General features: G+C 62.3%; 60 protein-coding genes, 1 tRNA gene and 1 pseudogene (1 of these 62 cut by a window edge). 50 read left to right on the top strand and 12 right to left on the bottom strand.

What is annotated here, in order from left to right:
* The 21 genes from AC0L15_RS18075 to glpK form a co-directional block, all read left to right on the top strand.
* Positions 1-303, top strand: the 3' portion of a protein-coding gene (locus AC0L15_RS18075; RefSeq protein ID WP_023801170.1) for a peptidylprolyl isomerase. 288 nt of this gene lie to the left of the window's left edge; only the last 303 of its 591 coding nucleotides appear in the window; its start codon lies off the left edge, out of view; it ends in the stop codon at positions 301-303.
* A 28-nt stretch (positions 304-331) separates the two neighbouring features.
* Entirely contained in the window at positions 332-844 is a 513-nt protein-coding gene (locus AC0L15_RS18070; RefSeq protein ID WP_473496678.1) for a peptidylprolyl isomerase, read from the top strand.
* A complete protein-coding gene (locus AC0L15_RS18065; RefSeq protein WP_287247776.1) occupies positions 841-1,239 on the top strand; it encodes a hypothetical protein in 399 nt (132 codons plus the stop codon). The genes AC0L15_RS18070 and AC0L15_RS18065 overlap by 4 nt, the downstream gene beginning before the upstream one ends.
* Positions 1,240-1,251: 12 nt before the next feature.
* Entirely contained in the window at positions 1,252-2,367 is a 1,116-nt protein-coding gene (gene queA / locus AC0L15_RS18060) for a tRNA preQ1(34) S-adenosylmethionine ribosyltransferase-isomerase QueA (RefSeq protein WP_473496677.1), read from the top strand.
* Positions 2,360-3,490, top strand: coding sequence for a tRNA guanosine(34) transglycosylase Tgt (tgt, locus tag AC0L15_RS18055; RefSeq protein ID WP_287247947.1), 1,131 nt, complete (start codon positions 2,360-2,362; stop codon positions 3,488-3,490). Before queA ends, tgt begins: the two co-directional genes overlap by 8 nt.
* A gap of 218 nt (positions 3,491-3,708) precedes the next feature.
* Entirely contained in the window at positions 3,709-3,945 is a 237-nt protein-coding gene (locus AC0L15_RS18050) for an Lrp/AsnC ligand binding domain-containing protein (RefSeq protein ID WP_027151945.1), read from the top strand.
* A gap of 171 nt (positions 3,946-4,116) precedes the next feature.
* Entirely contained in the window at positions 4,117-5,529 is a 1,413-nt protein-coding gene (locus tag AC0L15_RS18045; RefSeq protein ID WP_287247772.1) for a circularly permuted type 2 ATP-grasp protein, read from the top strand.
* 56 nt (positions 5,530-5,585) lie between these two features.
* Positions 5,586-5,945, top strand: coding sequence for a four helix bundle protein (locus AC0L15_RS18040; RefSeq protein ID WP_473496687.1), 360 nt, complete (start codon positions 5,586-5,588; stop codon positions 5,943-5,945).
* Between the two features lie 63 nt (positions 5,946-6,008).
* Positions 6,009-6,950, top strand: a complete 942-nt coding sequence (locus tag AC0L15_RS18035) for an alpha-E domain-containing protein (RefSeq protein ID WP_236392442.1) — start codon at positions 6,009-6,011, stop codon at positions 6,948-6,950.
* A gap of 117 nt (positions 6,951-7,067) precedes the next feature.
* Positions 7,068-7,862, top strand: coding sequence for a transglutaminase family protein (locus AC0L15_RS18030; RefSeq protein WP_473496676.1), 795 nt, complete (start codon positions 7,068-7,070; stop codon positions 7,860-7,862).
* 32 nt (positions 7,863-7,894) lie between these two features.
* Entirely contained in the window at positions 7,895-8,626 is a 732-nt protein-coding gene (locus AC0L15_RS18025; RefSeq protein WP_473496675.1) for a proteasome-type protease, read from the top strand.
* A 55-nt stretch (positions 8,627-8,681) separates the two neighbouring features.
* Positions 8,682-10,091, top strand: coding sequence for a pyridoxal phosphate-dependent decarboxylase family protein (locus tag AC0L15_RS18020; protein ID WP_473496674.1), 1,410 nt, complete (start codon positions 8,682-8,684; stop codon positions 10,089-10,091).
* Positions 10,092-10,217: 126 nt separating this feature from the next.
* Positions 10,218-10,985, top strand: a complete 768-nt coding sequence (locus AC0L15_RS18015; protein ID WP_128172387.1) for a DeoR/GlpR family DNA-binding transcription regulator — start codon at positions 10,218-10,220, stop codon at positions 10,983-10,985.
* 139 nt (positions 10,986-11,124) lie between these two features.
* Entirely contained in the window at positions 11,125-12,651 is a 1,527-nt protein-coding gene (gene glpD / locus AC0L15_RS18010) for a glycerol-3-phosphate dehydrogenase (RefSeq protein ID WP_287247767.1), read from the top strand.
* Between the two features lie 28 nt (positions 12,652-12,679).
* Entirely contained in the window at positions 12,680-13,762 is a 1,083-nt protein-coding gene (locus tag AC0L15_RS18005) for an ABC transporter ATP-binding protein (protein ID WP_128244873.1), read from the top strand.
* A gap of 12 nt (positions 13,763-13,774) precedes the next feature.
* Positions 13,775-14,845 (top strand): ABC transporter ATP-binding protein, encoded by a 1,071-nt coding sequence (locus tag AC0L15_RS18000; protein WP_023801184.1) that lies wholly within the window; start codon positions 13,775-13,777, stop codon positions 14,843-14,845.
* Between the two features lie 5 nt (positions 14,846-14,850).
* Positions 14,851-15,717, top strand: a complete 867-nt coding sequence (locus tag AC0L15_RS17995) for a carbohydrate ABC transporter permease (protein WP_027151935.1) — start codon at positions 14,851-14,853, stop codon at positions 15,715-15,717.
* A 112-nt stretch (positions 15,718-15,829) separates the two neighbouring features.
* The gene (locus tag AC0L15_RS17990) at positions 15,830-16,648 is read left to right on the top strand and encodes a carbohydrate ABC transporter permease (protein ID WP_065007668.1); all 819 of its coding nucleotides are present in this window, start codon (positions 15,830-15,832) and stop codon (positions 16,646-16,648) included.
* Positions 16,649-16,675: 27 nt separating this feature from the next.
* Positions 16,676-16,957: a DUF2160 domain-containing protein gene (locus tag AC0L15_RS17985; protein WP_027151937.1), complete on the top strand. Its 282-nt coding sequence runs from the start codon at positions 16,676-16,678 to the stop codon at positions 16,955-16,957.
* Between the two features lie 72 nt (positions 16,958-17,029).
* On the top strand, positions 17,030-18,772 hold the full coding sequence (locus AC0L15_RS17980; protein WP_128244875.1) for an ABC transporter substrate-binding protein: 1,743 nt from the start codon (positions 17,030-17,032) through the stop codon (positions 18,770-18,772).
* A gap of 85 nt (positions 18,773-18,857) precedes the next feature.
* Complete coding sequence (gene glpK, locus AC0L15_RS17975) at positions 18,858-20,351, top strand: glycerol kinase GlpK (RefSeq protein WP_287247763.1); 1,494 nt, start codon at positions 18,858-18,860, stop codon at positions 20,349-20,351.
* An 82-nt stretch (positions 20,352-20,433) separates the two neighbouring features.
* Here glpK and AC0L15_RS17970 read toward each other — a convergent pair whose 3' ends face one another.
* Positions 20,434-20,916 (bottom strand): BA14K family protein, encoded by a 483-nt coding sequence (locus tag AC0L15_RS17970; RefSeq protein WP_287247762.1) that lies wholly within the window; start codon positions 20,914-20,916, stop codon positions 20,434-20,436.
* 263 nt (positions 20,917-21,179) lie between these two features.
* Here AC0L15_RS17970 and AC0L15_RS17965 point away from each other — a divergent pair.
* A tRNA-Lys gene (locus AC0L15_RS17965) sits at positions 21,180-21,255 on the top strand.
* 117 nt (positions 21,256-21,372) lie between these two features.
* Here AC0L15_RS17965 and dprA read toward each other — a convergent pair.
* The 4 genes from dprA to AC0L15_RS17945 form a co-directional block, all read right to left on the bottom strand.
* Positions 21,373-22,497 carry a DNA-processing protein DprA gene (gene dprA / locus AC0L15_RS17960; RefSeq protein WP_287247760.1) on the bottom strand — a complete coding sequence of 375 codons (1,125 nt, stop codon included), beginning with the start codon at positions 22,495-22,497 and terminating at the stop codon, positions 21,373-21,375.
* Complete coding sequence (gene plsY, locus AC0L15_RS17955) at positions 22,494-23,081, bottom strand: glycerol-3-phosphate 1-O-acyltransferase PlsY (RefSeq protein WP_128172394.1); 588 nt, start codon at positions 23,079-23,081, stop codon at positions 22,494-22,496. Before plsY ends, dprA begins: the two co-directional genes overlap by 4 nt.
* Before the next feature lie 146 nt (positions 23,082-23,227).
* Complete coding sequence (locus AC0L15_RS17950) at positions 23,228-24,514, bottom strand: dihydroorotase (RefSeq protein WP_287247758.1); 1,287 nt, start codon at positions 24,512-24,514, stop codon at positions 23,228-23,230.
* Positions 24,511-25,491 carry an aspartate carbamoyltransferase catalytic subunit gene (locus AC0L15_RS17945; RefSeq protein WP_023801193.1) on the bottom strand — a complete coding sequence of 327 codons (981 nt, stop codon included), beginning with the start codon at positions 25,489-25,491 and terminating at the stop codon, positions 24,511-24,513. The genes AC0L15_RS17950 and AC0L15_RS17945 overlap by 4 nt, the downstream gene beginning before the upstream one ends.
* Before the next feature lie 158 nt (positions 25,492-25,649).
* Here AC0L15_RS17945 and AC0L15_RS17940 point away from each other — a divergent pair, with 158 nt between their 5' ends.
* The 3 genes from AC0L15_RS17940 (at position 25,650) to AC0L15_RS17930 (ending at position 28,295) form a co-directional block, all read left to right on the top strand.
* Positions 25,650-27,278 (top strand): DNA alkylation response protein, encoded by a 1,629-nt coding sequence (locus AC0L15_RS17940; RefSeq protein ID WP_287247757.1) that lies wholly within the window; start codon positions 25,650-25,652, stop codon positions 27,276-27,278.
* A gap of 127 nt (positions 27,279-27,405) precedes the next feature.
* Complete coding sequence (locus tag AC0L15_RS17935) at positions 27,406-27,984, top strand: hypothetical protein (RefSeq protein WP_473496673.1); 579 nt, start codon at positions 27,406-27,408, stop codon at positions 27,982-27,984.
* Complete coding sequence (locus AC0L15_RS17930) at positions 27,984-28,295, top strand: DUF6105 family protein (protein ID WP_287247755.1); 312 nt, start codon at positions 27,984-27,986, stop codon at positions 28,293-28,295. The genes AC0L15_RS17935 and AC0L15_RS17930 overlap by 1 nt, the downstream gene beginning before the upstream one ends.
* Here the strand turns inward: AC0L15_RS17930 and ruvX are convergent.
* The gene (gene ruvX, locus AC0L15_RS17925; RefSeq protein ID WP_023801197.1) at positions 28,262-28,747 is read right to left on the bottom strand and encodes a Holliday junction resolvase RuvX; all 486 of its coding nucleotides are present in this window, start codon (positions 28,745-28,747) and stop codon (positions 28,262-28,264) included. The two genes, AC0L15_RS17930 and ruvX, sit on opposite strands and share 34 nt — an antisense overlap.
* A gap of 100 nt (positions 28,748-28,847) precedes the next feature.
* Here ruvX and AC0L15_RS17920 point away from each other — a divergent pair, with 100 nt between their 5' ends.
* From AC0L15_RS17920 to AC0L15_RS17905, 4 genes are all read left to right on the top strand, one after another.
* Positions 28,848-29,555 carry a metal-dependent hydrolase gene (locus AC0L15_RS17920; protein WP_287247754.1) on the top strand — a complete coding sequence of 236 codons (708 nt, stop codon included), beginning with the start codon at positions 28,848-28,850 and terminating at the stop codon, positions 29,553-29,555.
* Positions 29,556-29,718: 163 nt separating this feature from the next.
* Entirely contained in the window at positions 29,719-30,006 is a 288-nt protein-coding gene (gatC, locus tag AC0L15_RS17915; protein ID WP_023801200.1) for an Asp-tRNA(Asn)/Glu-tRNA(Gln) amidotransferase subunit GatC, read from the top strand.
* 7 nt (positions 30,007-30,013) lie between these two features.
* Positions 30,014-30,472 carry a GNAT family N-acetyltransferase gene (locus AC0L15_RS17910; protein WP_287247753.1) on the top strand — a complete coding sequence of 153 codons (459 nt, stop codon included), beginning with the start codon at positions 30,014-30,016 and terminating at the stop codon, positions 30,470-30,472.
* Positions 30,472-32,037 carry an amidase gene (locus tag AC0L15_RS17905; RefSeq protein ID WP_287247751.1) on the top strand — a complete coding sequence of 522 codons (1,566 nt, stop codon included), beginning with the start codon at positions 30,472-30,474 and terminating at the stop codon, positions 32,035-32,037. The genes AC0L15_RS17910 and AC0L15_RS17905 overlap by 1 nt, the downstream gene beginning before the upstream one ends.
* Positions 32,038-32,072: 35 nt before the next feature.
* Here AC0L15_RS17905 and AC0L15_RS17900 read toward each other — a convergent pair whose 3' ends face one another.
* Complete coding sequence (locus tag AC0L15_RS17900) at positions 32,073-32,828, bottom strand: DUF599 domain-containing protein (RefSeq protein WP_287247749.1); 756 nt, start codon at positions 32,826-32,828, stop codon at positions 32,073-32,075.
* A gap of 161 nt (positions 32,829-32,989) precedes the next feature.
* Here AC0L15_RS17900 and AC0L15_RS17895 point away from each other — a divergent pair, with 161 nt between their 5' ends.
* The 4 genes from AC0L15_RS17895 (at position 32,990) to AC0L15_RS17880 (ending at position 36,472) form a co-directional block, all read left to right on the top strand.
* Complete coding sequence (locus tag AC0L15_RS17895; protein ID WP_287247747.1) at positions 32,990-34,393, top strand: L-serine ammonia-lyase; 1,404 nt, start codon at positions 32,990-32,992, stop codon at positions 34,391-34,393.
* Between the two features lie 113 nt (positions 34,394-34,506).
* Positions 34,507-34,944: a DUF1489 family protein gene (locus AC0L15_RS17890; protein ID WP_287247746.1), complete on the top strand. Its 438-nt coding sequence runs from the start codon at positions 34,507-34,509 to the stop codon at positions 34,942-34,944.
* A gap of 98 nt (positions 34,945-35,042) precedes the next feature.
* Positions 35,043-35,774: a vWA domain-containing protein gene (locus AC0L15_RS17885; RefSeq protein WP_287247745.1), complete on the top strand. Its 732-nt coding sequence runs from the start codon at positions 35,043-35,045 to the stop codon at positions 35,772-35,774.
* Entirely contained in the window at positions 35,771-36,472 is a 702-nt protein-coding gene (locus AC0L15_RS17880) for a DnaJ domain-containing protein (RefSeq protein ID WP_287247742.1), read from the top strand. The genes AC0L15_RS17885 and AC0L15_RS17880 overlap by 4 nt, the downstream gene beginning before the upstream one ends.
* Before the next feature lie 44 nt (positions 36,473-36,516).
* Here the strand turns inward: AC0L15_RS17880 and AC0L15_RS17875 are convergent, their stop codons facing one another.
* Positions 36,517-37,839 carry a D-alanyl-D-alanine carboxypeptidase gene (locus AC0L15_RS17875; RefSeq protein WP_287247741.1) on the bottom strand — a complete coding sequence of 441 codons (1,323 nt, stop codon included), beginning with the start codon at positions 37,837-37,839 and terminating at the stop codon, positions 36,517-36,519.
* Here AC0L15_RS17875 and AC0L15_RS17870 point away from each other — a divergent pair.
* The 8 genes from AC0L15_RS17870 (at position 37,817) to clpA (ending at position 45,826) form a co-directional block, all read left to right on the top strand.
* Positions 37,817-37,942, top strand: coding sequence for a hypothetical protein (locus tag AC0L15_RS17870; RefSeq protein WP_280809885.1), 126 nt, complete (start codon positions 37,817-37,819; stop codon positions 37,940-37,942). The genes AC0L15_RS17875 and AC0L15_RS17870 overlap by 23 nt on opposite strands.
* Before the next feature lie 7 nt (positions 37,943-37,949).
* On the top strand, positions 37,950-38,168 hold the full coding sequence (locus tag AC0L15_RS17865; protein WP_287247739.1) for a hypothetical protein: 219 nt from the start codon (positions 37,950-37,952) through the stop codon (positions 38,166-38,168).
* A gap of 107 nt (positions 38,169-38,275) precedes the next feature.
* Positions 38,276-38,605 carry a phasin family protein gene (locus tag AC0L15_RS17860; RefSeq protein WP_023801209.1) on the top strand — a complete coding sequence of 110 codons (330 nt, stop codon included), beginning with the start codon at positions 38,276-38,278 and terminating at the stop codon, positions 38,603-38,605.
* Positions 38,606-38,752: 147 nt separating this feature from the next.
* Positions 38,753-39,817 carry an ABC transporter ATP-binding protein gene (locus tag AC0L15_RS17855; RefSeq protein ID WP_473496672.1) on the top strand — a complete coding sequence of 355 codons (1,065 nt, stop codon included), beginning with the start codon at positions 38,753-38,755 and terminating at the stop codon, positions 39,815-39,817.
* A 115-nt stretch (positions 39,818-39,932) separates the two neighbouring features.
* Positions 39,933-40,958: a Fe(3+) ABC transporter substrate-binding protein gene (locus AC0L15_RS17850; RefSeq protein ID WP_287247736.1), complete on the top strand. Its 1,026-nt coding sequence runs from the start codon at positions 39,933-39,935 to the stop codon at positions 40,956-40,958.
* Positions 40,958-42,679 (top strand): ABC transporter permease, encoded by a 1,722-nt coding sequence (locus tag AC0L15_RS17845; RefSeq protein ID WP_473496671.1) that lies wholly within the window; start codon positions 40,958-40,960, stop codon positions 42,677-42,679. The genes AC0L15_RS17850 and AC0L15_RS17845 overlap by 1 nt, the downstream gene beginning before the upstream one ends.
* 348 nt (positions 42,680-43,027) lie before the next feature.
* Entirely contained in the window at positions 43,028-43,354 is a 327-nt protein-coding gene (gene clpS / locus AC0L15_RS17840) for an ATP-dependent Clp protease adapter ClpS (protein ID WP_023801212.1), read from the top strand.
* A gap of 6 nt (positions 43,355-43,360) precedes the next feature.
* Complete coding sequence (gene clpA, locus AC0L15_RS17835) at positions 43,361-45,826, top strand: ATP-dependent Clp protease ATP-binding subunit ClpA (protein ID WP_287247732.1); 2,466 nt, start codon at positions 43,361-43,363, stop codon at positions 45,824-45,826.
* A gap of 84 nt (positions 45,827-45,910) precedes the next feature.
* Here the strand turns inward: clpA and AC0L15_RS17830 are convergent, their stop codons facing one another.
* The 4 genes from AC0L15_RS17830 to AC0L15_RS17815 form a co-directional block, all read right to left on the bottom strand.
* The gene (locus AC0L15_RS17830; protein WP_287247731.1) at positions 45,911-46,345 is read right to left on the bottom strand and encodes an HIT family protein; all 435 of its coding nucleotides are present in this window, start codon (positions 46,343-46,345) and stop codon (positions 45,911-45,913) included.
* A gap of 118 nt (positions 46,346-46,463) precedes the next feature.
* On the bottom strand, positions 46,464-47,681 hold the full coding sequence (locus AC0L15_RS17825; protein WP_287247730.1) for a GNAT family N-acetyltransferase: 1,218 nt from the start codon (positions 47,679-47,681) through the stop codon (positions 46,464-46,466).
* Between the two features lie 41 nt (positions 47,682-47,722).
* Positions 47,723-48,451 (bottom strand): glycerophosphodiester phosphodiesterase, encoded by a 729-nt coding sequence (locus AC0L15_RS17820; RefSeq protein ID WP_287247729.1) that lies wholly within the window; start codon positions 48,449-48,451, stop codon positions 47,723-47,725.
* Between the two features lie 7 nt (positions 48,452-48,458).
* Positions 48,459-48,923 carry a RidA family protein gene (locus tag AC0L15_RS17815; RefSeq protein ID WP_128183002.1) on the bottom strand — a complete coding sequence of 155 codons (465 nt, stop codon included), beginning with the start codon at positions 48,921-48,923 and terminating at the stop codon, positions 48,459-48,461.
* 138 nt (positions 48,924-49,061) lie between these two features.
* Here AC0L15_RS17815 and AC0L15_RS17810 point away from each other — a divergent pair, with 138 nt between their 5' ends.
* The 9 genes and pseudogenes from AC0L15_RS17810 to AC0L15_RS17770 all read left to right on the top strand — a co-directional run.
* On the top strand, positions 49,062-49,889 hold the full coding sequence (locus AC0L15_RS17810; protein ID WP_287234024.1) for a cell envelope integrity EipB family protein: 828 nt from the start codon (positions 49,062-49,064) through the stop codon (positions 49,887-49,889).
* 99 nt (positions 49,890-49,988) lie between these two features.
* The gene (locus tag AC0L15_RS17805) at positions 49,989-51,287 is read left to right on the top strand and encodes a hypothetical protein (RefSeq protein ID WP_287247728.1); all 1,299 of its coding nucleotides are present in this window, start codon (positions 49,989-49,991) and stop codon (positions 51,285-51,287) included.
* A gap of 101 nt (positions 51,288-51,388) precedes the next feature.
* Positions 51,389-51,667 carry a DUF4031 domain-containing protein gene (locus AC0L15_RS17800; RefSeq protein WP_128182997.1) on the top strand — a complete coding sequence of 93 codons (279 nt, stop codon included), beginning with the start codon at positions 51,389-51,391 and terminating at the stop codon, positions 51,665-51,667.
* Positions 51,664-52,089 (top strand): LysE family translocator, encoded by a 426-nt coding sequence (locus tag AC0L15_RS17795; RefSeq protein ID WP_287247727.1) that lies wholly within the window; start codon positions 51,664-51,666, stop codon positions 52,087-52,089. The genes AC0L15_RS17800 and AC0L15_RS17795 overlap by 4 nt, the downstream gene beginning before the upstream one ends.
* Positions 52,086-52,274 (top strand): LysE family translocator, encoded by a 189-nt coding sequence (locus AC0L15_RS17790; protein WP_287247726.1) that lies wholly within the window; start codon positions 52,086-52,088, stop codon positions 52,272-52,274. Before AC0L15_RS17795 ends, AC0L15_RS17790 begins: the two co-directional genes overlap by 4 nt.
* Positions 52,275-52,451: 177 nt before the next feature.
* Positions 52,452-53,249 (top strand): 30S ribosomal protein S2, encoded by a 798-nt coding sequence (gene rpsB / locus AC0L15_RS17785; RefSeq protein WP_287247725.1) that lies wholly within the window; start codon positions 52,452-52,454, stop codon positions 53,247-53,249.
* Positions 53,250-53,366: 117 nt separating this feature from the next.
* On the top strand, positions 53,367-54,290 hold the full coding sequence (gene tsf, locus AC0L15_RS17780; protein ID WP_287247724.1) for a translation elongation factor Ts: 924 nt from the start codon (positions 53,367-53,369) through the stop codon (positions 54,288-54,290).
* A 314-nt stretch (positions 54,291-54,604) separates the two neighbouring features.
* Positions 54,605-55,327, top strand: coding sequence for a UMP kinase (pyrH, locus tag AC0L15_RS17775; protein WP_023801221.1), 723 nt, complete (start codon positions 54,605-54,607; stop codon positions 55,325-55,327).
* A gap of 123 nt (positions 55,328-55,450) precedes the next feature.
* A pseudogene (locus AC0L15_RS17770) lies at positions 55,451-55,654 on the top strand (hypothetical protein); the annotation flags it as partial.

The following is a 55,654-nucleotide window of genomic DNA, read 5'->3' as shown; positions in this document are numbered from 1 at the left end:
GATGCTGTCGGCACCGGCGGTTCCGATCTTCCCGACCTGCCGGCCGAATTCTCTCAGACCGAGCGCTATCAGCGCGGCGTGGTCGGGATGGCCCGCTCGCAGGACCCGGATTCCGCCAATTCGCAGTTCTTCATCATGTTCGCGCCGGCGCCGCCGCTCGATGGCCAGTACACCATCGTCGGCAATGTCGAGAACGGCATGGAGTTGGTGGACAAGATCAAGAAAGGCGACGCGGCGCAGAACGGGGTCGTCACCGATCCCGATCGCATGATCAAGGTGCGCATCGCCGCCGACGGCAAGTAAACCCATTTGTTTCAAAGGATATTCTGACATGGCCGAGATCAAGGACCGCGAGAACGCGCTCATCATGGAAACGACCAAGGGCAAGGTCGTCATCGAACTGTTTCCCGATCTGGCACCCGGCCATGTCGGCCGTATCAAGGAACTGGCGCGCGAAGGCGCTTATGACGGCGTGGTGTTCCACCGCGTCATCGACGGCTTCATGGCGCAGACCGGCGACGTGAAATTCGGCAATTCCAGCAAGCCCTCTTTCGCACCGTCGCGCGCCGGCACGGGCGGCTCCGACAAGCCCGACCTGAAGGCGGAGTTCTCCAACGCCAATCACGGCCGCGGCACCTGCTCGATGGCGCGCTCGCAGAACCCGAACTCGGCCAACTCGCAGTTCTTCATCTGCTTCGACGATGCCGCCTTCCTCAACCGCCAATACACGGTCTGGGGCCAGGTCATCGAAGGCATGGACAATGTCGACAAGATCAAGCGCGGCGAGCCGGTGGCGGATCCTGACAAGATCGTGTCGCTGAAGGTGGCGGCCGACGTAAAATGACCTACCGAGCTGTCGCGGCGATCACTCTGATGCTTGTCGCGGCGGCTACTCCGGCGCTGGCGACAGAATCGATTGTTTGCAGCGCTGACGGCAACGCGGCATCGATCGACGTCCTGATGGGGCACACTGCCGTCATCGCGGTTGCGCGCGTATGGCTTGATGCCGGCGGCAGGAACTGGACCACCGACGGTCAGCCGGGTTCGACGAAAGTCATCGTCGGACAGGCATTCGAGGACGACCAGCAGATGGCGATCGATCTCACCGATGAGGGCATCAGCTCGATCGTAGCCAAATTGCGACTGGTCAAGGCCAGCGAACAGTCCAATTTCGCAATGGGCGGCACGCTGAGCATCGACGGTGTTGGCGCCTGGGCGGTGACCTGCCCGGAATTTTGAGGCGGGATTTTCTTGCGCGTCGATCTTTTCGACTTTGATCTGCCGGAGGAGCGCATCGCGCTTCGACCGGCAGGACCGCGCGACAGCGCCAAAATGCTGGTTGTCAGGCCGGGTGAGGGCCTCGAAGACCGGACGGTGCGCGAGCTGCCGTCGCTGCTCGAGACCGGTGACGTGCTGGTCTTCAACGACACCAAGGTCATTCCGGCACAGTTGAAGGGCATCAGGCGGCGCGGCGAAGCGGCGGCGCAAATCGAAGCCACGCTGCACATGCGGGTGGCGCCGGACCGCTGGCTGGCTTTCATGCGGCCGGGCAAGCGCATCGCCGCCGGTGACCGCATCCATTTCGGCCATGACGCCAGTTCCTGCTTTCTCGGCCAGCTCGATGCCACGGTGATCGAGAAGGGCGAGGCCGGCGAGGCTTTGCTTGGTTTTGACCTCTCAGGCCCGTTTCTCGACGAGGCGCTGCACGCCGTCGGCCACATTCCGCTGCCGCCTTATATCGCTTCGAAGCGCGACGACGACGAACGCGACCGCAGCGACTACCAGACCATATACGCCAGGGAGGAGGGGGCTGTCGCCGCCCCCACGGCCGGCCTGCATTTCACGCCCGAGCTTTTCGCCGCGCTCGATGCCAAGGGCGTCGAACGGCGTTTCGTCACCCTGCATGTCGGCGCCGGCACGTTTCTGCCGGTGAAAGTCGACGACACCGCCGATCACAAGATGCATGCCGAGATCGGTTCGGTCAGCCCGGAAACCGCCGAGGCGCTGAACGCGGCAAAGGCGCGTGGCGGGCGCACCATCGCCGTCGGCACGACGTCGTTGCGGCTGCTGGAGAGCGCCGCGCGGGAGGACGGCACGCTGGCCGGATGGTCGGGTCCGACAGATATCTTCATCACGCCCGGCTATCGCTTCAAGGCCGCCGACATGCTGATGACCAATTTCCATCTACCGCGCTCAACGCTGTTCATGCTGGTTTCGGCGTTTTGCAGTCTGAAAACAATGCGTGCGGCCTATGCGCATGCCATCGAGACCCGCTACAGGTTCTACTCCTACGGAGATGCAAGCCTTCTGTTCAAAGAGGAGAACGATGGACGCGCGCCCGGTATACGACAAGAATTCAATGACTAAGGCGTTCACCTTCGAGGTGCTGGCGACCGACGGCAAAGCGCGGCGCGGCTCCATCACCATGCCGCGCGGAGAAATCCGCACGCCGGCCTTCATGCCGGTCGGCACCGGCGGCACGGTCAAGACCATGTATATGGATCAGGTGCGCGGCGTCGGCTCGGATATCATCCTGGGCAACACCTATCATCTGATGCTGCGGCCCGGCGCCGAACGTGTGGCGCGGCTTGGCGGCCTGCATGAATTCGCCCGCTGGCCGCACCCAATCCTGACCGACAGCGGCGGCTTCCAGGTGATGTCGCTGTCGAAGCTGAGGAAACTGAACGAAAAGGGCGTTACCTTCCGCTCGCATATCGACGGCGCCGCCCATGAGATGTCGCCCGAGCGCTCGATCGAGATCCAAGGGCTGCTCGATTCCGACATCCAGATGCAGCTCGACGAATGCACCGCGCTGCCGGCCATGGAGAAGGAGATCGAGCGGGCCATGGAGCTGTCGCTGCGCTGGGCCGAGCGTTGCAGGACGGCGTTCGGCGACCAGTCCGGGAAGGCAATGTTTGGCATCGTCCAGGGCGGCGACATACCGGCCCTGCGGCTGCGCTCGGCACAGGCGCTGAAAGCGATGGACCTCAAGGGCTATGCGATCGGCGGGCTGGCGGTCGGCGAGCCGCAAGCGGTGATGCTCGAAATGCTCGACATCACCTGCCCGGAACTGCCCGCCGACAGGCCGCGTTATCTGATGGGTGTCGGCACGCCCGACGACATATTGAAATCGGTGGCGCGCGGCATCGACATGTTCGATTGCGTGATGCCGACACGCGCCGGCCGTCATGGCCTCGCCTATACAAGGCGCGGCAAGGTCAATCTGCGCAACGCCCGCCATGCGGACGATCCGCGGCCGCTGGACGAGGAGAGCGACTGCCCGGCCGCCAGAGATTATTCACGCGCCTACCTGCACCATCTGGTCCGCTCGCAAGAGGCGCTGGGAGCGATGCTGCTGACCTGGAACAATCTTTCCTACTACCAGAAGCTGATGCAGGACATTCGTGCCGCCATCGAAGCCGGCGCGTTCGAGGCGCGGGCGGCGGAAATTTCCGAGGCCTGGGCGCGGGGCGATATCCCAGCGATGTAATCGAGCCCCAGTGCTCAGCGGAGTCGATGCGCGCAGGCACAGCATGCGCTTGGCAGAGCATCACGGTTTCAGCACCCCGCGAACATTCGCCGGCTGGCTGCAGTTAAGCTTCTTCCTCCAAGTCGCGTTCCGCCTGAGCGCCGTCCTGATGCTTGAAAGCCGGGCGGCAGTCTGCCACAAGGGCGGCCTATGCGTGCAAGCTTGAGCAGGATCGGGCAATGAAGGCATTTTTCGTGCAGATAAAGTGCGATCTGGGCAAGTCCTATGACGTTGCCGGCGCGTTGGCCGATGCCGAGATCGCCTCGGAAATCTACTCGACAGCCGGCGACTACGATCTGCTCGCCAAATTCTATGTCGACGACGATGAAGACATCGGCCACTTCGTCAACGAGAAAGTGCAGATTCTTCCAGGCATCAAGGACACGTTCACGGTCGTCACCTTCCGCGCGTTCTGAGCGGCGCCTGCCGCCTGCCCGGGCACAAGGCAAAGCCTGACCCAGCCATATCGGCGCTGCCCTAATTTTAGGCAGGTCGCAACATACTGATCGCCAACATCCTGCAAATCACCGATTGCGCTTGATTTTCTCCGGTGACGCCAGTGAAATGGCCTGACAGGGAGTAAGCGATTGGCAGCGTTCGACGAAATGCTTCCGGAAATCTCCGGATTGAGAAAACCGTATTCGGCTTACGATCGCTGGCTGAAGGAGCAGGATCCGGCCAGGCTTACCGAAAAGATGCAGGACGCCGAACGCGTCTTTCGCAAGACCGGCATCACCTTTGCCGTCTATGGCGAGCAGGAAGCCTCCGAGCGCCTTATCCCCTTCGACATCGTTCCGCGCATCATTTCCGGCAATGAATGGCGACGGCTGACGCAAGGCATCGAGCAGCGCGTCCAGGCGCTGAACGCCTTTCTCGACGATATCTACCACCGCCAGGAGATTTTGCGCGCCGGGCGCGTCCCCAAGGAATTGATCGCCAAGAACGAGGCGTTCCTGCCGGAGATGATCGGGGTACGGCCGCCGGCCGGCGTCTACACCCATATCATCGGCGTCGATATCGTTCGCATCAGCGAGAACGAGTTCTATGTGCTGGAGGACAATGCGCGCACGCCGTCCGGCGTCTCCTACATGCTGGAGAACCGCGAGACGATGATGCAGCTCTTTCCCGAGCTGTTCCAGCAGATCAAGGTGCGGCCGGTGGAAAATTATCCGCAGCTCTTGCGCCAGTCGCTGGCAGCGGTGCGACCGCTGAGCACCAAGGGTGCGCCGACCATTGCCGTGCTGACGCCGGGCAGCTTCAACTCCGCCTATTTCGAACATGCCTTCCTTGCCGACCAGATGGGCGTGCAGCTTGTCGAGGGGCAGGATCTGCGCGTCGTCGATGGCCACGTCGCGATGCGTACGACCGAAGGCTACAAGCAGATCGACGTGCTTTATCGAAGGGTGGACGATTCTTTCCTTGATCCGCTGACCTTCCGTCCGGACTCAGCACTTGGCGTGCCGGGCATCATGGATGTCTACCGCGCCGGCAACATCACCATCGCCAACGCGCCGGGAACCGGCATCGCCGACGACAAGGCGATCTATTCCTACATGCCCGAGATCGTCGAATTCTACACTGGCCGCAAGGCAATCCTCGGCAACATCCCGACCTGGCGCTGCTCGGAGCCGGACAGCCTGAAATACGTGCTCGAACATATCGACGAGCTGGTGGTCAAGGAGGTGCATGGCTCCGGCGGCTACGGCATGCTGGTCGGACCGGCGGCGACCAAGAAGGAATGCGAGGATTTTTCCAAGAAACTTGCGGCAAGACCGTCGAACTACATCGCCCAGCCGACGCTGGCGCTGTCGACCTGTCCGATCCTGACCGACAAGGGACTGGCGCCGCGCCATGTCGATCTCAGGCCCTACGTGCTGGTATCCGACCGCATCCAGATCGTGCCGGGCGGGCTGACGCGTGTGGCCCTGAAGGAAGGCTCGCTGGTGGTCAATTCGTCCCAGGGCGGCGGGACGAAGGATACATGGGTGCTGGATGATTAGAGTGGGAAGTAGCGAGTAGGGAATAGCGAGTAGCGAATAGGGGGTGTGCGACGGCGATCAATTCTTACAGGGACCTGATTGTTTGGAAGGCAGCCATCGAATTGGCGGTAGATTGCTATTCTGTGACGACAGGGTTCCCGAGCAAGGAAGCATACGGAATGACCTCTCAGATAAGGCGCTCGGCGGCGTCAATCGCAGCAAACAACGCGGAGGGTCACGGACGAGAAAATACGGGAGCCTTCATTCAATTTCTGCGCATTGCTCAAGGTTCTCTTAAAGAATTGGAAACGCACCTGATCTTGTCCGGGAGAGTGGGCTTGGTGGTTGAGAAAGAGGGTGGTCGGTTGCTTAACCAAACCGAGGAGATCGGAAAAATGTTGCGTTCGATGATCAGGAGTCTGCAACAGAAGTCATGAAGTCTTTTTTCCCCTATTCGCTATTCGCTATTCGCTATTCGCTCGAGATCGAGGCAGATTGAGATGCTTCTCGGCCGCACCGCCAACGGGCTCTACTGGATGAACCGCTACATCGAGCGGGCGGAAAACATGGCGCGGCTGGTCGATGCCGGGCTGCGCATGGCGCTGACCCGCACCCAGAACGCCTCCGAAGAGTGGAATTCGGTGCTGCTCAGTGCCGGTTCGGACGCTGCCTTCACGCAGAAATATTCCGACTATACCGCCGCCAACGTTGCCGATTTCCTGCTGCGCGACACATCCAACCCGTCGAGCACGATGACGTCGATCGAAACGGCCCGTAACAATGCCCGCATGGTGCGCACCGCATTGACGCGCGAAACCTGGGAAAGCATCAACGAAGCCTGGATGTCGCTGAAGCGCATGCTGGCCAAGCCGATCGACGAACGCGACCTGCCCAGCGTGCTCGACGCGATCAAGCGCGAAACGGCACTGATCCGCGGCTCGTTCTACGGTACCATGCTGCGCAACGAGATCTTCGATTTCTCGCAGCTCGGCACCTATGTCGAACGTGCCGACAACACGGCGCGCATCCTGGACGTGAAATACTACGTGCTGTTGCCGTCGATCTCGTGGGTCGGCTCCACGCTCGACAACTACCAGTGGGAATCGATCCTGCGTTCGGTGTCGGCGCATCGCTCCTATCGCTGGGTCTACGAGGCCGACTACAAGCCGAGCAACATTGCCGACTATCTGATCCTCAACGTTCGCATGCCGCGCTCGCTGACCTTCTGCTACCGTTTCCTGACGGAGCATCTCAGATTCCTGGGCGACGATTATGGTGAGCGCCATGCCTGTCATGTGACAGCCGGCAAGACCCAGGCCATGCTGGCCGCCGGCTCGATCAAGGACATATTCGACGCCGGCCTGCATGAATTCCTGGCCAATTTCATCCGCGACAACATCAGGCTCGGCGACGAGATCGCGCAGGACTACAGGTTTTATTGAGCATGATCCCCGAAAGTGGAAGCCGGTTTCCCGAAAAGATCACGCTCAGGGGACGAGCATGATCCCGGAAAGTGGAAGCCGGTTTCCGGGAAAGATCATGCTCAGGGGACGAGAGCAATGCGGCTGAAGATCACTCACCGGACCGAATACCGCTACGATGCGCCGGTGCACTATCTGTTGCAGCGGCTGCGGCTGCTTCCAGCCAGCGGACCGACACAGACCGTCTTGTCCTGGGCGCTGAAGATCGAAGGGGCGCGCGAAGAGGTGCGCTTCACCGACCATTTCGGCAACGACACGCGGCTTTTGAGCGTCGAAGGCGAGCGCGATTTCATCACCGTCGAGGCATCGGGCGAGGTGGTGACACGCGACACATCAGGCGTCAGCGGGCCACATCAGGGTTTCGCACCGCTGTGGTTGTTTGGCCAGGAAACGCCGTTGACCACGATCGGCGGCGGTATTCGCGAACTCGCGGCCTCGGTCGGCGAGGGGGCCGATATCGAAAGGTTGCACCGGCTGATGGCAGTGATCGGCGAGCGCGTCGCCTATACGATGGGCACCACCAACGCGACGACCCCGGCCGAGGACGCGCTGGCGCTCAAGACCGGCGTCTGCCAGGACCACAGCCACATCTTTGCCGCCGCCGCGCGGGCCATGGGGTTTCCGGCCCGCTACGTCAGCGGCTATTTGATGATGGATGCGGCGGTCGAGCAGGCGGCGAGCCATGCCTGGGCCGAAGCGAATGTTGCGGGCCTTGGCTGGGTCGCGTTCGACGTCGCCAACGGCATTTCGCCCGACGAACGCTATGTGAAGGTGGCAACCGGCCGTGATTACCGCGATGCCACGCCCGTATCAGGAATTCGACTGGGACAAGCGGAAGAACAGCTTGCGGTGACCGTCACCGTGGAGCAGTAATCCCCGGCAAGATTTGCTGCCAAAGGGATTCGATGACCTATTGCGTCGGCTTGAAGATCGATCGCGGGCTCGTGTTCATGTCGGACACGCGCACCAATGCCGGCATGGATTCGATCTCTACCTTCAAGAAGATGCATGTTTGGGAGCAGCCGGGCGAGCGCGTCATCGTGCTGATGTCGGCCGGCAATCTGGCGACGACGCAAGCTGTCGTCAGCCTGCTTGACGAGCGCACCAAGGCGGTGGCCGATCGCCACGCCACGCTGCTTGAAACGCCGTCGATGTACCAGACGGTGCGGCTGGTCGGCGACACCGTCAAGGAAGTCATCGCCAGTTCGTCGCCGGCGGGCGAAAAGGCCGATTCCTACTTCAATGCCTCCTTCATCCTCGGCGGCCAGATCAAGGGCAGCGCGCCGCGGCTGTTCATGATCTATCCGGAAGGCAATTTCATCGAATCGACCGAAGACACGCCGTTCTTCCAGATCGGCGAGACCAAATACGGCAAGCCGATCATCATCCGCGCCTATGAGAAGGCGATGAGTTTCGCCGAGACGGTGAAACTGCTGCTGGTGTCGTTCGACTCGACGCTGAAATCGAACCTGTCGGTCGGTCTGCCGCTCGACCTGCTGTTCTACGAAAAGGACGCCTTCAAGATCAGCCTGAAGAAGCGGATCGCCCAGGACGACCAATATTATCGGACGATCTCGGACGGCTGGTCGAATGCACTGAAGGCTGCTTTTGCGAGCCTGCCTGACTTTCCCGAGTGAAAGCCTCCGTTTTTCGTGCTCTTTGATCGCTGGGCCCGATGCGACGGAGAGCAGGATGAATAGCAACGAATTCCGGGAATGGTCGCTGCGCGCGGCCGAATGGGGTGCCGACTACAGGAGCACACTTCGCGAAAGACCGGTGCGGCCGCTCGTCGAACCGGGCGAAATCTCCAGAAGCATCGACGTCTCGCCGCCGGAACATGGCGAAACGATGCAGGCAATCTTCGCCGACTTCGAGCGCAAAATCCTGCCCGGCATGACGCATTGGCAGCATCCGCGCTTCTTCGCCTATTTCCCGGCCAATGCCGCACCGGTCTCGGTGGTGGCCGAATATCTGGTCTCGGTTATGGCCGCGCAATGCATGCTCTGGCAAACTTCGCCGGCAGCGACCGAACTCGAGACGCGCGTCGTCGACTGGATGCGTCAGGCGCTTGGCCTGCCGGAAGGGTTTTCCGGCGTCATGCAGGATTCGGCATCGTCGGCGACGCTCGCCGCCGTGCTGACCATGCGCGAGCGCGCGCTCGACTGGCAGGGCAACAAGAAGGGCCTGCAGGGCCAGCCGATATTGCGCGTCTATTCCTCCGATCAGGTCCACACCTCCATCGACCGGGCGATCTGGGTGTCGGGCGTCGGCGAGGACAATCTCGTGCGCATTCCGGTTGCCGGCCGGTTCCGCGCCACGGATGTCGCAGCTCTCGAAGCGGCTGTCGTCGCCGACCGGCGGGCAGGCATGCTGCCGGCCGGCATCATCGCCTGCGTCGGCGGCACCAGCACCGGCGGCACCGATGATATCGCCGGCGTCGCCGCGGTGGCGAAACGGCACGGCCTCTATCTGCATGTCGATGCAGCCTGGGCCGGATCGGCGATGATCTGCCCGGAACACCGGCATTTCTGGGCGGGCGTGGAGCAGGCGGATTCCATCGTCTTCAACCCGCACAAATGGCTGGGCGCGCAGTTCGACTGCTCGATGCAGTTCATCCGCCGGCCGGAAGACCTGGTGCGGACGCTGGCCATCAAGCCGGATTACCTGGAGACGCATGGGCGCGACGGCCTCATCAACTATTCCGAATGGTCGGTGCCGCTCGGGCGGCGCTTTCGCGCACTGAAACTCTGGTTCCTGCTGCGCGCCCACGGGCTGGAAAATCTGCGGACCATGATCCGCAACCATGTCGCCTGGAGCGAAGCGCTGGCCGAGCGGCTGGCCAGGGAACCGGATTTCGAGATCGCCTCGGAGCCGATGCTGTCGCTGTTCTCGTTCCGGCATTTGGCGGCCGGCATCGATTCGGACGAACACAACCTGCGGCTGGTCAACGCGATCAACGACGATGGCCGCATCTACCTGACGCAGACACGGGTGGACGGGCGGGTCGCGATCCGCTTTCAGGTCGGTCAGTTCGAGACGACGGCGGCGGATGTCGACACCGCATTCGGGGTCATCACCGAAATCTCCCGCCGGCTGGCCTGAATTGGTCGGCGAAGTTGCGTCGAGGTTTGTCTTTGGACGCATGCATTTTTCGTTAGCCGCCCCCATGCCTTTTCACCGCTTTCGTTTTTCGCTATAGACAAGGAAAACGAAAACGGGAGGTCACCGATGTATCTGTCGCCACGTCATTCCGAGATCATCCAGATGGCCAAGGACAATGGCCGCGTGCTGGTCGAGGATCTGGCAACGCATTTCAACGTGACGCCGCAGACCATCCGCAAGGACCTCAACGATCTGTGCGACCAGCGCCTGCTTTCCCGTATCCATGGTGGGGCGCTGTTCCCGTCCGGCATCGAGAACATGGAATATGAGGCGAGGCGCAAGATCGCCGCCGACGAGAAGGAGGCGATCGGTCGCGCCGCAGCCAGGCTGATACCGGACAACGCCTCGCTGTTCATCAATATCGGCACCACGACGGAGTCGGTCAGCAAGGCGCTTCTCGATCATGCCGGCCTGATGGTCATCACCAATAATATCAATGTTGCCAATAGGATGCGTATATATCCTTCCATCGAAGTTGTTATTGCCGGCGGCGTCGTGCGCGGTTCCGACGGCGGTGTGGTCGGCGAAGCGGCGGTCGATTTCATCAGGCAGTTCAAAGTCGACTACGCGGTGATCGGCGCCTCGGCGATCGACCATGACGGTGCGTTGCTCGATTTCGATTTTCGCGAGGTGAAGGTGGCGCAGGCGATCATCGCCAATGCCCGGCATGTCATCCTCGTTTCCGACCAGACCAAGTTCGAGCGGACGGCGCCGGTTCGCATCGGCCACCTGTCGCAGGTCAACACTTTCATCACCGATCGCTGCGATATCCCGTCGGTGCGCAAGATCTGCCAGGAAGCAGAGGTTCAACTGATCGAAACCTCGCTCTCCTAGATGGTGCCGTTGATGGTGCCGTTGCGGCAACTCCTGCTCTTTATATTTCGTTTGACATTCGTTCCTATTTCGAAATAATCCCGACACGGTTTCGTAAAAACCTAAGAATGCTGCAATGCGAAATCCGGGAGGACTTTTTGTGAGCGCATCCCCGATCCATGACATCTTCGTCATCGGTGGCGGTATCAACGGCTGCGGCATTGCCCGCGATGCGGTTGGGCGCGGCTTCTCGGTGTTTCTTGCCGAGATGAACGATCTGGCCAGCGGCACGTCCTCGGGCTCGACCAAACTGATCCATGGCGGCTTGCGCTATCTGGAGTTCTATGAGTTCCGCCTGGTGCGCGAGGCGCTGATGGAGCGTGAGATCCTTTGGAAGAACGCGCCGCACATCATCTGGCCGATGCGCTTCGTGCTGCCCTATGCCAAGGGCCTGCGCCCGGCCTGGCTGATCAGGCTCGGCCTTTTCCTCTACGACCACATTGGCGGGCGCAAATTGCTGCCGGCGACCAGGACGCTGGACATGGCAAACGACCCAGCCGGCAGGCCGCTGAAGCAGTTGTTTCGCAGGGCCTTCGAATATTCCGACGGCTGGGTCAACGATGCGCGGCTGGTGGCGTTGAACGCCCGCGACGCCGCCGATCGCGGCGCAACGATACGAACCCGCACGAAAGTCGTCGACGCACGCCGTGAAGGCGAGTTCTGGACGGTCAGGCTGCAAAACACGCAGACCGGCGACACCGAGGAGGTCAAGGCGCGGCTTTTGGTCAACGCCGCCGGCCCATGGGTCGACCACGTGCTGTCGGCTACGGTCGGGTTGAACGACGTGCACAATGTCCGGCTGGTACAGGGCAGCCATATCGTCATCAGCAAGAAATTCGACGATCCGCGCGCCTATTTCTTTCAGAACAAGGATGGCCGCATCATCTTTGCCATCCCCTACGAGGAAGAGTTCACGCTGATCGGCACCACCGACCAGGACTTTTCCGGCGACCCGCGCGACGTGAAGATCAGCGATGCCGAGATCGATTACCTCTGTGCTGCGGCGAGCGAATATTTCGCGCAACCGGTCAAGCGTTCGGACATCGTCTGGACCTATTCCGCCGTGCGCCCGCTTTATGACGACGGCGCCTCGAAGGCGCAGGAAGCGACCCGCGATTATGTGCTGAAGACCGACGGCGGCGAAGGCACGGCGCCGATCGTCAACACCTTCGGCGGCAAGATCACCACCTATCGCCGGCTGTCGGAATCGATGCTCGAGAAAATCGAGGGTTTTCTCGGCAAGCGCGGCAAGCCGTGGACGGCAAACGCGCCGCTGCCGGGCGGCGATTTCCCGGCGCGCGGCTTCGACGCCGAAGTGGCGAAACTGAAAACGGCCTATCCGTTCCTCGATGCGCGTCTGGCGCGGCGCCTGACCCGGCTTTACGGGACTCGCGCAAGGATGCTGCTGGGCCTCGCCAGGTCGAATGCCGACCTTGGCCGCAACTTTGGCGCCGATCTCTACGAGGCCGAGGTACGCTACCTCGTTCAAAATGAATGGGCGATGACGGCCGAAGATGTATTGTGGCGCAGGACCAAGCGCGGCCTGCAACTGAGCCGCGAGCAGGCGGCAGCGCTCGACGAATTCATGCGCGGGATAAGCCGGCGCCATGTCGCGGCTGCCGAATAGTCATGCAGAAAGCCTGGGAGGAGGCATCATGCTGGAACTGAGAAACGTGTCGAAGACGGTCGGCGCGGCGGAGCACATACGCGACGTGTCCCTGACGCTTCAGCATGGCTCGCTCAACGTCCTGCTCGGGCCGACGCTTTCCGGCAAGACCAGCCTGATGCGGCTGATGGCCGGCCTTGACGTGCCGACATCCGGCTCGGTCTGGTTCGATGGCAAGGATGTCACTGGCATTCCGGTGCAGAAGCGCAACGTCGCCATGGTCTACCAGCAGTTCATCAACTATCCGGCGATGACCGTTTACGAGAATATCGCCTCGCCGCTGAGGGTGGCCGGTGCCGAGCGGGCAAAGATCGACAAGGAGGTGCGCAATGCCGCAGCCCTTCTCAAGCTGACGCCCTTTCTCGACCGCACGCCGCTCAGCCTCTCCGGCGGCCAGCAGCAGCGCACCGCGCTGGCGCGCGCCATCGTCAAGAACGCCAGCCTCGTGCTGCTCGACGAGCCGCTCGCCAACCTCGACTACAAGCTGCGCGAGGAGTTGCGCGCGGAATTGCCGAAGATTTTTGCGGCAACCGGCACCATCTTCGTCTACGCCACGACCGAGCCGCACGAAGCCTTGCTGCTCGGCGGCAACACGGCGACGCTTTCCGAAGGCCGCATCACCCAGTTCGGCCCGACGATCGACGTCTTCCGCAGGCCGAACGACCTCGTCACGGCCAGGACGTTCGCCGATCCGCCGCTCAACACGATCGTGCTGAAGAAGAGCGGTTCGAGCTTCCTTCTTGAAGGTGGGGTGAGCCTCCCGGTGCCGGCTGAACTCGTCGGTATTGCCGATACGAGTTACACGATCGGCTTCCAGCCCCACCATCTCTCCCTTGCCCGGCCGAGCCCGTCGGCGGTGGCGGTGAGAGCCAAGGTCTCGGTCACCGAGATCACCGGTTCTGAAAGTTTCGTGCATCTCGATTTCGCCGATGTCCGCTGGGTCATGCTTGAGCACGGCATCCTGGTGTTCGAGCCGGACCAGACCATCGAGGTGTTCATCGACCCGCGGCACATCATGGTGTTCGAAGCGAACGGCCGCTCGGCCGCGCCGCCACAGATGCTGGCGGCTTGAGGAGGAGGGCACATGGCGCGCATCGACTGCAATCACATCCGCCACGCCTACGGGCCGCATCCGAAGTCGGACAAGGACTATGCGCTGAAGGAGGTGCATCACGCCTTCGAGGACGGCGGCGCCTATGCGCTGCTGGGGCCGTCGGGCTGCGGCAAGACCACGCTGCTCAACATCATTTCCGGCCTGTTGTATCCGTCGCACGGCGAGCTTCTGTTCGACGGCAAGGACGTCACCAATCTGTCGACGCAGGAGCGCAACATAGCTCAGGTGTTCCAGTTTCCGGTCATCTACGACACCATGACCGTCTACGACAATCTGGCCTTCCCGCTGCGCAACCGCGGCGTTGCGGAACCCGACGTCGACCGCAAGGTGCGTGAAACCCTTGACATGACCGGTCTGGCCGACATGGCCAAGCGAAAGGCGAGGGGGCTGACCGCCGACCAGAAGCAGAAGATCTCGCTCGGACGCGGGCTGGTGCGCTCCGATGTCAACGCGATCCTGTTCGACGAGCCGCTGACCGTCATCGACCCGCATATGAAATGGGTGCTGCGTTCGCAGTTGAAGCAGTTGCACAGGCGCTTCGGCTTCACCATGGTCTATGTCACGCACGACCAGACCGAGGCGCTCACCTTCGCCGAAAACGTCGTCGTCATGTATGAGGGCGAGATCGTTCAAATCGGCTCGCCAGCCGAACTGTTCGAGCGCCCCAAGCATACATTCGTCGGCTATTTCATCGGCTCGCCGGGCATGAACGTCATGCCGGTCGCGGTCGAAGGCAGGAGCGCGCGGCTCGGCAGCCAGACGATCGAATTGCCGGGCGCGCCCAAGGCCGGGATCACCGGTGCGATCGAACTCGGCATCCGCCCCGAATATGTCAGGCTTGGCGCCAGCGGCATGCCGGTTTCAATCCGCAAGGTCGAGGATATCGGCCGCCACAAGGTGGTGCGCGCCAGTTTCGAAGGCCGCGACATCGCGGCGATCATCGGCGAGGACGAGGACATTCCCGCCGATCCGAAGATCGCTTTCGACCCGGCCGGCATCAACATCTATGCCGATTCCTGGCGCGTCGAGATGGGAGGCTGAACTCCATGGATAAGACCTGGAACAACAAGGCGTGGTTCATGGTGCTGCCGGTGCTGGTGCTGGTGGCGTTCAACGCAATCATCCCGCTGATGACGGTGGTCAACTATTCAGTTCAGGAGACGTTCGGAAACAACCTGTTCTTCTTTGAAGGCGTTAAGTGGTTCCAGGAAGTGCTTAATTCGCCGCGCTTCCACGCATCGCTCCTGCGCCAGTTCGCCTTCACTGGGTTAATCCTGCTGATCGAGGTGCCGCTAGGCGTGGCGGTGGCGCTTGCCATGCCGCGTTCCGGCCCATGGGTCGCGGTCTGCCTGGTGTTGATGTCGCTGCCGTTGCTGATCCCATGGAACGTCGTCGGCGCCATGTGGAACATCTTTGCGCTGCCGGACATCGGGCTGCTCGGCTATGTTATCAACGCGATGGGCATCAGCTACAATTTTACCAGCCAGCCGCTGGCGGCGTGGTTCACCGTCGTCCTGATGGACGTATGGCATTGGACCTCGCTGGTGGTGCTGCTTGCCTATGCAGGCCTCGTCTCGATACCCGACGCCTACTATCAGGCTGCAAAGATTGACGGTGCATCACGTTGGTCGGTGTTCCGCTTTATCCAGCTGCCCAAGATGAAGCGAGTGCTGACCATTGCCATGCTGCTGCGGTTCATGGATTCCTTCATGGTCTACACTGAACCGTTCGTTCTAACAGGCGGGGGACCGGGCAATGCCACGACCTTCCTGTCGATCGATCTTGTCAAGGCAGCGCTCGGCGAATTCAACCTCGGAATCGCGGCGGCCATGAGCATCATCTACTTCCTGATGACGCTGCTGGTGTCGTGGCTCTTCTACACCCTGATGACCCAATCCGAAGCGGAGGGCTGAGATGACATCAGTGAAGGAAGGCCTTGGGGATAAAAGGGGCGACGTTTTGATGCGAGAGCAGACAACGCCGCCACCGGCGTCGAATGCGGCGGGTCTCCATTCGACGAGCGTAATGAGCGGACGCGGCCGGGAGGCGCGCTTCCTTTGGCTCGTGCCGACGGTCTACATCATCTTCCTGATGCTGCCGATCTACTGGCTGCTCAACATGTCGTTCAAGACGACGAACGAAATCCTCGGCGGCTTTTCATTGTGGCCCCGCAGTTTCACGGTGGCGAGCTATGTCGAGATCCTCACCAACCCCGTTTGGTACAATGGCTACATCAGCTCTATCAGCTATGTATTTATCAACACTGCGATTTCGGTCAGCGTGGCGCTGCCCGCCGCCTATGCCTTCTCGCGCTACCGCTTCCTTGGGGACAAGCACCTGTTCTTCTGGCTGCTGACCAACCGCATGGCGCCACCGGCGGTTTTCGCGCTGCCGTTTTACCAGCTCTACTCGGCCATCAATCTCTTCGACACGCCCTGGGCCGTTGCGCTGGCGCACTGCCTGTTCAACATACCGCTCGCAGTGTGGATTCTCGAAGGCTTCATGTCCGGCGTGCCGAAGGAGATCGACGAGACGGCCTTCATAGACGGCTATTCCTGGCCGCGGTTCTTCGTGAAGATATTCATGCCGCTGATCGCTTCCGGCATCGGTGTCACGGCGTTCTTCTGCTTCATGTTCTCTTGGGTCGAGCTGTTGCTCGCCAAGACGCTGACGTCTGTCGCCGCGAAGCCGATCGCCGCCGTGATGACCCGGACGGCGAGCACATCGGGCTACGAACTTGGATTGCTGGCGGCCGCCGGCGTGCTCACCATCGTCCCGGGCGCGATCGTCATCTGGTTCGTCCGGAACTATATCGCCAAGGGATTTGCGCTCGGCCGCGTCTAGCGGCGGCGCAGGGAAGGAGTAAAGACGATGGATCTGTCATGGATGGCCTGGACTTGGCAGACCGCCACCTTCTTCGGCGTGATCCTGCTTCTTCTGGTCGGGATGACCGTGTGGGAGTGGGCCAGTCCTGGCGGAGCGCCGCGCCATGGCATTCTCGGCCTCGACACTACGCGTGGCGACCGACTGTTCATTTCGCTGCTAGGCAGCGCCTATATCCATCTCGCTTGGCTGGGTCTTGTCGGACCCAACCTGTGGTGGGCACTCGCCCTCTCGATCGTCTACGCCATCGGCGTTTTTCGGTTCGTCTAGGGGGAGAAACTGTTGGAGCGGCCGCACAACGACCGCTCCGATTGCACTTGAAACCGAAATGGGAGGAACCTCATGCGACGTCACTTACTAACATCGACAACGGCACTAATCCTGCTGCTCGGGGCCAGTCAGGCCTACGCAGGCATGGACGAAGCCAAGACATTCCTTGACACGGAAATCGATGGTCTTTCGACCCTTGATCGCTCGGCTCAGGAAGCCGAAATGCAATGGTTTGTCGATGCCGCGAAACCCTTCGCCGGCATGGAAGTCAACGTGCTGTCGGAAGGTATCCCGACACACACCTATGAATCGACCGTGCTCACCAAGGCGTTCGAGGCGATCACGGGCATCAAGGTCAACCACCAGATCCTCGGCGAGGGCGAAGTCGTCCAGGCCGTCCAGACCCAGATGCAGACCAACCGCAACCTTTATGATGCTTATGTCAACGACAGCGATCTGATCGGCACCCATTCGCGGCTGCAGCTTGCCGTGAATCTCACCGATTTCATGGCCGGCGAAGGCAAGGACGTCACCCTTCCGACGCTCGATCTCGAAGACTTCATTGGCATCAAGTTCACGACCGGCCCGGACGGCAAGCTCTACCAGCTCCCGGACCAGCAGTTCGCCAACCTCTACTGGTTCCGCAAGGATTGGTTCGACAAGCCGGAACTCAAGGAAAAGTTCAAGGCCAAGTATGGCTACGATCTCGGCGTCCCGGTGAACTGGTCCGCCTACGAGGATATCGCCGAATTCTTCTCCAAGGATGTGAAGGAAATCGACGGCGTGCAGGTCTTCGGACACATGGACTACGGCAAGCGCGCACCCGATCTCGGTTGGCGCATGACTGACGCGTGGCTGTCCATGGCCGGCACCGGCAGCCCTGGCGAGCCGAATGGCATCCCGATCGACGAATGGGGCATCCGCATGGAGGCGGGCACCTGCAATCCGGTCGGCGCGAGCGTGTCGCGCGGTGGCGAGGCGAATGGTCCGGCGTCGGTCTATGCCATCGCAAAGTGGGACGAGTGGCTGCGTAACTTTGCACCTCCCGGAGCAGCGAGCTACGATTTCTACCAGTCGCTGCCCGCGCTGAGCCAAGGCAACGTGGCCCAGCAGATCTTCTGGTACACGGCTTTCCTCGCCGACATGGTGAAGCCCAAGTCGGAAGGCAACAACACGGTCGATGATCAGGGCAATTTGTTGTGGCGCATGGCCCCGTCGCCGCACGGCCCGTACTGGAAGGAAGGGCAGAAGATCGGCTATCAGGACGTGGGCTCTTGGACGATCCTGAAATCGACCCCGGCCGATCGTGCTAAGGCCGCCTGGCTTTATGCGCAGTTCGTCGTGTCGAAGACCGTGTCTTTGAAGAAGTCACATGTCGGGCTCACTCTGATCCGCGATTCCGACATTCGGCATCAGTCGTTTACCGACCGTGCGCCCAAACTCGGCGGCTGGGTGGAGTTCTACCGCTCTCCAGACCGGGTCGCCTGGTCGCCGACCGGCATCAACGTGCCCGACTACCCGAAGCTCGCCCAGATCTGGTGGCAGCAGATCGGCGACGTGAACTCCGGGGCGTTTACGCCGCAGCAGGCGATGGACCGCCTCGCTGAGGAAATGGACATCACGATGGCCCGCATGCAGGCCGCCGACGAGTCCGCTAAGGTCTATGGCGGCTGTGGTCCGCGACTCAACGAGCCGAAAGATCCGACCGAATGGTTGGGCAAGCCGAACGGTCCTAAGGCCAAACTCGAGAACGAGAAGCCGAAAGGCGAGACCATCGTCTATGAGGAACTGATCAAGCGCTGGACCACCCAGTAGGCTTGCCGAACCGCGAAAGCGGAAAGAGGCTACAGGGAGGCGGCGCGAGCCGTCTCCCTTCTTTGCGAATGATGGGGGAGACAGCATGACCGGATACATCCTAGCATTCGACCAGGGGACGACGTCGAGCCGGGCGATCCTGTTCGACGGTGAGATGAAGGTCGTGGGCAGCGGACAGAAAGAGTTTACCCAGCATTATCCGGCCTCCGGCTGGGTAGAGCATGATCCGGAGGAAATCTGGTCGAGTGTCGTGGCGACGGCGAAGGCTGCGCTGAAGAGCGCCGGCCGCGATGCGTCGGATGTCGCGGCCATCGGAATCACCAACCAGCGCGAGACCGTCGTCATCTGGGACAGGGCGACCGGCAGGCCGATCCATAACGCGATCGTCTGGCAGGACCGCCGCACCGCGCCGCTGTGCCAGCAATTGAAGAAGCAGGGGTTGGAGAAGAAGTTCACCAGGAAGACCGGCCTGCTGCTCGATCCCTATTTCTCCGGCACCAAGATCGCCTGGATGCTGGACAAGGTGAAGGGCGCCAGAAAACGCGCCGAGAACGGCGAATTGCTGGCCGGCACCATCGACAGCTTTCTGATCTGGCGGCTGACCGGCGGCAAGGTTCACGCCACCGATGCCACCAACGCCTCGCGCACGCTGGTCTACAACATCGAAAAGAATGGATGGGACGACGAGCTCCTAGCCATTCTTGGTATACCGGCAAGAATGCTGCCGCAGGTGAAGGATTGCGCCGACGACTATGGAATCACAGAGAAAAGCCTGTTCGGCGCAGAGATAAAGATCCTCGGTGTGGCTGGCGACCAGCACGCGGCGACCATCGGCCAGGCCTGTTTCGAGCCGGGCATGATGAAATCGACCTATGGCACCGGCTGCTTCGCGCTGCTCAACACCGGCAGCGATCTGGTGCGCTCGAAGAACCGTCTGTTGACGACCATTGCCTACAGGCTGAACGGCAAGACCACCTATGCGCTGGAAGGGTCGATCTTCATCGCAGGTGCTGCCGTGCAATGGCTGCGCGACGGCATCAAGGTGATCGGCAAGGCCGAGCAGAGCGGCGTGCTGGCGGCGAGCGCCGACCCGACCCAACAAGTCTACCTGGTGCCGGCTTTCGTCGGGCTTGGCGCGCCGCACTGGGACGCCGAGGCGCGCGGCGCCATCTTCGGGCTGACCCGCAATTCGGGCCCGGCGGAATTTGCCCGTGCCGCACTCGAGTCCGTCGCGTTCCAGACGCGCGACCTGCTCGACGCGATGCGCAGGGACTGGAAGAGCGCGTCAGCGAAGACCGTTCTCAGGGTCGATGGCGGCATGGTGGCGTCGGACTGGACGATGCAGCGGCTTGCCGACATCCTCGATGCACCGGTCGACCGCCCGACCATCCTGGAGACGACGGCGCTCGGCGCGGCATGGCTGGCCGGCTCGAAGGCCGGCGTCTGGCCGAAGACAAGGGAATTCGCCAGGAGCTGGGCGCTGGAGCGACGGTTTCGACCGGACATGGATGCATCGGTCCGTTCCGCAAAGCTGGCGGGTTGGCGCCATGCTGTGCGACGGACACTGAGCACGCTGTAGATTCGCGCTCCGAAAAGAAAAGCCTGCGCCGTTGCCGGCGCAGGCTTTTCAACAAGCTTTATTCAACTCTGCCCCTGGCTTATCAATAGGGCGAGATGCACTGCCGGCGGGGGCCGTAGTAAGGCTTAAACGTGTTGTCGTAGGCCCGGTAAGATCTGTAGCGGCTGTAGCACCACTCCACGTGCGCATCGCCGCGATAGATGCGGCGGCTCTGGTTGTTGATCGCGCCGGTGATCAGCGCGCCGGTAGCGAAGGCCGCCAGCGGGAACCAGTAGTCGTTGTAGCGACGATAGCCAGGACGATAATAGCGATAGCCGCGATAGCCGCGATAGTACCTGAAATCGTCGTTACCGGCGAAACGACGAAAATCGCGGCGGGAAAAATCGCGACGCGAGAAATCCCGGTTCCTCCACCTCCGCCGTTCATCCTGAATTGTCTGGACATCCGACGAGACGTTCTGACCCAGCGGCACGTAGATGGGCTGGGCGTTGACGGGCACGATCTGCGCTACAGCGAATGATGCTGACAGCACGGTCGCCAGCAAGCCCGACATGATCCTGTTCATGGCCTTCTCCTTGATAGCGTCGTCCCTTGTAGCGATAAAAACGGGCAGGTTGCGCAATTGTTCCGCGAAGAATAGCAAGCTACTGATTCGTAATGCGTCTCGGCTTTTGTGCGAGACAGCCACTCCGGTCTTGTCGAGACGGTTTGCGAGGCGTCAGCAGACCGCGAAAAGTCCGGCTCGCGAGGCCTCTTTTTCCGGTTGACCGTTCGAGACACTCTCCCTATGTTCCGCGCAATTTCGAGGGCGGCATCCTGAGCCCGCGGGAGCGCGTAGCTCAGCCGGTAGAGCAACTGACTTTTAATCAGTAGGTCCAGGGTTCGAATCCCTGCGCGCTCACCATTTTTTCCCTGAAAATCAACAGGTTAGCGTTCCTGTTCCCAGTCTAAAGCGAGATGCTTCATGACGCCTTGGGTTTTCCAGCGGCGTCGAGCCAGTTTCTCTCAAGAATCGCCTCGATCACACCAGCGAGACATTGCCGCCGGCGTGGCGCTCCAGCCGGCCGGCTAGGTCGAGTTCCAGCAGCACCATGAAAACCTGGGCGGGATGCAGGCCGGTGTGGCGGATGATTTCGTCGACCGCCACCGGCGTTGGGCCGAGCGCTTCGATGACGCCGGCGCGGTCGTCTTCGCCGGGTGGCGGTGTGGCCGAAAAGTCGGGCGGCTCTTCGAGCAGCGGCGTCCTTGGCGCCAGTTTGCCGACCAGCGGCGCGATCGCACCGGTAATGTCCGCTGCTTCGGTGACCAGGGTGGCGCCGTCCTTGAGCAAGGCGTTGGCGCCGGCGGCGCGCGGATCGAGCGGCGAGCCGGGGACGGCGAAGACCAGCCGGCCCATCTCGCCGGCAAGCCTGGCGCTGATCAGCGAGCCGGAGCGCAGCGCCGCCTCGACCACGACCAGCCCCAATGCCGCACCGGCGACAAGGCGGTTGCGGCGTGGAAAATCCTGGGCGCGCGGCTGCCAGCCGAACGGCATCTCTGAAATGATGGCACCGCCGCGCTCGGCAATCTCGTTGCACAATGCGGCATTCTCGGGCGGGTAGGGCAGGTCGAGGCCGCCGGCCAGCACACCGATCGTGCCTGACGCAAGGCTGCCCTGATGTGCTGCCGTGTCGATGCCGCGCGCCAGGCCGGAGACGATGCCGAAGCCGTCGCGGCCGAGTTCGGCGGCGAGCGTCCGCGCCATCTTGATGCCGGCCAGCGAGGCGTTGCGGGCGCCGACTATGGCGACCGCCGGCAGCCGGAACACCGCGCCTTCGCCCTTGACCGCGAGCAGCGGCGGCGGATGGTCCATGCTTTTCATCAGCGGCGGATAGTCGGCCTCGCCAATGCCGACGAAGCGGGCGCCGGCGCGCCGTGCGGTCTCCAGTTCCGCCTCGGCCTCGGCCACCGTCGGGATGCGGACGGCCTTTCTGGCGCCGCCCGAAACCATCAGCTCGGGCAGCATCTCGAGCGCCGTCTCGGCCGAGCCGAAGCGGTTGATCAGGTCGCGAAAGGTGGCCGCACCGACATTCGGCGTGCGGATCAAACGAAGCCAGCTCAACCGCTGCCGGTCGCTGAGCCGCGTCCCGGCGGCGCGCTGGCTCACTCCCTGGCTCCGATCTTGTTCTCGGTGCCGGCCAGCAGCCGGGTAATGTTGGCCCGGTGTTTTATGATGACGATCAGGCTCATCAGCGCGAACAGCCCGGCAATCTCGGGCGTGCTGAGGACATAGAGCGCGATCGGCACGACGATTGCTGCCGTCAGCGCCGCCAGCGAGGAATAGCGGAACAGGAAAGCCATGGCCAGCCAGACGACGGCAAAGATCAGCGCCACCTGCCAGCCAAGAGCGATCAGCACGCCGAGATAGGTGGCGACCCCCTTGCCGCCCTTGAAACCGAGCCAGACCGGGAAGAGATGGCCGAAGAAGGCGCCTAAGCCGGCCCAGAGCCCGAGCTCCGGGGCAAAGTAACCGGCGATCAGCACCGCCGCCGTGCCTTTCAGCGCGTCGAGCAGCAGCGTGGCGGCAGCCAGGCCCTTGTTGCCGGTGCGCAGCACATTGGTGGCGCCGATATTGCCGGAGCCGATGTTGCGGACGTCGCCAAGGCCGGCGGCACGGGTGATCAGGAGGCCGAACGGGATCGAGCCGAGCAGATAGCCGAACACCAGCGCCAAGACGATGCCGTAAGCCATTGTTCCCCCGGATATGCCCTAAAGCGCGTCGCGTTTGACCGGCCTGATGCGACGCGCTTTAGGTTGCTGTTTTATGCATGTCGTTATCGCAAAACCGCTGCGCACCCTCGGGTCAGGCCCGAGGGCATGCTTTTGCGCGACATGCATTAGGCCGAAAACACTGTGCGGCCCGCCACCATCGTTTGCAAGACCTTGCCCTGCAGCCGCGCGCCTTCGAAACAGGTGTTTTTCGAGCGCGAACGGATGCCGCTTTCGCTGACGATCCATGGCTCGTCGAGATCGACCAGCGCAAGGTCGGCGACCGCACCCGGCTTCAGCGTGCCGCCGGGCAGGCCGAACAGTCTTGCCGGCGCAGTGGACAACGTCTCAACCAACCTGAGCAGCGTCATATCGCCATTGTGGTAGAGCCGCAGCGCCGCGCCGAGCAGCGTTTCCAGTCCGATGGCACCGGCCGCGGCGTCGGCGAAAGGCAGCCGCTTGGTGTCGACGTCCTGCGGGTCGTGCGAGGATACGATGATGTCGATCGTGCCGTCCTTGACCGCCTCGATCATCGCCAGCCGGTCCTCCTCGGCGCGCAGCGGCGGCGTCAGCCGGAAGAAGGTGCGGTATTCGCCGACATCGTTCTCGTTGAGCGACAGATTGTGGATCGAGACGCCTGCTGTGACTTTGGCGCCGTCGGCCTTGGCCCTCGTTACCGCGTTTGCCGCCATCGCAGTCGAAATCTTGGCCGCGTGATAGGCGCCGCCAGTCAGCCGCGCCAGCGCAAGATCGCGCTCCAGCGGAATGGACTCGGCTTCGCGCGGAATGCCGGCAAGGCCGAGCCAGCTGGCATAGAGGCCTTCGTTCATGACGCCTGACGAAGCGAGGTCGGCGTCCTGGGTTTCATGCGCGATCACGCCGCCGAAATCGCGCGCATAGGTCAGCGCACGGCGCATCACCAGTGCGCTTGAAATGGTGTGCCGGCCGTCAGTGAAGGCGATCGCGCCGGCCTCGCGCAGCAGGCCGAATTCGGTCATCTCGCGGCCTTCGAGCCTCTTGGTGATCGCCGCCGCCGGAAAGATATTGACGACGGCAGTGTCCTTGGCGGTGCGCAGCACGAATTCGACCAGCGCGACATTGTCGATCACCGGGTCGGTGTCGGGCATCATGACGATGGAAGTGACGCCACCGGCCGCCGCCGCCACGCTGGCCGAAGCGATGGTCTCGCGGTGCTCGCCGCCCGGTTCGCCGATGAAGACGCGCGCATCGATCAGGCCGGGAATAATTGCCTTGCCGGCGCAGTCGATGACGTTAGCATCTTGCGCAGCGCCCTGGTTCAAGGCCGCCTTGCCGGCGGCGACGATCTTGCGGCCCTCGACAATGACGGTGCCGACCTCGTCAATGCCGCGCGACGGATCGACGATGCGGGCCCGGCTGAAGACGGTTGTGCTCATGCGCCGCGGCCCTCAAGATTGCGGCCCTCATAATTGCGGCGGGGATCGAGCAGCGCTTCCATCACCGCCATGCGCACGGCAACACCCATCTCCACCTGTTCCTGGATGACGCTCTGCGGACCGTCGGCGATTTCCGAAGCAATCTCGACGCCGCGGTTCATCGGGCCGGGGTGCATGACCAGAGCGCCGTCCTTGGCCGCCTTCAGCTTCTCGGCGTCGAGGCCGAAATAGTGGAAATACTCACGCACCGAAGGCACGAAGGCGCCTTCCATGCGCTCGCGCTGCAGCCGCAGCATCATCACCACATCCGCGTCCTTGAGCCCTTCGGCCATCGAACGGGTGACGATCACACCCATTTTCTCGATGCCGGCGGGCAAAAGCGTCGACGGCGCCACGACGCGCACCTGCGCGCCGAGCGCATTGAGCAGCATGATGTTGGAACGCGCCACGCGCGAATGCAGGATGTCGCCGCAGATCGCCACGATCAGCTTCGACAGCGGGCCCCTGGCGCGGCGGATGGTCAGCGCGTCGAGCAGCGCCTGCGTCGGGTGCTCATGGGCGCCGTCGCCGGCATTGATCACCGAGCAGCCGACCTTTTGCGCCAGCAGCGCGGCGGCACCCGCCGACTGGTGGCGGATGATCAGGATGTCGGGATGCATGGCGTTCAGCGTCATCGCCGTGTCGATCAGCGTCTCGCCCTTCTTCACCGAAGAACTGGCCACCGACATGTTCATGACATCGGCGCCGAGCCGTTTTCCGGCCAGTTCGAACGACGATTGCGTCCGTGTCGAAGCTTCGTAGAACAGGTTGATCTGGGTGCGGCCACGCAGCGTCGAGGCCTTCTTCTCCGACTGCCGCGAGATCGCGACCGACCGGTCCGCCCTGTCCAGCAAAAGCTCGATGTCGGCGGGGGAAAGATCGCGGATGCCCAGAAGATGGCGGTGAGGGTAGAGTGGCAGGGACGAAGCGTCGGTCATCTCAAGGCGCTGCTATAGGGTGGAGGACCTTTGGCTGCAAGCACCAGCTTTGGATTGCGGCCTTTCTCCCCGGTATTTTCGTCGCGCTCGTTGCGCGGCTTGGGCTATATCTAGCTGATGGCTTCGGATTCGTGGCCTTGTGATGATAAGGACAGTGTGTGACCGACGACGTGACGAACCAGCCGCCGCCGCTGGCAGGCGGCAACGCCTGGCGAGGCGATCCGTTGCTGATCCAGCTTGCCGAGCGTTTTTCCGATCCGGTGCGCAAGGATATCGATGGGCTTGGCCGTTTCGTGCTGACGCAGGAGGCGCAGGAACTGGCTCGCCTCGCCAATGTCGAGACGCCCAAGCTCAGGACGCATGACCGCCAGGGCCGGCGCATCGATCTGGTCGAGTTCCATCCAGCCTATCATGCGCTGATGCGCCGGTCGGTGGCGAACGGGCTGCATTCGTCGGTCTGGGAAAATGGCGATGCCGAGATCGGCCGCCGCCATCAGGTGCGCGCCGCCCGTTTCTACCTGACCGCCCAACTCGAAACCGGGCATCTCTGTCCCATCACCATGACCAGCGCATCGCTGGCAGCGCTGATGGCAAGCCCAAAACTGTTTCGCGAATGGGCGCCGCGGGTGACGACACGCAAATACGACCAGAGCCAGAAGCCGCCGGTCGAAAAAGCCGGGCTGACGCTCGGCATGGGCATGACCGAGAAGCAGGGTGGCACCGACGTCCGCGCCAACGTCACCAGGGCCGAGCGCGCAGGCAGCAGCTTCTATCGGCTGACCGGCCACAAATGGTTCATGTCGGCGCCGATGTCGGATGCATTCCTGGTGCTTGGACAGGCGCCGGAAGGACTTTCGTGCTTTCTCGTTCCGCGCATTCTCGGCGATGGCTCGGGCAACGGCTTCCGCTTCCAGCGGCTGAAGGACAAGCTTGGCAACCGCTCCAACGCCTCGTCCGAAGTCGAGTTCGTCAATGCCATCGGCGAGATCGTCAGCGAGCCCGGGGCAGGCGTCAAGACGATAATGGATATGGTGACGCTAACCCGGCTCGACTGCGCGATCGCCTCGTCGGCGATCATGCGAGCCGGGCTGGCCGAAGCCGTCCACCACACCCGTCACCGCCAGGTGTTTGGAACCAATCTGATCGAGCAGCCGCTGATGCAGCGCGTGCTGGCCGACATGGCGCTCGACGTCGCCGCCGCCACCGCGCTGTCATTCCGACTAGCGCGCTCGTTCGACGAGGCGGCCGGCGACCGCGGCGAGGCGGCTTTTGCGCGCGCCATGACGCCGGTCGTCAAATACTGGGTCTGCAAGATCGCACCGCCGCTGCTCTATGAGGCGATGGAGTGCCTCGGCGGCAATGGCTATGTCGAGGAGGCGCCGCTCGCCCGCTACTATCGCGAAGCTCCGGTCAACGCGATCTGGGAGGGATCCGGCAATGTCATGGCGCTCGACGTGCTGCGCGTGCTGGGGCGTGCACCCGGACTGTTCGAGGAGGTGCTGGCCGGCATCGATCGCGATCTCGGCGCCGGCGGACGCGGCACCGTCGGTGTGCTCAAGGCAGCAATGCAGGTCGCGGCAACCGATGAGGGCTCGGCCCGTCTGCTCACCGAGCAACTGGCGCTGTCGGCGGCGGCGGCGGAGCTTCGCAGGCTGGGGGCAGGGCGGATCGCCGACGCCTTCGTCGAGACGCGCCTCGCCGGCCAGTGGCGCAACACCTATGGCATGCTCGATTCACGCCATGACGCGCGCATGATCATCGACACGCTGTACCCACCGGTCACCTGAGAAGGATTCAGGAAAGATTTTCCTCGTCGATCGCTGCTCTGTGGAAAGCCGTTAACCTTAACAAATGGTTTCCATTGCGGTCGCAAGCCGCAAAGCCCACTGTCCTGTTTACTGAAGCAGGAACGCCATGCGGCACATATTGAGCTCCTTTCTGGCCTTGCACTGGGCGGTCGTTTTCGCCCTGCTGGCGTTCATCTGCATCGACGGAAATCGCGGTGTTGCAGCAGCGCTTGGCGTGCTCGGCGTTGCCGTCCAGAACACCCGCTTCGTCGACCTCGAAAATGCCATCGTGGTGGCGCCGCTTGCCGTGGTGCTGCTTGTCGTCGCGGTGCTGTTCTGCTGGGCTTTTGTCGAGACTCTATTGAGCGTCCCGACAAATCCGGACGCCACCGACAGCGTCGTGCGGGTCGCCTTCATCTCCGCTTCCGGCGTGCTGTCGCTGATCGTGGTCGGCGGCGCCGCGCAAGGCATCAACGGGCTGTTCATGGCCGTCGCGGTGCAGCTGGCGGCACTGCTGGCTTCCTATGTCGCCATGCTCGCAGAGCGGCGGTCGGCTTTTGCCGCAGCGGATCCGGGCACCGGCGAAATCCGTGCCGCAGCGCATGTGATGGCGAAGGCGGCGGCGCACAACTCGGCGCTTTCGCGCATTTCCGGCCGGCCGGACACAAACTTGAGGCCGGACACGAACTTGAGGGATGGCCGCTGATGCGCACCTTGTTCGCGCTATGGGCGGCACCGCTCGGTCTGTTCTGGGGCTGGTTCTTCCTGTCGCTCAACGACATCAATTTCGGCTATGTCATGCTGAGCCGCCAATTGCATGACCTGGTTTTCCAGCTCTATGGGGAAATGCTTGGCATTGATCCGGCGCTCATTCCTGGCATGGTGGCAAAGGCCTGCATCCTCGACAGCCTGCTGCTGATGGCGTTTTGGGCGTTTCGCCGCCGCCGGGTGATCGGTGGCTGGATCAGGGTAATGCGCGACCGCTATTTCGACCAGGCGTCGACGCCGAGCGCCTGAAGCCGGTCGAGCGCGCCCTGCAGAATGAAGGCGGCTGCGGCTGAATCGATCTTGCCGGCGCGTTTGCGGCGCGAAAAATCCATCTCGATCAGCGTCCGCTCGGCCGCCACCGTCGACAGCCGCTCGTCCCACAAGACGAAGGGCAGGTCGGTCACACCAGCCATGTTGCGGGCGAAGGCGCGGGATTTCTGGGCGCGCGGGCCTTCCGACCCGTCCATGTTGACCGGCAGGCCGAGCACCACGGCCCCGACATTCTCTTTCTGCAGCAAGGCGAGCAGCACTGCGGCATCCAGCGAGAATTTCCTGCGCATGATGACGGGACGCGGGTGGGCGAAGGCAAAGCCCCGGTCGGAAACCGCCACGCCAATCGTCTTGTCGCCAAGGTCGAGCCCGGCCAGCGTCTTGCCGCCGCCGAGCCGCGCCGGCAACTCCTCGATGGTGATGATGCTCAACGGCTTTCCTCGAACCATACGCCGCAAAGGACGCTGTGGGACTTTAATTTCACTGCCGGCGTTCTATCCTTTGGCGAAGCAAAAATCGAGGAAGGCATTCATGAAACTGACCTGGTACGGACATTCCGCATTTCGCGTCGAAACCGCCGACGCGAAAATCCTCATCGATCCCTACCTGATCGGCAATCCGTCATGGACGGGCGGCTGGGAAGAGCCGGCGGATGGGGTCACGCATGTTCTGTTGACCCACGGCCACAGCGACCACATCAGCGGTGCGCTCGAAGTGCTCGGGAAAAGCGGCGCCATGCTGGTCGCCAATTTCGAGGTCTGCATGTACCTGGTCGGCAAGGGCGTCAGCGACAAGAAGATCAATCCCGGCAATATTGGCGGCACGATCGATTGCGGCGGCTTCACCACCACCTTTGTCCAGGCGCTGCATTCCTCGTCGTTCTCGGGCGACAAGGGCCAGAACACCTATCTCGGCAACCCCGGCGGCCTCGTCCTGCATTTCCAGGAAGACAAGACGCTCTACCACATGGGCGACACCGACATCTTTTCCGACATGGCGCTGATCAACGAACTGCACGAGCCGAAGATCGGCATCGTGCCGATCGGCGATCGCTTCACCATGGGCGGCGCGGTGGCAGCCCTTGCCTGCCGGCGCTTCTTTCAGTTCGAGACGGTCATTCCCAGTCACTTCGGCACATTTCCGATCATCGACCAGACCGCCGACAAGTTTGTCACGGGGCTGGAGGGTTCCGGCGTGAAGGTGGCGTTGCCGGAGATCGGCGGGACAATCACCTTGTAGAGTAGACTATGCACCTTGTAGAGCATGCCAAAGGCGCTGCTGTTCGCTGCGACGGCGTTGCGCTGCCATCGACCTTCCGGGCCGGTTCTCGGCACGATGCATGTTGCGTGGCACGCGCCGCGCCGCTATAGCGCGGACTGGTTTTCCCGAGGCACAAGCAAATATGTCCGTTGATCTGCAGACAGTGAAGCGCGTCGCGCGTCTCGCCCGCATTGCGGTGAGCGAGGCGGATGCCGAGCGCATGACCGGCGAGTTGAACGCCATTCTCGGCTTTGTCGAGCAGTTGAACGAGGTCGAGGTCGCTGGCGTCGAGCCGATGACGTCGGTCATTCCGATGGAGATGAAGAAGCGCCCGGACGTTGTCACCGACGGCAGCAAGGCGGCCGACATCGTTGCCAACGCACCGGCGACCGAAGAGAATTTCTTCCTCGTTCCGAAGGTCGTGGAGTAGCGGGCCGATGGCAATCGAGATCGCCATCGAAACGCCGCTGCAGGACGACGTGCGCGGGCTGGTCAAGGAGCTTAACGACACGCTGCTGGAACTGACGCCGCCGGAGCACTGCTCCCACATGACCGTCGAGCAGATGGCCGACAACGACACGACTGTCTTCATCGCTCGCGACAACGGCCTCGCCATCGGCTGCGGCGCGCTGAAACGCCACGACGGCGCCGTCGGCGAGGTCAAGCGCATGTACACGCGGCCTTCGCATCGCGGGCAGAAGATCGGCGCCGGGATCGTCCAGCGAATCGAGGCGCTGGCGCGCAATGAAGGACTGAAGCGTCTGGTGCTGGAAACCGGCGACCGCCATCCGGCTGCGTGGACCGTCTATGAACGCGCCGGATTTTCGCGCTGCGGCCCGGTGCTGGACTATCCCGATTCCGGGTGGTCGGTGTTTTACGAAAAGAGCCTTGCCTGATGAGCGACCTGACCCACCTGACGATTTCGCAGGCCCGCGCCAAACTGCGCGCCAGGGAAATCACCGCAACCGAGATCACCGAAGCCTATCTCCAGGCAATCGAGCGGGCCAATCCGGCGCTCAATGCCTATGTCGTCGTAACCGACGACAAGGCGCGCGACATGGCCAAGGCCTCGGACGCAAAGCTTGCGAAGGGCGAGGGCGGGTCGCTCGAAGGCATTCCGCTCGGCATCAAGGACCTGTTCGGCACCGAAGGCATCCACACCCAGGCCTGCAGCCATGTGCTGGACGGCTTCAAGCCCCACTACGAATCGACCGTCACCGCCAATCTGTGGGCCGACGGCGCCATCATGCTCGGCAAGCTCAACATGGACGAGTTCGCCATGGGCTCGTCCAATGAGAGCTCCTACTACGGCCCAGTCGTCAGTCCATGGCGGCGTTCGCGCGTCGACACGATGGTGATGCCGACTACGCACCAGGGCGATGGCGGCTTTGTCTCGGCCGGCGGCACCAGAACCGCGCGCACGCTGGATAACGCCCAGCTGGTGCCGGGCGGCTCGTCGGGTGGCTCGGCCTCCGCCGTTTCGGCGTTCCTGTGTGCCGGCGCCACCGCCACCGACACCGGCGGCTCGATCCGCCAGCCCGCCGCCTTCACCGGCACGGTCGGCATCAAGCCGACCTACGGCCGCTGCTCGCGCTGGGGCATCGTCGCCTTCGCTTCGTCGCTCGACCAGGCCGGTCCGATCGCCCGCGACGTGCGTGACGCCGCGATTCTCTTGAAATCCATGGCCTCGGTCGATCCGAAGGACACCACCTCGGTCGACCGCCCGGTGCCGGATTACGAGGCGGCGATCGGCAAGCCGATCAAGGGCATGAAGGTCGGCATCCCGAGGGAATACCGCGTCGACGGCATGCCCGACGAGATCGAGGCGCTGTGGCAGAAGGGCATTGCCTGGCTGAAACATGCCGGCGCCGAGATCGTCGACATTTCGCTTCCGCATACCAAATATGCGCTGCCGGCCTATTACATCGTCGCGCCCGCCGAAGCCTCGTCGAACCTAGCCCGCTATGACGGCGTCCGCTACGGGTTGCGCGTACCGGGCAAGGACATCGTCGACATGTACGAGAAGACCCGCGCCGCCGGCTTCGGCCGCGAGGTCAAGCGCCGCATCATGATCGGCACCTATGTGCTCTCCGCCGGCTACTACGACGCCTACTATCTGCAGGCGCAGAAGGTGCGCAACCTCATCAAGCGGGATTTCGAAAACGCATTCACTGCCGGCGTCGACGTCATCCTGACGCCGGCGACGCCGTCGGCGGCCTTCGGCATCGCCGACGAGGACATGGCCGCCGACCCGGTCAAGATGTACCTCAACGACATCTTCACGGTGACCGTCAACATGGCCGGACTGCCGGGCATCGCCGTGCCCGCAGGGCTCGACGCCAAGGGCCTGCCGCTCGGCCTGCAGCTCATCGGCCGGCCGTTCGACGAGGAAACCTTGTTCCAGACCGCCCATGTCATCGAACAGGCTGCGGGTACGTTCCAGCCGGAAAAGTGGTGGTAGTGTCGTCTCCCATCTGAAGCGGTGAGGGACGCCGCCTACCGGCTGTCGGGCCGCGTCGATCGGCTTTTTCCCGGACCGGGTGTCGGCTCGGGCGGCTGACCGATCACGGCTTGCCGCGCCGCCGAGAAGAACTGGCGACGCACCAGAACCGCGAGCAACAGCAGCGTCGACAGCACGAACACTTTTGGGTCGACGAACCAGCCGAGATAGCCGATCGAGAAGAACACGCCGCGCATGCCGGAATTGAAATGTTTTCCGGCCAGCATGTTCATCCGCGCCGCCCGCCATACCGCCGTCTCGCTGACCGGGTTGCGTGAAGCCTCGCCGTGCGGGATCGGCACCGCACCGATCAGAATCGAGCAATAGTTGAACAGCCGGTAGGCCCAGCCGAACTTGAAAAAGGAATAGGCAAGGATCAGCACCAATCCGAACACCTTCATCTGAAAGGCGGAGCGGGACGACGTCGCGCCGAGCGGCAGGTCGCTCAGCACCGAAACAACCTGATCGGAGGCGCCGAGCAGGGCAAAACAGCCGCCGATCGCAATCAGCGAACTGGAGGCGAAGAAGGCGGTTCCCTGTTGAAGGCCGGCCATGATGGCGGTGTCGACAATGCGGACCTCGCGTTCGGCCATGTTCCGCATCCAGGCTTGACGCTGGACGTTCATCGCCGTCGTCAGCGACATGCGCCTGACCAGCTTTCCGTCGGCGGCGAGCGTATGCATCACCCACACGAAAACGAAGAAACCCAGCGCAACGAGGTCTGCCGTCGACAAATGGAAGGAATCGCCCATGCAACCCTCTTACCACATGCGGTGGCGGCGCTTCGATGTCGGAACGTAACGATGTCGCTGCCGGAGCAAACAAGGTCGGCAGGTGCAGCGCCGCAATCTTCGAAAGAGCGGAAACATCACAGGAATTCCTATATGTAAATTCCAATAGGAGAGAGCGGCGCGTGTTCCTTTCGGTTTTCGACCTGTTCAAGATCGGCATTGGACCATCGAGTTCGCACACGATGGGACCGATGACGGCTGCGCGGCGCTTTCTCGACGAGGTCGCGGGAGATGACTGGCCACGCCCGGCCGGCGCCAAGGTCGACCGCATCGCCGCCAGTCTGCACGGCTCGCTTGCCTATACCGGCATCGGCCATGGTTCAGATCGCGCCGTCGTGCTCGGGCTTGCCGGCCAGACGCCGCAGACGGTAGACCCCGATCAGGCGGACAGCATTGTCGACCGTATCGCCGCCGAGAAGCGGATTTCGCCGCCCGGCCATCCATCTTATCGCTTCGACCCGGCCACGGATCTGGTGCTGGATCGCAAGACGCCGCTTTCCGGCCACGCCAACGGCATGGCTTTCTCTGCCTATGATGCCGACGACCGCCTGCTGCTCAAGCGTATCTACTATTCGATCGGCGGCGGCTTCGTGGTTTCCGAAGAAGAGCTGCAGCGGATGAAGGCGAAGGGCTCGGTGACGAGCGAAGGCAAGAAGGTTCCATACCCCTTCAAGAACGCTGTCGAGATGCTGTCGATGGCCGCGAAAAGCGGTCTTTCCATCGCCGACATGAAGCGCGTCAATGAAGAGACGCAGATGTCGCGCGAGGAGCTCGACGCCGGTCTCGACGGCATCTGGAGAGCCATGAAGAGCTGTATCGAGCGCGGCCTGTCGCAGGACGGCATCATGCCGGGCGGCCTGAAGGTGCGCCGACGTGCGCGTCAGTTGCATGACAAGCTGCAGGAGCAGTGGCGGCAGAACCGGCCCAATCCGCTGCTCGCCAACGACTGGCTGTCGATCTATGCCATGGCGGTAAACGAGGAGAACGCCGCCGGCGGGCGCGTCGTCACCGCGCCGACCAATGGTGCTGCAGGCACGCTGCCGGCGGTGCTGCGCTACTGGCTGCATTTCCACCCCGAGGCCGACCAGCCAAGCATCCGCGATTTCCTGCTGACGGCGGCAGCGATCGGCGGCATCATCAAGACCAACGCTTCGATCTCGGGCGCCGAGGTCGGCTGCCAGGGTGAGGTCGGTTCGGCCTCGGCGATGGCGGCAGCGGGGCTGTGCGCCGTGATGGGCGGCACGCCCGAGCAAGTCGAGAACGCCGCCGAGATCGCGCTCGAGCATCATCTCGGCATGACCTGCGATCCGGTCGGCGGGCTGGTGCAGGTGCCTTGCATCGAGCGCAACGCGCTCGGCGCCGTCAAGGCGGTGACTGCCGCGTCGCTGGCCATCAAGGGCGACGGCGTTCATTTCGTGCCGCTCGATGCCGCAATCGAGACCATGCGCCAGACCGGCCTCGACATGAACGAGAAATACAAGGAAACCAGTCTCGGCGGACTGGCCGTCAATATCGTGGAATGCTGAGCCAAGCCTTGCACTGTGGATTGGCGCCGTGGAGAACAGCGGAAAAGTCGGCACTGTGGAGAAAGTCGATTGGGCCAGTTGACGCCTTCGCGCGCCGGACTAAACCTTGATCCATGTCCCTCAATCTCATAAAGCTCTGCGTTGGCTGCGACAGCGTCGAAGATCTCGAAGAGTGGATCGCCTTCCGCCTCGACGAACGACGGCGCGCCGGTGAACCGGTCGAGCACTACCACACCACCCGCATGACCCCGACGCGCGGCGCCGAGGTCACCGATGGCGGTTCCCTCTACTGGGTGATCAAGGGCAATGTGCAATGCCGCCAGTTGATCATCGAAATCCGTCCTTTCACCGATGACGAGGGTATCGGCCGCTGTCACCTGATCCTCGATCCCGCGGTCGTGCTGACTGAATGGCAGCCGCGCCGCGCCTTTCAGGGCTGGCGTTATTTGAAACCGTCGGACGCGCCGGCCGATCTCTCCAGGAGCAAAGCGGGATTGGTCGAAATGCCGCCGAAACTCAGGCGCGAGCTTGCCGATCTCGGCCTTCTCTAGGAAGACCCCAAAATTCAAAGCTGCGGGTGGTCGCCGGCCCTCCAGATCGCCTCATGCTGGGCTTGCAAGCTGTGTGACAACGCCACATCTTGAATGTCATGAGCGACAAGAAGCAGCCCGTGCCCGCAAAGGCCAATCCTGCGCCGGTCGAATCCCAATCGAGCAGCGGCGAGATCGATGCGTTTATCCGTCAGGCAAGGACGCTGGCTGCGTCCGCGACCGGTACTGGCAGGCTGATCCTTTCCCTCGACGCGACGATGAGCCGCCAGCCGACCTGGGATCTCGCCTGTGCGCTGCAGGGCGAGATGTTCGACGCCGTCGGCAAGGCCGGGGCGCTCAAGGTCCAACTGGTCTATTTTCGCGGTTTTGGCGAGTGCCGCTCATCCGCATTCGTCACCGATACGAACTCGCTGAAGCAGCTGATGACGCGGATCGAATGCCGTAGCGGCCACACCCAGATCGGCAAGGTGCTCGCCCATGCGCTGAAACAGACGGCGGCGGCCAAGGTCAACGCGCTGGTCTATATCGGCGATGCGATGGAAGAAAATATCGACGATCTGGCGGAAAAGGCCGGCAGCCTCGGCCTGCACGGCGTTCCTGTCTTCGTCTTTCAGGAGGGCCATGATGCCGGCGCGGAAAAGGCGTTCAAGGAAATTGCGCGGCTGTCCAAAGGCGCCTGGTTCCGCTTTGACCGGCGGGCAGCAGCAACCTTGGCCAGCCTGCTATCGGCGGTCGCGGTGTTTGCAACCGGCGGGCTGAAGGCTCTGGAGGCCAGGGGCAGGCCGGAAGACCGGCTGATGATCGAGCATCTGCGGAGCGGCAGGAAATGATGGGCGCGACTATCGCATTCGTGGCGTTGCTTTTGGTGCTGCTCGGCGTGGCCATGGTGTTTCTGCGCGCCGACCCCGCGAAACTCGCAAGCTGGATGAGGACGCTTGGGCCAGTCCTGCTGGCGCTGATCGGCGTCGCCGCGCTTCTGGTTGGACGCGCAGGCATCGGCGGCTTGATCCTGTCGACGGCGCTCGCCTGGTATGGCTCGATGCGGATGAAGCGGCCGACGGCGAAACTGGAGCCGGGCAAGTATTCGACGGTGCGCACCGCGGCCCTCGAAATGGAGCTTGATCACGATACCGGCAATCTGGAGGGGCTCGTGCTCGCCGGCCGCCACGAAGGCAAGATGCTAGGCACGATGAGCCTTGCGGAATTGCAGCAGCTTTATCGCGAACTCCCCGGCGACCCGGAGAGCCGCCAGCTGCTAGAGACGTATCTTGACGGCAGATTTCCCATCTGGCGCAAAGACGCGGAGGCGAATGGTGGCGACGGGCTGGGTGTTTCGCCAGGTTCGGGCGCCATGACTAAGGAGGAGGCCTACAAGATCCTTGGTCTTGAAGCGGGGGCCGCCGCGGCGGATGTCCGCAAGGCGCACCGCCGCCTGATGCAGCGCCTGCACCCCGATCTCGGCGGCACTTCGTTTCTGGCGGCGCGGATCAACGAAGCCAAGGACGTCTTGCTCTCCAATCACAATTAGTCTCCTTCGACGCAGAATTCTTCCGGGAGATGTTTCGACGCCGCCTACTGGTGGACGGCGTAGCACTCGATTTTCTTTTTCTTCAGGGCGTTGCAGGCTTTCGAGGCGGCAGTCTTCGAGCCAAAGCCGAACCGGGCGCGGTAGTAGGTGACGCCGCCCTTCTCGAAGGCGACGGTGAAGCCCACAGCATCGGCCAGGACCGAAGCCGCCTGTTTGCTCGTCTCGTCCAGGAGAGCCTGGGCTTCGGACTGTTTTGGCGAAGAGGCGACCTGGACTGCCCAGCCGGACGGCACCGATGCCGTGTTGACGGGATCGACCGTTGCCGGTTCGCCATAGGCTGCTGCGACCCGTGCGGTCGCCACATCGTCCGCCGTAGCCGCGGCCACTGTTTCGACCTTCCTGGTCTGGGAGACGGGCCTGGTCTCAACGACGGGGGTGGCTTCTTCAACGACGGGCTCGGTTTCCTCCACCAGGGAGGCAATGGCATCGCCGTCCGGGGCCTCGTTGTACGCCGCATCGTCGTCCGGCCTGCTGTCCGGCGTCGGCGCGTCGCGCTTGGGCAGGAATACTTTCGCCAGCGCGGTGATCGGGTTGCCACCACTGGCCTTGGCGATCAGCATGCCGCTGCCGCGCGACGACGCCTTCGGCAGGTAGGTTTTGATCAATGCGGCCATCTGGTTGTCGCGGCTGCCGCCGGATTTCCCGCCTATGACCACCGCGACGATGCGGCGATCGCCGTCGTCGACCGAGGAAACGAGATTGTAGCCGGAGGCGCGGGTGTAGCCAGTCTTGATGCCATCGACGCCCTTGATGCGTCCAAGCAGGCGGTTGTGGCCATTGATGCGCCTGCGGCCGTAGAGAAAGGAACGCTGCGAGAAATAGCTGTAATACTGGGGAAAATGCTCCCGCAGCGCGATGCCGAGCACCGCCATGTCGCGCGCAGTGGTGAACTGACCGGGATTTGGCAAGCCGTGGGCGTTGCGGAAAACAGTCCCCTTCATGCCCAGGGCCCGCGCCTTGGCCGTCATCATGTGGGCGAAATTGGCTTCATTGCCGCCGAGAAGTTCGCCGATTGCGGTTGCCGAGTCGTTTGCCGACTTGGTCACCATCGACAGGATCGCGGTCTCGACCGTGATCGCGCCGCCCCGTTTGACGCCGAGTTTGGTCGGCGGTTCGGCAGCGGCATTGGCCGAGAAGACGACCCGGGAGTTCTTGCCGATCTTGCCGTTCGCCATGGCCTCGAAGGCCAGGTAAAGCGTCATCATCTTGGTGAGCGAGGCAGGATAGCGTCGGCCATCGGCATTCGAAGAGTAAAGCACCTTGCCGGTCTTGGCGTCGATGACGATGGCCGCCGACCTCGCCGCCATGGACGAAGCAGCTCCGGCCACGACGAATGTCATCGCCAAAGCGAGGATCATGATCGTTTTCAAGGAGGACGCGGATTTGGAGAGAATGCCCGACAACGCCTGACGCACCGATGGTTCCTTTGAATTTTGTTGCGGTGGAGGCGGCAAAGGGGTCCTGCCTCACTTCAAGCCAAGCTATCGCGGCCAGCGTTACCAATCCGTTTATGGTAACCGCGGCGTTCACCATTTTCTTCGAGCTTGAGCTTTTCTTTATTCGAATCTTAGCCATTTCCCGACGGTTGCGCCGATCTGCTGGCCGGATGGCACTTGGTGAAACCCAGAGTCGGTGAAACCTTGACTTTTGTGCAGTGCACAATATATTACTTGCATTGCACAACGCGGCCCCGAGAAAAGGCCGCGTCTACCGCTCAAGGACAACTGGCAAGGGATTGCGTGAATGACCCAGACCTATGAAGATTTCAGCAAATACGGCAAGGAGTTTGCGGATAGCGGCTTGAAGAGCTTCGCATCCCTTTCCAAGGGCGCGCAGGCCATCGCCACCGAGGCGGGCGAGTACACTAAGAAAAGCTTCGAGGCCGGCAGCGCAGCAGCCGAGAAACTTTTGTCGGCCAAGTCGCTGGAGAAGGCGATCGAGATCCAGTCCGATTTTGCCAGGCAGTCGTACGAAGCCTTCGTCACCGAAGCCACCAAGATCGGTGACCTCTATGCCGAACTCGCCAAGGAAGCCTACAAGCCGTTCGAATCGATCGTCGCAAAGGCGAAATAATCTCGCTACAAGATGTGAACACGGCCCTTGGGCCAGCAAGACGGACCCGGTCGCGAACGTGCGGCCGGGTTTTTTCATGGCAATTAAGTTTCCAGCCGATCGACGCTGATCTAAACAGCTATGAGCCAGCGTGTCGGAGGGCGAATGATGCATGGGTCGATAAATGATGCCGGCGCTCCGCTAACGCTGGAACACATCAGCCGATGCTTCGGCGACACCCAGGCGCTGGATGACGTTTCGCTGTCGATTGCGCCTGGAGAGATCGTCTGCCTGGTCGGCCAGTCCGGTTGCGGCAAATCCTCGCTTTTGCGGATCATTGCAGGCGTCGATACTGCGGACAGCGGAAGAATTCTGCTCAATGGCACTGAGATCGCGGGCGCGAACAGCTTTGTCGAGCCCGAAGACCGCAACATCGGATTCATGTTCCAGGATTATGCCCTGTTCCCGCACCTGACCGTCGAGGAGAACGTGGCCTTCGGCCTCAAGCGGCTGTCGCGGCGCGAGGCGAGCGCCCGTGCGGCCGAGGTGATCGCCCGAATCGGCATCCAGGCGCTTTCCGGCCGTTACCCACACACGCTTTCAGGTGGCGAGCAGCAGCGAGTCGCACTGGCGCGGGCGCTTGCCCCAAAACCCGTCATCCTGCTGATGGACGAGCCTTTCTCGAACCTTGATCGTGGCCTGCGGGAGCGGGTGCGCGAGGAGACCATTTCAACGTTGAGAGCCTTGGGGACGACGGCGATCCTCGTCACGCACGACCCGGAGGAGGCCCTTTCCGTCGGTGACCGGGTTGTGCTGATGCAGGAGGGGCGGGTTGTGCAGGTCGGGACGGGCTACGATATCTATGATCATCCCAACTCACTCTACGCCGCCGAATTCTTGTGCCCGTGCAACAGGGTAGAGGGCATCTACCGCGATGGCCGGGTCGAAACGGTGCTGGGCACCTTTCCAGCCCGGCTCGATCTTCCGGAAGGCGGCAAGGCGTTTGCCTGCATCCGCCCGCAGGCTGTCTGCCTTTCAGGTTCCGACGAAGGTCTGCCGGCGCTTGTCGTCAACCGCTCTTTTCTGGGTGAGATCGAACAATTGCTGGTCAGGATCGAGGGCGTTGCTGACCTCTTGCGCTTGCGCACCACCAGCCGGATCGATGTAAGGCCGGGTGAGCCGATCCATCTGACCATAGATCCAGGCGGCGTGCTGATATTCGCTGCGGCATAAGTCGCAAGCGCTTTGGTCGCAAAGTAACTTGACTAAATTAGTCACATATGATCGAGCAATTCGCGGGCCGTCAATCAATGACGGCCGCACCAATCAATTTATGGAGGACCGCTTCATGAAGAGCCTTTCCACATTGCGACTCGCCCTGATGGGCGGCGTCTTCGCCCTCGCTGGCGGGGCCAGCGCCATGGCGGCCGAACTGAACATCTACACCACGCGTGAGCCTGGGCTGATCCAGCCGCTGCTTGACGCCTTCACCGCCTCGAGCGGCGTCAAGGTCAATACAGTCTTTATGAAAGATGGTCTGGCGGAGCGTGTGGCCTCGGAAGGGGAAAGTTCACCTGCCGATATTCTCATGACGGTCGATGTCGGCAACCTCGCCGACCTGGCCGAAAAGGGCCTGACGCAGCCGGTCGAGTCCGATGTTCTGAAAGCCGCGGTCCCGGACAACCTGCGTGACCCGGCCAACAACTGGTTTGCTCTGTCGATGCGGGCCCGCGTACTCTACGCGGCCAAGGATCTCGATCTTGCCGCGTTCAACTACGAGGACCTGTCCGATCCAAAATGGAAGGGCAAGGTCTGCATCCGGTCCGGCCAGCATCCCTACAACACCGCTCTTTTCGCCGATTACATCGCACATCACGGCGCCGAGGCGACGGAAGCATGGCTTGCCGCCGTCAAGGGGAATCTCGCCCGCAAGGCGGGCGGCGGCGACCGCGATGTGGCCAAGGACATCCTCGGCGGCATTTGCCAGATAGGCATCGCCAATTCCTACTACGTCGGACTGATGCGCTCCGGCAAGGGCGGTGAGGAGCAGGTCGCCTGGGGCGACGCGATCAAGGTCGTCCTGCCAGCGTTCAAGGATGGCGGCACGCAGGTCAACGTCAGCGGCGCGGCCGTCGCAAAGCATGCGCCGAACAAGGGTGAGGCGGTCAAGCTGCTGGAATATCTGGTCTCCGACGACGCCCAGACACTCTATGCCAAGGCAAATTTCGAATACCCGGTCAAGGCCGGCGCTCCGATCGACCCGATCATCGCCTCGTTCGGCGCGTTGAAAGTCGATCCCGTGCCGATGACGGAAATCGTCAAGCATCGCAAGCAGGCAAGCGAACTGGCCGAGAAGGTCGGCTTCGACAACTGATGGGCGATCCGGGCGTGGGCAGTGCTGCGCCCGGTGATCTCCCGATGTCGGATGTCGACCTGCGAAGAGCCTCCACTGTGAAGGTCGCCCGGTACTGGTCCGGGCGACTGTGGTTCATGGCGACCGTGCTTGTCGCTGTGCTGGTGGCGACTCCGGTTCTCGCCCTTATCTGGCAGGCGCTGCGGGGATCGAGCGGGCTCTGGCCGCATCTCCTCGCCTATGTGCTGCCACAGGCCTTCCAGCAGACCACGGCGCTACTCGTCGGCGTCGGTGTCCTCGTCACGCTTCTTGGCACCTCGACGGCCTGGCTTGTCACCGCCTATGACTTTCCCGGCCGCAGGTTTCTCGAATGGGCGCTGCTCCTCCCGCTCGCGGTGCCGACCTACATAATCGCCTACGTCTATCTCGATCTTCTCCATCCGATCGGCTTGGTCCAGGGTGCGCTCAGAGTGGCACTTGGCTTCACGAGCCCACACGAATTCCGCCTTCCCGACATCCGGTCGATGGCCGGCTGCATCGTGCTGCTCGGCTTCGTGCTCTACCCCTATGTGTACCTGACGACGCGGGCGATGTTTCTCACCCAGGCGGCCAATCTGGTCGAGGTGTCGCGCACGCTTGGAAGTGGCAAAGGCGGCGTCTTCTGGCGCGTTGCGCTGCCGCTGGCGCGTCCGGCGATCGCCGTCGGCGTCAGCCTCGCGCTGATGGAGGCGCTGAACGACATCGGTGCCTCGGAGTTCCTGGGCGTGAAGACACTGACGGTCTCGGTCTACACGACATGGGTGACGCGGTCCGACCTGCCGGGCGCGGCGCAGATTGCGCTCGCCATGCTGTCATTGGTGCTCGCGCTCGTCACCATCGAGCGTTGGGCGCGCCGTCGTCAGCGTTATTGGTCGAGCGCACAAAAGGCGCGGAGTTTCACACCGCATCGACTCGGCACCGTTTCCGGCCTGATGGTTTTTGCGCTCGGCCTTTTGCCGGTGTTCATCGGGTTCATTGCCCCGGCGAGCTATCTTGCCGTCGAGGCGTGGAAGCGCGTCCGTTTCGCAGGACTGTCGCCCCGGCTCTTGTCGGAAACGCTCAACACCGTCACCTTGTCGGCCATGGCTACGCTCGCAATCCTGCTCTTCGGCGTGGTCATCGCCTATACGGCGCGCTCGCTTCCCGGCCGTGTCACGGCGGCTTTGCAGCGGATTTCCACGGTCGGCTATGCGATGCCCGGCACCGTGGTGGCCATCGGAATATTGTTGCCCGTCGCGGCCCTCGATCAGATGATCGACCGAACCGCGCTCGCATGGCTGGGCGCGCCAACCGGCCTGCTGCTGATCGGGTCGGGAGCAGCGCTCGGCTACGCCTATGTCGCACGCTTCCTGGCGATTGCGGTCGGATCGGTCGAGGCGGGCTTCAGCCGCATTCCGCGCTCGTTCGATCACGCCGCGCGCAGCCTCGGCCAGAATGTGACTGGCACATTCCGGCATATTCATCTGCCGCTTTCGAAACCGTCGCTCGTCGCTGCGGGCTTGCTCGTGTTTGTCGATTGCATGAAGGAGTTGCCGGCGACGCTTCTGTTGAGGCCGCTTAATTTCGAGACCTTGGCGACGCATCTCTACGGCGAGGCGGCGCGCGGGACCTACGAGGAAGCCTCGATCGCGGCACTTGCCATAGTTCTCGTCGGCATCTTGCCTGTCGCTGTTCTCGCTCGTGTTGGACGATGGAAATCCTGAGTGTGTCCGGCCTAAACAGACTCGCTGGCACCTAAAGCGCATCTGAAGGGTTCATGCGACTCCAGGTTATTCATATGCATGTTGTTTCGTTAGCTGACGCATCTACGATAAACCGTAAGTGCTCCACGCCTATCGGATCGTGCCGATGCCCTCGATTTTGAAATCAGGGGCTCTGCTGCCTTCACGATTTCGAAAAATCGGTCAAGTTTGGCCACCTAGCCATATTGTCAGCTAAACAGAAGGGCTTAAAATCGTTCATCGAAGACCTACATGTCGAACTCATATGGGGATTCGAAAAGGCAGGGTTACGTGACGACAGGTTTGACTGCCACAACAGATGTGGTGCGGATGCAAAACGGCAGCGACGGCAACGAGACCGGTCGCGGCACGGCCGTCATCACGCGCACCAAAACCAAGACCAAGAAGCCTAGCCTTTATCGGGTCCTCATTCTCAACGACGACTACACACCCATGGAATTCGTGGTTCACGTGCTGGAGCGCTTTTTCCAGAAGGACCGTGAAGCCGCCACACGCATCATGCTTCATGTTCACAATCATGGAGTGGGCGAGTGCGGGGTCTATACATTCGAGGTGGCCGAGACCAAAGTGTCTCAGGTCATGGATTTCGCCCGACAGAATCAGCATCCGCTGCAATGCGTGATGGAGAAGAAGTGAGGTAACATGCCGGCTTTCTCCCAAGGCCTGGAAAAGGCGCTTCACCAGGCGCTGACGCTCGCCAATGAGCGGCACCACGAATACGCAACCCTTGAGCATTTGCTGCTCGCGCTCATCGACGACACCGAGGCGGCCGCGGTCATGCGCGCCTGCAACGTCGATCTCGACGAGTTGAAGCATACGGTTCTCACCTACATCGACACTGAGCTCGACAATCTCGTTACCGGCTATGACGAGGATTCCAAGCCGACGGCCGGTTTCCAGCGCGTCATCCAGCGTGCGGTGATCCATGTGCAGTCGTCCGGCCGCGAGGAAGTCTCCGGCGCCAACGTGCTCGTTGCCATCTTCGCCGAGCGCGAGAGCCATGCCGCCTATTTCCTGCAAGAGCAGCAGATGACCCGCTACGACGCGGTCAATTACATCTCGCATGGAATCGCCAAGCGCCCCGGCGCATCCGAGACGCGGTCGCCGCGCGGCGCCGATGACGAGCAGGGCCAGAGCGGCGCCGAGCCGCAAGAGGACAGCGGCAAGAAAAAGCAGCAGCAGGACGCGCTGACCGCCTATTGCGTCAATCTGAACAACAAGGCCAAGGCCGGCAAGATCGATCCGCTGATCGGCCGCGAGTCCGAGATCAACCGCACCATCCAGGTGCTGTGCCGCCGTTCCAAGAACAATCCGCTCTACGTCGGCGACCCCGGCGTCGGCAAGACGGCGATCGCCGAGGGCCTCGCCAAGCGCATCGTCGAGGGCGACGTGCCGGAAGTGCTGCACAACGCCACCATCTTCGCGCTCGACATGGGTACATTGCTGGCCGGCACCCGCTATCGCGGTGATTTCGAGGAGCGGCTGAAGCAGGTCGTCAAGGAGCTCGAGGATTATCCGGGCGCGGTTCTGTTCATCGACGAGATCCACACCGTGATCGGGGCAGGAGCGACGTCTGGCGGCGCCATGGATGCGTCGAACCTGTTGAAGCCGGCGCTGTCGTCCGGAACAATCCGCTGCATCGGCTCGACCACCTACAAGGAGTTCCGCCAGTTCTTCGAGAAGGACCGCGCCTTGGTGCGGCGCTTCCAGAAGATCGACGTCAACGAACCGACCATCGAGGACGCCATCGAGATCATGAAGGGTCTCAAGCCGTATTTCGAGGAGTTCCACAAGGTTCGCTACACGGCTGAGGCGATCAAAGCTTCGGTCGAACTGTCGGCGCGCTACATCAACGACCGCAAGCTGCCGGACAAGGCGATCGACGTGATCGACGAGACCGGCGCCTCGCAAATGCTGGTGCCGGAGGCCAAGCGCAAGAAGACCATCGGCATCAAGGAGATCGAGGCGACGATCGCCACCATCGCCCGCATTCCGCCGAAGACGGTTTCCGCCGACGACGAGAAGGTGCTGGCCGGTCTCGACATCGAGCTGAAGCGCGTCGTCTACGGTCAGGACACCGCGATCACGGCTTTGACCTCGGCGATCAAGCTGGCGCGGGCCGGCCTGCGCGAACCGGAGAAGCCGATTGGCTCCTACCTGTTCTCGGGGCCGACCGGCGTCGGCAAGACCGAAGTGGCAAAGCAGCTTGCGGCCTCGCTCGGTGTCGAGCTGATCCGCTTTGACATGTCCGAATATATGGAACGCCACACCGTCTCACGGCTGATCGGTGCGCCTCCCGGCTATGTCGGCTTCGACCAGGGCGGCCTGTTGACCGACGGCGTCGACCAGCATCCGCATTGCGTGCTGTTGCTGGACGAGGTCGAGAAGGCGCATCCGGATCTGTTCAACATCCTGTTGCAGGTCATGGACCATGGCAAGCTGACCGACCACAACGGCAAGCAGATCGACTTCCGCAATGTCATCCTGATCATGACCACTAATGCGGGCGCCTCGGATGCGCAGCGCGCGGCTATCGGTTTCGGCTCGACCAAGCGCGAAGGCGACGATGTCGAGGCGATCAACCGGCTGTTCACGCCGGAGTTCCGCAACCGTCTCGATGCGATCATCCCGTTCGGCTCGCTGCCGGTGCCGGTCATCCACCAGGTGGTGCAGAAGTTCGTCATGCAGCTCGAGGCCCAGCTCTCCGAGCGTGGCGTCACCTTCGACCTGTCGCAGGAGGCGATCGCCTGGCTGGCCGAGAAGGGCTATGACGAGCGCATGGGAGCACGGCCGCTCGGCCGCGTCATCCAGGAGCACATCAAAAAGCCGCTGGCCGACGAGGTGCTGTTCGGCAAGCTCAAGAAGGGCGGCACGGTGCGTGTCACCGTCGAAAAGAAAGAGACCGGCGAAACCGGGCTGAAGCTCGAGTCACTCGCCGACGAGGCGCCGGTCAAGCCGAAGAAGGAAGAACCGGACGACACGCCGAAGCCCAGGAAAGCTGCCGGCAAGAAGCCGGCCGCGAAAAAGGCGGTCGCGCAGAAGGCGGAGCCCAAGGGCAAGGATGGCAGCAAGCGCAGTCTGGTGCCGCAACTGCCCCGCAAGGGATGATGGCCTGAAAGCTAAAAAAGCCCCGGAAACGGGGCTTTTTTGCTTCGAGGGGCTGGTGGATGGCCGGATGCGCGACGCCCGGCGTCAGTTTGCCAGCGCCGTCCGTATCTTGCCAGCGTTCTCAGCCAACACTTCCGGCTTCTCCATCTGCCCACTATGCGGCTTCAAAGGAATGCCCTCGAAGCGTGGAATGACGTGGACATGGAGGTGGTAGACGGTCTGGCCCGAAGCGGGTTCGTTGAACTGCAGGATGGTGACGCCATCGGCGCCGAAGGCCCTCTTCACCGCCACCGCCACCTTTTGCACGATGGCGAAGAGTGGGCCGAATGTTGCCGGATCCGCGTCAAGCAGGTTGCGCGACGGCGCCTTCGGCACAACCAGCGTATGACCCGGCCCTTGCGGCATCACATCCATGAAGGCGACAACCGCGTCATCTTCATAGACGCGATGCGACGGGATTTCACCGCGCAGGATTTTCGCGAAGATATTGTTGCTGTCGTAGGTGGTTTTTTCGGCCATGGCGTGCGCTCCGGATTGTGCCTTGCTCCTACCGCATCGACCCGACAATCGGAATCGATCTTCGGAAACTACGATGCTTTCGAGCGTGCTTTGTGCGTCCAATTGGACGCACATCGCTCTAATCGTCCGCCAGATCCTTGCGGAACGGGGTGTGCTCTTCGAGATAGCCGGCCATCCGCTCCACTTCGCGGCGCTCGCGCCTGAGATAGTCGGCGACCGCGTTACGCAAGCCGGGATGCGCAATGTAATGCGCCGAATGCGTGGTCACCGGCCTGTAGCCGCGCGCCAGCTTGTGCTCGCCTTGTGCGCCGGCTTCGACCACCTTCAGCTTACGGTCGATGGCGAAGTCGATCGCCTGGTGATAGCAGACCTCGAAATGCAGGAAAGGGTGGTCCTCGATGCAGCCCCAGTTGCGCCCGTAGAGCGCATCGGAACCGATGAAATTGATGGCACCGGCAATGTAGCGTCCATTGCGCCTGGCCATCACCAGCAGGATGTCGTCGGCCATGCGCTCGCCGATCATCGAGAAAAACGCGCGGCTGAGATAGGGCCGCCCCCATTTCCTGCTCCCGGTATCCATGTAGAAGGCAAAGAAGTCGTCCCAGATCCTTTCGGTCAGGTCCTTGCCGGTCAGCCAGTCGATCGAGATGCCGTGAGCGAGCGCCTCGCGCCGCTCCTTCCTCATCGCCTTGCGCTTGCGCGATGCCAGCGTGGCGAGAAAATCGTCGTAGGTCGAATAACCCTCATTGAAGAAGTGGAACTGCTGGTCGGTGCGGTGCAAAAAACCCGACGCTTCCAGCGCCTCGACATCCCTCGGCTGCGCGAAGGTCACGTGCGCGGAGGAAACGCCGAGTTTTTCCGTCACCGCCTTCAGGCCGGCCGCCAGGCCGGCCTTCACGGCGCGACTGTCCTCGCCCTTGTTGACCAGCAGGCGAGGGCCGGTGACCGGCGTGAACGGCACGGCGCATTGCAGTTTAGGATAGTAACGCCCGCCGGCGCGCTCGAACGCGTCCGACCAGCCGTGATCGAAGACATATTCGCCCTGGCTGTGCGATTTCAGGTAGCAGGGAATGGCACCGAGCAGCTTTCCCTGCGCTGTCTCGAGCCTGAGATGATGGCCCTGCCAGCCGCTACGCCGAACGGCGCAGCCGGAATCCTCAAGCGCGCTCAGAAAAGCGAATGAAACGAGTGGGTTGTATCCGTTTTCTGTATCGCCGCGTGAGGTCCCGCCGAGGCCATCCCATTCGGCGCAGGTGAAGGCTCCGATGCCGGAGGCAACCCGGATCGCATACGCTCCATTCGCCGTTTGCCCGTCGCCTTCACCGCCTTGATCCATGAGGCCTATTTAAGCTCCGTGCCGGTCCATGCAAGCTCAGTTCAAGCGACCTGCACAAGATCCGGCTCAAATCCTTCGAACGTCATCTGGTCGGCATATCTGAAGGTCAGGTCGACCGCCGGTTGGTCGAGCACGGTCCAGGTGATGACCGGCATTTTGAGCCTTTCGCGCACGAAACTGACAAACTGGTTCGGCAGGTCACCGGCGGCGTAGGAGGCGAAGGCGATGTCGTGCGCCAGCATGGCGAAATGCGCCTCGATCAGCTTGACTTCGTTGCCATAAGCGGTCAGCCCGCCCGGAATGCCGGGCGCGTGTTTTGGGAAGTCGCGGATCAGCCAGTGGTCGAACGACATGATCGCCGCCTTGCCCCTGTAGTTCTTGAGCATCTTGCCGACGATTTCCACCAAGCCTTCGTCACGGCCGGGAACCCCTTTCAACTCGACGACCACCGGCACGCGACCATCGACCAGGTCGAGGGCATGCTGCAGCGTCGGCAGACGATCTGATGTGCCGCCGATCTTGAGGGCCGTCATTTCTGCTGCCGTTCGCTGCCATACGAAACCGTCCTGGCCGGTCAGCCGCTTCAGATCGCCATCGTGGATGATCACCGGGATGCGGTCTGACGACAGATGCACATCGCATTCGATCGCATAGCCGCGTTCAGCCGCAGCGGCAAAGGCGGAAAGTGTGTTCTCCCAGCGCGTCTTGTTCATGTCGTGGAGGCCGCGATGGGCAATGGGTCGGGCGGTCAGCCAGGAAAGGTCGGTCATGCCGGGCTCATTCGACTTCGAAGATGGCTTCGATTTCCACTGCGGCATTAAGCGGCAGGGAGGCGGCACCGACGGCGGCGCGGGCATGCTTGCCGGGATCGCCGAGCACTGCAACCAGTAGATCCGAGGCGCCGTTGGCAACCAGGTGCTGCTCGAAAAAATCCGGCGCCGAGGCGACGAAGACGGTGATCTTCACCACACGGCGGATTTTCTCGAGATCGCCAAGTGCTGCCTTGGCCTGCGCCAATATGTTGATCGCGCAGTATTTTGCCGCTTCCTGGCCGATTGCGATGTCGACATCACGGCCGAGCAGGCCACTCGCCTGCAGCTTGCCCTCGCTGAGCGGCAGCTGTCCGGCGATGAACAGCAGATTGCCTGATCTGCAATAGGGCACGTAGTTGGCGGCGGGCGCGGCAGCGACCGGAAGCGTCACGCCGAGATCGCTTAGCCGCTTTTCGATTGTTTCACTCATGGTATTTCCCTATTGCTTGATGACGCTGCGCAGGCCGGGCCGAAATTGCAATTTTTGCCTCGCTTCCGCCACGACTTTTTTTAAGCTGGACCCTCTTTCCCTGCGGCCTGCCATCAGGCGCGATGATCGGAGCCCCTCATGCGCGCAACACGCCTCGCATTCCACGCTGTCCTGCTGCCAGCGGTGTTCTCGATGGCGCCGGCTTTTGCCGTACCGGCGCTGCAGGCACATCGCGCGGTTTACGATCTGACCCTGGACAAGGCCTCCGACCGCTCCGGCATCACCGGCATTTCCGGCCGCATGGTCTATGAGTTCAACGGCTCGCCTTGCGAAGGCTATACGGTGAAGTTCCGTTTCGTCACCCAGATCGTCACCAACGAGAATACAAGGCTGACCGACCAGCAGACGACCACTTTCGAGGACGCCGAAGGCAAGACCTTCTCGTTCGTGACAAAATCCTTCGTCGACCAGACTCTGGACAAGGAGGTCAAGGGCACCGCGACGAAGGAGACGAAGGGCCTCAAGGTCGACATCGACAAGCCGGAGCAGAGCAGCGTCGAACTGCCGGCCACACAGTTTCCGACACAGCATCTGGTCGAACTGATCGACAAGGCCGAAAAGGGCGAAAATTTCTACGAAACCAACCTGTTCGACGGTTCGGAAGATGCCAACAAGGTGATGACCACCACCGTCGTCGTCGGCAAGAAAGCCGATGCCGACAAGACCGATCCGGAAGTGCCGGCACTGGCAAAACTCGCCACCGACAAATACTGGCCAGTCGACATCGCCTATTTCGACAGCACCGACAAGTCAGGCGAGGAGGTGCCGGAATACCGGATCAGCTTCAAGCTGCATGAGAACGGCATCACGCGCGACCTCCTCATGGACTACAACGACTTCTCGATGACCGGCAAGCTGGTCAATCTTTCGCTGTTCGATCAGACGAAACCCTGTCCGCCGAAATAGAGCCTTGGGTTAGCCACGCCCGCAAGGCGGCGGTGAATGACTTGAACACGCCGCAATTGCATTTCAACCTCTACGCCGAGGGATCGGTCGGGGGGTGGGTTGAGCAAAATCGATGTGTTCGTGGCGCCGACGCCCAATCCGGCGCTGATCAGGATCATGACTGTCGTCAACCGGGTCGTCATGCTGCGTGGCATTCCCGGATTTCGCGACCTGTTGCCGTTCAACCGCGTGGCCGGATTGCGCGGTGTCGCCAATGTCCGCCATATCGACTTTCCCGACGACGACCGGCAGCGGCTGAAGGCCTGTTGCGGCGCAGGCAAGGCAACGTTCATCACGCCCAACCATCCGGAATTCTTCACCGACTGGATGATCGACAAGGAGATCGTCTCGAGGGTCAGTCCGCTCGCGGCATCCTGGGCCACGCATGGCGTCGTCAACGGCCTCGGCCGGATCATGCAGAAATTCTGGCTGGCCAACAATCTGATCGCCCAGATACCCGGCAACAGCGGCGCTGCCAAGGAACACTCGATCGCCTGGGCGCTGAAAGGGCATGGCGTTCTCTTGCATCCCGAAGGCGGCGTCGGCTGGCATGGCAATGTCGTCGCTCCGCTTCTTCCGGGGGCGGTCGAGATGGGGTTCGAAGCGCTCAAGCGCGGTCGCGTCACGGATCAGGATTTCAAAGTCTGGATCGCGCCGGTCGTCTGGAAGCTCGCCTTCACCAAAAATGTCGAGCCGGCGCTGGCGCAGGAATGCGCCTATGTCGAGAAAAGCCTGAAGATTGAGCGTCGTGCCGCCGATACGCTGCCGGAGCGCGTCCACCATATCTATGCGACGCTGCTGTCGCGCGATGAGATTGCCTGCGGCATGGCGCACGACGAACGGGCTTCGTATGCCGCGCGTCAGAAGCAATTGCTGCTCGAATTGAGCCGGCGCCTGGGGGAGGGTATATCGGCCGATCCCCGCGCCAGCGAGATCGCCGAGCTTTTGCGCCGGGCGCGCCACTGGCTGCGGGAAGGCACCGGCGACGCCGAGCGACAAAAACAGATCCGCTCGCTGGCGGACACGATCCAGCGTCTCCAACGCGTCGGACCGTGGGCCTCAGCCAATCCGCGCATTGCGCAAGAGGAGATCGCAGAGCATCTGAAGCGTATCCGCAACGATTATTGCAAGGGCACGCTGCGCGACACGGTCAATTGCTTCGTGCCGCAACCGGCCGGGCCGCGCTGCGCGCATATCCGGGTGCCGGAGCCGTTGGGATTGCACGCCTTTCCGGGCTCTATCGACGATGCCCTCGCCGAATTGCACCGGCGCATGCAGGAGACCATCTCCACGACCGTGGCCGAACTCGAAGCCGCCGGCAGCTTCATTTTCTATCCGAATCCCTTCTATCATCGCTAGGATTGGCATCTCTAGCATTGGCATCGCCAACGTTGGATCTCGGCTGCGGGTGAGCTGCGGCTCCGCTGGTCGGCGCAAGATGAAGGAGTGCGGCAAGCCTCATGGCGGTCTATGTCGACGCGGCGATCTGGAAATGGGTCGGCCACCGCTGGTGTCACCTGCTGGCCGACGATACCGACGAGCTGCATCGTTTTGCAGCACAGCTCGGCATCAAGCGCTCGTCCTATCAGGGGCCGCCGAAGACATCGGCGCCGCATTATGACATAACCGGCTTCGAGCGCGACCGCGCGGTGCGGCTAGGCGCCGTCGAATGCAGCCGCGAGGAGATCGTTGCTGTTTTCCGGCGGGTCCGCGTGCCGAAGGGGAAGATACGATCATGACGTTGACGGCATTTCTGGCTTACTGCGCTGCGATCACATTCGCCGCCGCCACGCCTGGCCCGGCGGTATTCACGGTCATTGCCAACGGCGTTTCGCGCGGGTTCGTTCGCGCGTTCCTGGCTGGCCTCGGTATCGCTGCCGGCGACGCGGTGCTGGTGACTTTGGCGCTGCTCGGTCTCGTGGCACTGGCACAGACCTTCGAATGGGTTTTTCTCATCCTGAAATATGCGGGTGCAGCCTATCTGATGTTTCTTGGCGTCAGGATGTGGAGATCGGCTTCCGCGCGATCGAATGGACTGGAGGTTACGCAGGCAAGACTGTCTCGATCGTTTTACCTCGGCATCTCCATCGCATTGGGCAATCCCAAGGCGATCCTGTTCCACGCCTCCATCATGCCGTTGATCCTCGATCTCATGCAATGAACTTCGCTGAGGGGCTGCTCGTGGTTACGGTCGTGATCGGCGTCAACATTATCACTATGGGCGTCTATGCGGTGCTTGCCGGGCAGGCTTCGGGCTGGTTCAAGACGCCAAGGCGGATGCGCTTGATGAACAGGTTTGCCGGCGGCGCCATGATCGGCACCGGTGCGCTGATCGTCGCACGCTGAGCCGCAAGACACCGCAGCGCTTGCGTTTGCCGCGCATCCCCTCTATATGCGCGCTCATTCCACACACGGACTTTGGTGTCTGCCCGGGAGAAATCCGGCTGAAACCTCCGGTGGCGTTCGAGGACAAAGTCCAGAAATGCCTGTGTCCGTGGAGGCTAACCGGAAAAGGACATAACAATGGCTCTGCCTGATTTCAGCATGCGCCAGCTTTTGGAAGCTGGCATTCACTTCGGCCACCAGACCCACCGCTGGAACCCGAAGATGGCGCCCTATATCTATGGCGCCCGCAACAACATCCACATCATCGACCTCTCGCAGACGGTGCCGCTGCTGCACCAGGCGCTGAAGCAGGTTTCCGACACCGTCGCCAAGGGTGGCCGCGTGCTGTTCGTCGGCACCAAGCGCCAGGCGTCCGACATCGTCGCCGACGCCGCACAGCGCTCGGCCCAGTACTATGTCAACTCCCGCTGGCTCGGCGGCATGATGACCAACTGGAAGACGATCTCGAACTCCATCCAGCGCCTGCGCAAGCTTGACGAGATGCTGGCTGGCGAGGCCCAGGGGCTCACCAAGAAGGAGCGCCTCAACCTCGACCGCGAGCGCGAAAAGCTCGACAAGGCGCTGGGCGGCATCAAGGACATGGGCTCGACGCCAGACCTGATGTTCGTGATCGACACCAACAAGGAAGCGATCGCCATCCTCGAGGCCAAGCGTCTCGGCATCCCGGTCGTCGCCATCATCGATTCCAACTGCGACCCGGACAAGATCGACTTCCCGATTCCGGGCAATGACGACGCGGCCCGCGCCATCCAGCTCTATTGTGATCTGATCGCCAAGGCTGCAATCGACGGCATTGCTCGCCAGCAGGGCGCGCTTGGCGTCGACGTCGGCGCTTTGGCCGAGGCTCCGATCGAGCCGGCACTCGAGCCGACGCCGGCCGCCGAGACACCGACCGCCCAGACACCGGAAGCGTAACAGCGAAGGCCGGTTTCGGCCTTCATCTTTCTCATATTTTGGCGCGCTGAGCGCTGGCGCCAGGCGCATCATCGAGGACCGGTGGTGCGTCGGTGCATTTTAAACGAAGAGGCGACAATGAGCATTTCGGCTGCACAGGTCAAAGAACTCCGCGACTTGACCGGCGCGGGCATGATGGACTGCAAGATGGCGTTGAACGAGACCAACGGCAACATGGAAGAGGCCGTCGACTGGCTGCGCAAGAAGGGCATCTCCAAGGCCGACAAGAAGGCCGGCCGTACCGCGGCCGAAGGGCTCATCGGCGTCGATTCCGGCGTGCGTGAGGCGGCGGTCGTCGAGGTCAATTCCGAGACCGACTTCGTTGCCCGCAACGCTGCCTTCCAGGAGATCGTCGCCAATGTCGCCAAGGTGGCGCTCGCCTATGGCGGCAAGACCGAGGCCGTTGCAGCCGCCCCGTATCCGGGTTCCGACAAGTCGGTTGCCGACACCATCAAGGACGCTGTCGGCACCATTGGCGAGAATCTTGGCTTCCGCCGTTCGGCCAAGCTTACCGTCGAGCAGGGCGCCGTCGCAACCTACGTCCACAATGCGGTTGCCGACGGCCTTGGTAAGCTCGGCGTGCTGGTCGCCATCGAGACGTCAGGCAACGCGCAGGCCGCCAACGCGTTTGCGCGTCAGGTCGCCATGCATGTCGCCGCCACCAACCCGATGGCGCTGACCGCGGAAGAACTCGACCCGGCGGCGGTCGAGCGCGAGAAGGCGATCTTCGCCGACCAGGCGCGCCAGTCCGGCAAGCCGGAAGCGATTATCGAGAAGATGGTCGAGGGCCGCCTGCGCAAGTTCTACGAAGAGGTCGTGCTGCTCAGGCAGGCTTTCGTGCTCAATCCCGACATCACCGTCGAGAAGGCGCTGCAGGATGCCGAGAAGGAAATCGACGCACCGGCCAAGATCACTGCCTATCTGCGCTTCGCGCTCGGCGAGGGCATCGAGAAGGACGAGACCGATTTTGCGGCGGAAGTCGCGGCGGCGGTCAAGAAGTAAAACGCACTCTATCTTTCTGAAAGACTTTACGGCCGAGTGTCCGCGAGGATGCTCGGCCGATTTCTTGCGCGGTATCGATGAAGGCCAGGCGTCGGCGACAGGCCGGCTGGCTATCATGCCCGGATCTGCTCATGCAAGGATCTGCACGCACAAGTTGCATTTGCCGGTGTAAGCCAATGGCTGGAAGAGCGTTTGCCGGTTCCGGCGCCGCGTGACATCGCAGCGCCCTTCGTGTATCGGAACGCCAATGTTTCGGGGCAGCGCCTGCGCGGGAAGCCGCCCCGGCGCGTCACACGCATAATGATGAGGACCAGATGACGGTGAAGCCCCTCTACCGACGTGTCTTGCTGAAAGCGTCGGGCGAAGCGCTGATGGGTGAGCAGCATTTCGGCATCGACGTGTCGGTGGTCGATCGCATTGCCGCCGACATCGCCGAGGCCCGCACCCTGGGCATCGAGGTTGGGGTTGTCATTGGCGGCGGCAACATCTTTCGCGGCGTCGCCGTTGCCTCCAAGGGCGGCGATCGCGTCACCGGCGACCACATGGGCATGCTCGCCACCGTCATCAACTCGCTGGCGCTGCGCACCTCGTTGAACAAGATCGGGGTCGACGCGGTGGTGCTGTCTGCAATCGCCATGCCTGAGCTTTGCGAGAGCTTTTCGCAGCGCCAGGCGACCGCCTACATGAACCAGGGCAAGGTCGTCATCTTTGCCGGCGGCACCGGCAATCCGTTCTTCACCACCGATTCGGCGGCGGCGCTGCGCGCGGCGGAAATCGGCGCCGATGCGCTGTTCAAGGGCACTCAGGTCGATGGCGTCTATTCCGCCGATCCCAAGAAGGACCCGCATGCGACCCGCTTCGAGCGCATCAGCCATGGCGAAGTCATAAAACGCGGTCTTTCGATCATGGATACGGCCGCGATTGCACTTGCGCGCGAAAACAACATCCCGATAATCGTCTATTCGATCCACGAGAAGGGTGGTTTCGGTGATATTCTGAGGGGCGGCGGGCGTTGCACGGTCGTCACGGACGACTGATCAGGAGCCCGATGCCGAACCGAAGGTTTTTCCGTAGGCGAAAAACGGGAACCGGTTTTCGGATCGAGGCTTGAATACGGGTTACCCTGAAGTGAACCCGGCTAACGGGTCGAGGAGACGATGATGAGTGGCGAATACGATGATCTCAAACGGCGCATGGACGGGGCGATCGCTGCGTTCAAGCACGATCTGGCTTCGCTGCGGACCGGCCGCGGGGGGGGGGGGGGGGGGGGGGGGGGGGGGGGGGGGGGGGGGGGGGGGGCGGGGGGGGGCCGGCCGGGGCGGGGGCGGGGGGGGGGGGGGGGGGGGCGGGGGGGCGGGGGGGGG

Source organism: Mesorhizobium sp. WSM4846 (assembly GCF_055811415.1).
This window is presented reverse-complemented; position numbering and strand designations above follow the sequence as displayed.

Bases quoted from the DNA above. Each gene is read 5' to 3' on its own strand.
- AC0L15_RS17875 (WP_287247741.1), bottom strand. From the start codon at position 37,839: ATGGCGGCGAGGTCGGCGGCCATCGTCATCGACGCCAAGACCGGCAAG.
- AC0L15_RS17910 (WP_287247753.1), top strand. From the start codon at position 30,014: ATGGCAATCGAGATCGCCATCGAAACGCCGCTGCAGGACGACGTGCGC.
- AC0L15_RS17820 (WP_287247729.1), bottom strand. From the start codon at position 48,451: ATGACCGACCTTTCCTGGCTGACCGCCCGACCCATTGCCCATCGCGGC.
- AC0L15_RS18005 (WP_128244873.1), top strand. From the start codon at position 12,680: ATGCTGGAACTGAGAAACGTGTCGAAGACGGTCGGCGCGGCGGAGCAC.
- AC0L15_RS17890 (WP_287247746.1), top strand. From the start codon at position 34,507: ATGTCCCTCAATCTCATAAAGCTCTGCGTTGGCTGCGACAGCGTCGAA.
- pyrH (WP_023801221.1), top strand. From the start codon at position 54,605: ATGACGGTGAAGCCCCTCTACCGACGTGTCTTGCTGAAAGCGTCGGGC.
- AC0L15_RS17900 (WP_287247749.1), bottom strand. From the start codon at position 32,828: ATGGGCGATTCCTTCCATTTGTCGACGGCAGACCTCGTTGCGCTGGGT.
- AC0L15_RS18050 (WP_027151945.1), top strand. From the start codon at position 3,709: ATGAAGGCATTTTTCGTGCAGATAAAGTGCGATCTGGGCAAGTCCTAT.
- AC0L15_RS18015 (WP_128172387.1), top strand. From the start codon at position 10,218: ATGTATCTGTCGCCACGTCATTCCGAGATCATCCAGATGGCCAAGGAC.
- AC0L15_RS18070 (WP_473496678.1), top strand. From the start codon at position 332: ATGGCCGAGATCAAGGACCGCGAGAACGCGCTCATCATGGAAACGACC.
- AC0L15_RS17985 (WP_027151937.1), top strand. From the start codon at position 16,676: ATGGATCTGTCATGGATGGCCTGGACTTGGCAGACCGCCACCTTCTTC.
- AC0L15_RS17855 (WP_473496672.1), top strand. From the start codon at position 38,753: ATGCATGGGTCGATAAATGATGCCGGCGCTCCGCTAACGCTGGAACAC.
- AC0L15_RS17995 (WP_027151935.1), top strand. From the start codon at position 14,851: ATGGATAAGACCTGGAACAACAAGGCGTGGTTCATGGTGCTGCCGGTG.
- AC0L15_RS17880 (WP_287247742.1), top strand. From the start codon at position 35,771: ATGATGGGCGCGACTATCGCATTCGTGGCGTTGCTTTTGGTGCTGCTC.
- AC0L15_RS17920 (WP_287247754.1), top strand. From the start codon at position 28,848: ATGAAACTGACCTGGTACGGACATTCCGCATTTCGCGTCGAAACCGCC.
- glpK (WP_287247763.1), top strand. From the start codon at position 18,858: ATGACCGGATACATCCTAGCATTCGACCAGGGGACGACGTCGAGCCGG.
- tsf (WP_287247724.1), top strand. From the start codon at position 53,367: ATGAGCATTTCGGCTGCACAGGTCAAAGAACTCCGCGACTTGACCGGC.
- AC0L15_RS17800 (WP_128182997.1), top strand. From the start codon at position 51,389: ATGGCGGTCTATGTCGACGCGGCGATCTGGAAATGGGTCGGCCACCGC.
- AC0L15_RS18030 (WP_473496676.1), top strand. From the start codon at position 7,068: ATGCGGCTGAAGATCACTCACCGGACCGAATACCGCTACGATGCGCCG.
- AC0L15_RS17905 (WP_287247751.1), top strand. From the start codon at position 30,472: ATGAGCGACCTGACCCACCTGACGATTTCGCAGGCCCGCGCCAAACTG.
- AC0L15_RS18035 (WP_236392442.1), top strand. From the start codon at position 6,009: ATGCTTCTCGGCCGCACCGCCAACGGGCTCTACTGGATGAACCGCTAC.
- rpsB (WP_287247725.1), top strand. From the start codon at position 52,452: ATGGCTCTGCCTGATTTCAGCATGCGCCAGCTTTTGGAAGCTGGCATT.
- AC0L15_RS17790 (WP_287247726.1), top strand. From the start codon at position 52,086: ATGAACTTCGCTGAGGGGCTGCTCGTGGTTACGGTCGTGATCGGCGTC.
- AC0L15_RS18020 (WP_473496674.1), top strand. From the start codon at position 8,682: ATGAATAGCAACGAATTCCGGGAATGGTCGCTGCGCGCGGCCGAATGG.
- tgt (WP_287247947.1), top strand. From the start codon at position 2,360: ATGACTAAGGCGTTCACCTTCGAGGTGCTGGCGACCGACGGCAAAGCG.
- AC0L15_RS17990 (WP_065007668.1), top strand. From the start codon at position 15,830: ATGAGCGGACGCGGCCGGGAGGCGCGCTTCCTTTGGCTCGTGCCGACG.
- AC0L15_RS17935 (WP_473496673.1), top strand. From the start codon at position 27,406: ATGCGGCACATATTGAGCTCCTTTCTGGCCTTGCACTGGGCGGTCGTT.
- AC0L15_RS17845 (WP_473496671.1), top strand. From the start codon at position 40,958: ATGGGCGATCCGGGCGTGGGCAGTGCTGCGCCCGGTGATCTCCCGATG.
- AC0L15_RS17860 (WP_023801209.1), top strand. From the start codon at position 38,276: ATGACCCAGACCTATGAAGATTTCAGCAAATACGGCAAGGAGTTTGCG.
- gatC (WP_023801200.1), top strand. From the start codon at position 29,719: ATGTCCGTTGATCTGCAGACAGTGAAGCGCGTCGCGCGTCTCGCCCGC.
- AC0L15_RS18000 (WP_023801184.1), top strand. From the start codon at position 13,775: ATGGCGCGCATCGACTGCAATCACATCCGCCACGCCTACGGGCCGCAT.
- AC0L15_RS17830 (WP_287247731.1), bottom strand. From the start codon at position 46,345: ATGGCCGAAAAAACCACCTACGACAGCAACAATATCTTCGCGAAAATC.
- AC0L15_RS17870 (WP_280809885.1), top strand. From the start codon at position 37,817: ATGGCCGCCGACCTCGCCGCCATGGACGAAGCAGCTCCGGCCACGACG.
- AC0L15_RS17795 (WP_287247727.1), top strand. From the start codon at position 51,664: ATGACGTTGACGGCATTTCTGGCTTACTGCGCTGCGATCACATTCGCC.
- plsY (WP_128172394.1), bottom strand. From the start codon at position 23,081: ATGGCTTACGGCATCGTCTTGGCGCTGGTGTTCGGCTATCTGCTCGGC.
- AC0L15_RS17885 (WP_287247745.1), top strand. From the start codon at position 35,043: ATGAGCGACAAGAAGCAGCCCGTGCCCGCAAAGGCCAATCCTGCGCCG.
- AC0L15_RS17825 (WP_287247730.1), bottom strand. From the start codon at position 47,681: ATGGATCAAGGCGGTGAAGGCGACGGGCAAACGGCGAATGGAGCGTAT.
- AC0L15_RS18065 (WP_287247776.1), top strand. From the start codon at position 841: ATGACCTACCGAGCTGTCGCGGCGATCACTCTGATGCTTGTCGCGGCG.
- AC0L15_RS17850 (WP_287247736.1), top strand. From the start codon at position 39,933: ATGAAGAGCCTTTCCACATTGCGACTCGCCCTGATGGGCGGCGTCTTC.
- AC0L15_RS17810 (WP_287234024.1), top strand. From the start codon at position 49,062: ATGCGCGCAACACGCCTCGCATTCCACGCTGTCCTGCTGCCAGCGGTG.
- AC0L15_RS17815 (WP_128183002.1), bottom strand. From the start codon at position 48,923: ATGAGTGAAACAATCGAAAAGCGGCTAAGCGATCTCGGCGTGACGCTT.
- clpA (WP_287247732.1), top strand. From the start codon at position 43,361: ATGCCGGCTTTCTCCCAAGGCCTGGAAAAGGCGCTTCACCAGGCGCTG.
- AC0L15_RS17970 (WP_287247762.1), bottom strand. From the start codon at position 20,916: ATGAACAGGATCATGTCGGGCTTGCTGGCGACCGTGCTGTCAGCATCA.
- AC0L15_RS17930 (WP_287247755.1), top strand. From the start codon at position 27,984: ATGCGCACCTTGTTCGCGCTATGGGCGGCACCGCTCGGTCTGTTCTGG.
- clpS (WP_023801212.1), top strand. From the start codon at position 43,028: ATGCAAAACGGCAGCGACGGCAACGAGACCGGTCGCGGCACGGCCGTC.
- AC0L15_RS17865 (WP_287247739.1), top strand. From the start codon at position 37,950: ATGGTTCCTTTGAATTTTGTTGCGGTGGAGGCGGCAAAGGGGTCCTGC.
- AC0L15_RS17950 (WP_287247758.1), bottom strand. From the start codon at position 24,514: ATGAGCACAACCGTCTTCAGCCGGGCCCGCATCGTCGATCCGTCGCGC.
- AC0L15_RS18025 (WP_473496675.1), top strand. From the start codon at position 7,895: ATGACCTATTGCGTCGGCTTGAAGATCGATCGCGGGCTCGTGTTCATG.
- AC0L15_RS17980 (WP_128244875.1), top strand. From the start codon at position 17,030: ATGCGACGTCACTTACTAACATCGACAACGGCACTAATCCTGCTGCTC.
- AC0L15_RS17945 (WP_023801193.1), bottom strand. From the start codon at position 25,491: ATGACCGACGCTTCGTCCCTGCCACTCTACCCTCACCGCCATCTTCTG.